The sequence below is a fragment of the Thermophagus sp. OGC60D27 genome (genome assembly GCF_052400625.1).
Lineage (GTDB): Bacteria > Bacteroidota > Bacteroidia > Bacteroidales > Marinilabiliaceae > Thermophagus.
In genome coordinates this window covers 136,631-194,301 of the sequence record NZ_JBQTGH010000006.1, presented here as the reverse complement: position 1 = coordinate 194,301, position 57,671 = coordinate 136,631, and the positions used below count along the sequence as shown (strand labels likewise).

The following is a 57,671-nucleotide window of genomic DNA, read 5'->3' as shown; positions in this document are numbered from 1 at the left end:
AAAAGCATGCTTCTCTTCACCTATTTTGGAATAAAAGACGATGTGCAATAGTAAATCGCCCAACTCTTTACGGATGGCTTCTTTGGAGTCTTTTATGATGGCTTCGGCCAGTTCGTATGTTTCTTCTATGGTTTGGGTCCTTAACGATTCATTGGTCTGCTGACGATCCCATGGACATTGTTCTCTGAGTTGGTCCATCACTTCCAGTAATTTCCCAAAGGCTTCTTTTTTCTCCTGTAAGCTCATGACAGCTGTTTCTCCCTTTTTTTTAATGCCTCAAAGGTAGTGATTGTAAGCCAGCTTTGAAAACAACCACCGACTTCGGTTGGAAATTTTAAGATTTACATTTTTATATCGAATCTTAATGCTTGGGCACGGTTAAGATACATTTTCGTAATCCACGATGTTAAATTTTTCAAAATATGTTTTAACTTGCGCTCTTATTTATCATGATTTTGGAAGAAATTAGCATCAAGATATGAATGTTGCCACATTTGATGTAATCCTGGTATTTCTGGTTCTGGCTTTTATTCTTATTTCCCTTTATCGGGAATTGATGGGGGCGGCTTTTACCTTCTTTATTGCGGTCATGGTGCTGGGAATTTTTAAGGTTCTTACGCCATCCGAAATTTTGGCAGGATTCGCCAACGAACAGATTGCAGTGATTATTATGCTATTATTGTTGGGCGACACCATCCGGCAAACCTCGGTTATTGAGGCTATTTTTGAAAAAGCTTTTCCCAGATCCATGAAATACAAGGGGTTTTTGGCTCGAATGATGATTTGGGTTGGGAGCTTCTCGGCTTTTTTAAATAACACTCCGCTGGTGGCTGTCATGATGCCTTATGTTCATCAATGGAGTCGACGTCATAATATTGCCCCTTCAAAACTTTTGATTCCGCTTTCTTATGCCGCCATATTGGGTGGATGTGTAACCCTGATTGGGACTTCTACAAACCTTATTGTCAATGGAATGGTGGTGGATCAGGACATTTTTCCCGCTATGCCTGCCCTCGATATGTTCGATTTTTTCTATGCCGGATTTCCGGCCCTCGTTATTGGAATGTTATATCTCTTTTTCTTTTCTTACCGTTTGCTTCCCAACCGAAAAAGTGTCATGGAGGAGTATTCTACCTCCGATCGTAAATATTTGGTTGAGGCTGAAGTCCGGCCTAATAGCCATCTGGTTGGAAAAACCCTTCAAGAAGCGGAAATTCAGGATATGGAAGGCCTTGTTTTAATTGAAATTATACGAGGAAATAAACTGTTTCAGATCTTTTCCGACAATTTCCGACTGATGGAGGGAGACCTGCTGAGATTCGCCGGCGAAAATAAAAATGTGGTCAGACTGATGTCTGAAAACAGTGGCCTAACGCTTCCTACGGTTGGTATGATGTCTAAAATGAAAAAAACACAGGTGGTGGAGGTGGTCGTTTCTCATAATTCTACTTTGATCACTAAAACCATTAAGGATATTAATTTCAGGGGACGGTACGATGCTGCACTCTTGGCACTCCACCGGAATGGCGAAAGGGTTTTGGGGAAAATGGATGATGTAAAACTTAAAGCCGGTGACGTTCTTATGCTTTTGGTGGGGGAAGCTTTTATCAGCAGAATAGAGAGTGAACAGGATTTTTATCTCATCTCCAAAATTAGAGAATTCAACCGAACCGAAAAATATAAAATTTACACCCTTTTGGGAGGTACGCTCCTGGCCATTCTCCTGTCGGCCGTCAAGCTGGTTCCGCTCTTTATTGGGCTTTTTGTGGTGTTGATTGTGGTATCGGCCCTGAAAATTGTCTCGCCCAAAGATTTGCCGCGGAGCATCGACTATAACCTGGCCGCGATCATTGCTCTCTCGCTCGCGTTGGGAACGGCCATGATTAAAACAGGTGTGGCTGATATGGTGGCCAATCTCATCATCAGTGTTTTTCTTCCTTTTGGAAGGGTGATGCTTCTCTTTGGTATTTATCTCATCACCTCTATGATGGCCGCTTATATTACCAATAAAGCGGCAGTTGCCATCGTTTTTCCCATATCCTTAACGGCTGCCAAAACCCTTGGTTTGGATCCCGAACCGTTTGCTTTGGTCGTCTCTTTTGCGGCGGCTGCCAATTTTATTACCCCTATTGGCTATCAAACCAACTTAATGGTTTATGGCCCGGGAAACTACAATTTCAAAGATTTCTTTAAAATTGGTTTTCCCCTGACCATTATTTATATGGTTATCACCATTTCTGTGTTGAGTTTGATGTACTTCACCTGATGACTTAGACTCGCTGATAACATCGAACCCAGCTGATCTCCAGAATGCCCGGTAATTCCTTTTCTTCCGGATCTTCCGTCAATAGCGTACAAAAGGTGAGATACATTGGCTCATGTGGTATATTTTGGGTTTGACGATTTACCACAACTCCGTTGACACGCCAAATCATCTCTTTTTCACTCCAATCCAGCGTGTAGATGTAAAAATCATTGGTGAAACGTGTTCCGTTGATGCGCTTGGTCGACTCATTTATTTTTTTCCTGTCCACCTCCGATATTACTCCGGCTTCAAGCAGGCGTCCTCCGGGATACATCGATTTAAAGATGTCAACATGAGGAACCATTTTTTCGCCTACCATCCAAAACGCATGGATGAAAGGATAGGCTTTGTTAAAACGAACTTTGGCTTCAAACCGACCATATCGCTGACGAAAACTTTGACCCGTACTGATCAAGCCCGAGGTGTAGTTGTAGGCCTTTTTCTGAAATCCCCACTTCGGACTCCATACCTTGCCTTCTACGTTCTCCTTTCGCGTTACGATTCTTAACATGGAATCTCTGACCTCTATATTGGAAGGGGTATAATACTGTTCTTCTCCTTCCAGTGAATAGCTGTCGTTCATCAATGCTTTGCCCCAATAATATCCCGTTATCCATTTCTTTGTATCCAGGGTTGGCTCATCGAAATTATCTTCAAACGTGAGTTTCCATTTCTTGAGATCTTCAAAGGGGTGCTTCTCTTTTTGACTTTGATACCAAACGATATCTTTATTCTTTTTCATCGATTCAAATTCCTTGATCAGAGTAGCCTCTTCCGATTTTTCGAACCGACGACGATCTTCCATAAAAGCCTTAAAATCTTTGAATTTATCAGATTCTGTTAAAGCTTTAAGTTCATAGTATTCCGAAAGACGATCGCTCCCTTCCATCTTCTGAAATGTTTGGTACGACCCCGTCTTTTCATACTTTTTGGCCCATTTGATCTCTTTGTTTTTTCTGAGCTTTTTGTATTCTTTATATTGCTGGTAAGCCTCTGATTTTTTGAATTCGGGACTCGACTTTTCTTTGTAAAATTCTGGTGTGTTGATATATGACTGAAGCTCTCTAAATCGACTAAAGGATGAAGAGGAACGGATCTCTTCCATCTTTTTTCCTTTCCCGCTGCTGAAAACTTTTAGGTAAGTCCTGATATCCCGGTCTTTCTCAAGCTCTCGAAAACGTCGGAGCTTTTGATATTCAGGAGTGTCCTTGAATTTTTTGCGCTTCAGATCTTCGACCTTTTTTTCAAACTCACCCGAATGGATGATCCGATCCAACTCCTGAAATCTTTGATACAAGCTCGAGTTTTCAATTTCCAAATATCGCGCAAAGTCGCTCCTTAACTGATTTTGACGGTCCTCGTATTTCTGGGTGTCAGGAAATTTTCTTCCAAATAAAATATTCAATATACCAGCCATGGCCAATTCTTATTTCTTTTTATTAGTTAAACTTATTTCTTGCAATGGGTTAACTTAAGCAGCCTAATCTTTTTTTTATTGCTCCGGTTTTATCAATGGTCGTTCAAACGAGTGAAATACCGATGGTTTGGATAAACAGGAATTGAATTTTTCATAATTACTGTTTCTATTAAAAAAAATATAACCTTATACGCGTTTGGGGCTTTGTAGGTTTTATTTGGTTTAATATGACTTGTCGAAAATATATGCTAAAACGAAGATAATATTTTGCGCTAATTTATAACGTAATTGCTTGGTAAAATAATATACTTGGCAAATGTTTCAAAAATCATTTTGCTCTTTTATCTGATTTTGAGGGGAATATTGAGTTTTTTGGCGCCTCTTTGATGATAAAGTTCTTTCTTAATGAATGATGGCACCTTTTTTTTTGAGCTCTAAAAAATTAAATTGGAATCCCGATCCTATGCTGAATGCTCCCAAATATCCTTCATTTGAAGGTTGAGATTTCTGAAGGCCATTGATGGCTGAGTCCTCAATTCCTTTTTTTATATTCTCCAACTAATCCCAATGGTCCAAGTTACCTGATGGGTCTTTCGGTTAAAAAATATTTGGTGTTTTGTTATACTGTCATAACGATATAGCTCTCCTTTTATTTTTATTCCCAATGCGTTGGATAAATAGTAACAGGCCTCTGGTTCTATGGAAAGCCTATAGTATGAATCGTCCTGGTCTTCTTCGTATATCCCTATAAATCTAGGTGGCATGGGATGCAGTTGTCCGGGATCAGCAAACATTACGTATACGTAATACTCGGATATGGATTTTAATTCCGATTTGCGGAATCCATATCCGTTCGATAATGACAGTCCTAATATAAATTTTTCGGACAATGGTTTTACATATTTCAGGTTGATCGAAGGAATAAACGTCGTGGTCTCTATTTCTGGTTGGTCGGCTAATACAAACGGAAAGTCGGGGAGGTAAAAACCACTATAAAAATCATAGTTATACTGGTCTTTTCGGTGCAGGTAATCCACCCCAATGCCTATCATTAAATGCGCTGAAATGGCTTGGTTGATTCCAAATTTTATGATTGAACTATTGGTCTCTTGATTCGCATTATAGTTGCCAATGGCTATATCTTCATTATTCGCTCGGTAATTTCCGGATAGCGTAATTTCATATCTCTTTAAATCTTGTCCATTGAGGTAGGATGTAAGGAGTAAAAAAAATACCATTATTGTGATGCTCGCTTTCATGGTTTAAGTCTTTTGGTTAAAAAATGGGTTTGTTAATGATTTTTGGTTCGGAGCAATTCCTGATAATAACACTATATCCTTTTTTTGCCCCGATATGGGAGCGATTCGAATAACAAAATATTGTATAGTGAAAAAACAGAAATGATTCCGATTCTATTTAATGTTTTGCTTTTTTCCTGTTTCTTAATTGAAAAATCAAGACGCGACGCTTAGGCTGAATCCAAGGAGGCTTCAATTAAGGAATGTAATTTTTGTTGACTGTAAATTTAACGTTATACAGATATTCCTCCAAATCATAAGATGTTTTTTTGGTAGATAAGAACTTCGATTATTTTGAATTTTTTTTCACAATTCCAAAGAGAGTACCTATTTGTGAAATCCCGATTTGTTCCTCTGATTTGATCCCGATGGGGCGTAGTTTTGATCCGTTCTTCTTCATAAAAACATTCGACACCTTCGGATTCGTTTTTTTATTCCATTCGGTTGGTGTTCAGTCGGGTAATCACGATTGTATAAATAAAAACTAAAGGAGCAGAATGGGTGGGATTAAAATTGTTGTTCCTCTTTATCACCTCAGTATGAATCGGTAAATGTTTTTTCCCATTCCTGTGGGAATTCTAGGTTGTGGAGCCTGGACTACCTCGAAATTTCCACCCACCTCCGACGGAATGGTATGTTTGTAGAATCTGGTTTTGGGTTATGCATCTTTCTTCCCATGTTCCTTTTCCAACCACTTAAACAAATAATAAAACGCCGACTTTTGCCATTGGGTAAGTCCTCTTTTGCCGTTCATTATTCTGCTCATATTTTCCTTTCTTATATTCAGCAATCGGGCCATATTTGTGTCGGTGAGACCCAATTCTTTTTGTTTTTCCCGTATCGATTCTAATGTAATTTGATCGAGAAATTTATAGGGAACCGCAATAAGGTTGATTTCCCATCCCTCAGGCATGCAACCTTCAAATACTTCCTGGGCTCTTTGCTTGAGGTCTTTGCCTGGGAGGTATTTTTCCGCTTTATTTTCAAGTTGGAAAATCTTAATGGTTACTTCTTTGTTTTCCACGTCAAGGACTTCTATATAAATCCGGGCCAACCGTTTATATTGGTTCGCAGAATGGATTAATTTTTCTCTTTGTTCGGTTGTGAGGTGGGTTAATTTTTCTATTCCTTTCATACTTATAACATTGGAGGGGCTGTAATTCTTCTATATTCTTTTGGTTTTTTCATTCCAAATTGTTTCATCTCCGTTTATTCCTCGTAATATTTCTAATACCCGACACTTCCTTGAAAACCATTTGGCGATAATGAGATAGGATAGGAGATCCGGTTTTTACACACGTAAAATTATCTTTCCGGTTATATTTTTCCAAATCATAATTTTTTTTAGCAAAGAATCCCCAATGGCAATAGAAGGGGCTTTAAGGGCTTGCACTTCATGCCTGCTGCGCGGGTTGATTCTTTTCTTATGCCAACCATTCTTCAGACTGCCAAAGTTTTAAATTCATCTCATCTTGCCGTAAAGCAAGGGGGAAGGGGTTTTTATTTATTGCGGTCAGGCGTTAATAATCTTTAATAATCTTTTAATTCGAAGGGCTTTTCAGGAAAGAATTTTTCATTTTGGATGTTATTGATGTTAATTAAAGTTAAATTAGGGGTGTTATTATAACCTAAATTAACGTATTGCGTATAAACGTTTGCGAATTTGCTTAAATTCTCTCAGCAACGACCGATGGGGATGAAGCAAAGCCGGACAAAATGTTGTAAAAGGGCTTGGGAAACGTGAAGCAACACTCGGGAAACATGAAACAACGCTCGGGAAACGTAAAGCAATGCTTGGGAAACGTAAAGCAATGCTTGGGAAACGTAAAGCAATGCTTGGGAAACATGAAGCAACGCTTGGGAAACGTGAAGCAATGCTCGGGAAACGTGAAGCAACACTTGGGAAACGTGAAGCAACGCTCGGGAAACATGAAGCAGTAGTCAAAAAGTTTTAATTTCTATACATGATATGGTTAATTGAATCTTTGACCTCTGAATAGGTCTGTAAGTTTAACATTAAATTGAGTGCTTATGCCTACGAGACCAAGATTTTCCGAATCAGAAATTATTGAGCAATACAGGGTTTCGCTGGATAACGCTGAAAAACAGACTGAAATTGCCTCAGCTTTGGCCGAACTGGGGTATGATGCCGAAACCATTGCTCAGGGAAAGGCGCTTTTCAATAAAACGCGAGCCGCCTACGATGCCAATAAAATTGAAGATGATGAAACGGCCGAATCCTACCAAAAATGGGCTAACCTGAGAGCTAATCTCGCCGACCGGTATGCTCTGGACCGGAAAAAAGCTAAAGTTATTTTTAGAAACGATGAAGTTACCAAAGAAAAATTGGCCATCTTGGGTACGCTACCTAAAGCCTATGTGAGATGGCTCGAAACGGTGAAAAAGTTCTATTCAGTGGCCCTGAACGACGATGAAATTCAAAGCAAACTGGCTCGACTGAAAATTACTCCCGAGCATCTGACTGAATCCAATCAACTGATTGCTGATGTAGAAAATGCCAGAGCTGACTATCTGCGAGAGTTAGGTGAATCACAAGATGCCACAAAAGCCAAAGATGCAGCCCTCGCAGAAATGGACGATTGGATGCGTGACTTCTACGCCGTAGCCAAAATTGCTCTCGATGATCGCCCTCAATTGATGGAAGCTTTGGGTAAGTTTGTTAGAAGCTAATATGACTGCTTCTCTATGTTTGAGTTTGGCAGGGCCAGACCTACAAAAAATCCCGACTGATAATATCAATCGGGATTTTTTGTGCCCAGAACAGGACTCGAACCTGCACGGCCTGTAACGGCCACCAGCCCCTCAAGCTGGCGTGTCTACCGATTCCACCATCTGGGCAGACACCTTTAATCTTGGAGCGGAAAACGGGACTCGAACCCGCGACCCCGACCTTGGCAAGGTCGTGCTCTACCAACTGAGCTATTTCCGCATTCTTTTTTTGCTGATCTCCTTTTCATCAGCGAGTGCAAAGGTAAAAAATTTTTGTTTTCTCAAAACCTTTTTTTGCCCAAAAAATGGCGTTTTTATTGACTTAAATCGGTAATTTATTCATTTTCATTGATGATCGATTGGTTGGATTTTTTTTATGAGGTGGATTTTTTTTGATCATTTCTAGGTTTTTTGCTTTGTTTACTGCTTATGTGCATGTCCTTCATTGCTTTTGAAAATTTTACACTCCTCGGAAAATATTTCAGTCCTGACAGCAATTTCAGCCATTCATCCTCTGTTAGCATAGAATTCATACCCCAAAACTAGCATCCCGAATCCCCTTAACCCGAATAATGCATTAGAATTTCGTCGTGAGAATTAAAAGTGCAATCAATCAAGAACTTGTTGAAATGAGGCATAGCACCGCTATGGTGAATGGAAACAAGTTAGCTTGCGACTTGATTGGCAGCAATTTTAATTCGTAATAGATGTTCTAATGCATTTTTCGGGCTTAACCACACTTTACCATACAAAAAAAAGGGTAATCCGTTAAAATTCCGGATCACCCTTTTTTCAATGTGGTGCCGCACCAGTTGGATTATTTAAACTCCTGACGACAGGATTTGAGTACACCCGTTAAGCGGGGATCCTCCGTGTCCGAAGACAACCCGAAGGTTGAGGCCTGCCCTTTTAACGAATAGTTTCACTCGGTATGTTTGTAGTGTTGAGTTTAACAATCAATTAATCCGGTGCGGCATATTTTTCATGCCTTCTTTTCAATGATCTTTATACTGCAAAAATAGCGCAAAATAGCATTGATTGCAACCTTTTGGACTCTTTAAATTCTTTATTTTTTGAATACTTTTGCAACCATGAATAAAACTCCCAGATATTCAGTTATTGATGTGGAAACTACCGGAGGAAAAGCAGGGGTGGGGCGCATCACCGAAATTGCTATTTTCGTTATGGAGGGGAAAGAGGTGGTGGACCAGTTGGTGACGCTCATTAATCCGGAAATGTCTATTCCTCCCTATATTAGCCGTCTTACCGGTATTACGGATGATATGGTGCAACAGGCTCCTCGCTTTTTTGAAGTGGCACGCAGAATAGTTGAGATCACCGAAAATACCATTTTTGTGGCTCACAATGCAACGTTCGATTACCAATTCATCCAAAAGGAATTTGAAAGTCTGGGCTATGAGTATGAGCGCGAAGTGCTGTGTACCGTAAAATTGTCGCGTAAGATTGTGCCGGGACTTCCCTCTTACAGCCTCGGCAAGTTGTGTCAAAGCCTGGGAATCCCTTTGTCCGATCGTCACAGGGCGGGGGGCGATGCCCATGCCACAGCTTTGCTGCTCAGATTTCTGATGGAGCAAACTGGCGACTTTATCTATCCTCAGAAAGCGTCGGTCTTCAAGCACCTTCATCCGGATCTGGACCTGAATCGACTGCGCGAATTGCCTCAAAAACCGGGAGTCTATTTTTTCTACGATGCCAACGGACAGGTTATTTATGTGGGAAAGAGTCGCAACATCCGAAAACGGGTATTTTCGCATTTGACAGCCAATGGTAAATCGAAGATTCGTTTGAAAGAGCAACTGGCCGAGGTGAGCTGCATGGTCACCGGGTCGGAGCTCATCGCTCTGATCATGGAGGCCGATGAAATAAAAAAACTGAAACCTGCTTTTAATAAAGCCCTTAAATCGAATAACCCCGCTTGGGGTATTTATCATTATGTGGACAGAAAGGGATATGTCCGATTCTTCGTGGACAGAATCAAAGGTAAGACTGAAAAACCCATGGATGCTTTTACTTCCAAAGTGAAAGCCAATAATCATTTGGCTCTTTGGGTGCAGGAGTATCATTTGTGCAGAAAGTTATCGGGTTTGGAAGAGAATAGTGGCGCATGTTTCAGCTATCACCTCAAGGGGTGCAATGGTGCTTGCCTGGGGATTGAAAACCCGGTGGAATATAACAAGCGGGCTTTGGGACTGCTGAAGCGTCAAAACTTCCCATATTCCAACTTTTTTATCGTCGACAATGGCCGGCATCCCGACGAAAAATCGTTTGTTTGGGTCGAGAGGGGGACCCTTAAAGGGTATGGTTGGTTTGGGGACGATGTTGTGGTAACCGAACCTTCTATGCTTGAAAATTTCCTCGCCGGCGGAGACGATAATCGCGATACTCGTCTCATCATCCGGGCATGGTTGGCGGCGAATAAAAATGATGTTCAGGTGATTAAATATTAGAAATTTATATCATTGGTTGTTAAGTATAACTGGAAGCTTGTATTCGACGTCAAATGGATTGATACGAGCTTCTCAGAGGCCCAAGCATGGGATGAAGGGGTGCAACCAATTGTTCTATCAATATCATGGATTTTTTGTCTTGATCAGATTAGATATCTTACCTGTTTGCTAAAAATCTGTTTTAATTCTGATGCTCACACAGGGAAGCAATGGATATCATATAATGTTTATTTCCCTTTTCTGCGCGGAAAATAGACATTGCTGCGGTTTACCCGCATGGGAAATACGCCTTGGTTGGCAAAACGAACATCTTCTATGGTGTAAAACGCTTTTGGATTGAATTCTTTGATCAGTTGAGCAGCCTCCTTAAAGCTTGAACGTTTAATTACGCAATAGATTACCGTTACTTCGCCGCGCGAACCCTGCGCATTGTGCCAGGTAACACCAAAGCCCGATTCCGATAGTTTACGCGCTAATTCAAGTCCGGGTTGTTGTGTGATTATTCGAAGATTAGCATACCCTAATGCAAGTTTTTCTTCAATTAACAATCCAATGTAATTGCCCGTCGCAAAACCCGCACTATAGGCAACAAAATAAAACCAGTTGTCCAAATTTTGAAATATCTTGGTCATGGCAATTAGCCAGATAAATATTTCAAAGAACCCCAGAAATGGAGCGATTACTTTTAAGCCTTTGGATATGAAAACTATCCGTATCGTGCCGATGGTTACATCCGATACTCGCGCAAAAAAGATTAATAGGGGAATCAATATCCAGGTGTGCAAGAAACTTTCCGATATCATCTTTATATCTTTTTATCCGGATGGATGGTTTTATTTTATTACAGGTCTGTTGGTTGCCACTGCAAGGCTACGTTTTCTTTTTCTTTCAAGATCGCCTTTTTTTTCGCAATTAACAAAGCAAGCAAAAAAGAACACCATTCAGCTGGAAACCCCAAATCTAAAATTTATAAAATACCGACATTCTTAAAACTCCGAAGTAAAATGAAACTTTATCCCCTTGAAACTTTCTTTGGCCATCTGCAACATATAGGCCGAGTCCGCCAGAAATACATCCCGGCCCGACTTGTCATGCGCCATATACTGGTGTTTCCGCCGCTTAAAATCGGCCAATTGTGCTTCATCCTCTGCTTCCAGCCAACAGGCTTTGTATAAATTGATGGGATCATATCGACATGAAGCACCGTATTCGTGTAAAAGACGATATTGAATTACTTCAAATTGAAGCGCACCAACCGTACCAATGATTTTACGACCATTGAACTGGCTCACAAAAAGCTGGGCAACCCCTTCATCCATCAGCTGATCGATGCCTTTGGCCAGCTGCTTCGACTTCATGGGGTCGGCATTTTCAATGTACCGAAACAGTTCTGGGGAAAAACTGGGCAAGCCTTTAAAATGTAAATCTTCTGTTTCGCTAAGACTGTCGCCAATCTTGAAGTTTCCGGAGTCGGGAATACCGATGATGTCGCCCGGATAAGCTTCGTCAACGATCGATTTTTTTTCGGCCATAAAGGCGGTTGGACTGCTGAATTTCATCTGCTTGCCCAGACGTACATGCTTATAATTGGTGTTACGTGCAAAACGTCCCGAACATATTTTTACAAAGGCGATCCGGTTCCGGTGGTTGGGATCCATATTGGCATGGATCTTAAACACAAAACCGCTGAACTTCTCTTCCTCGGGGTTCACCTGACGCTCTTCTGCCGTTGAGGGTAGCGGAGAAGGGGCTATCTCCAAAAAACAATGTAGCAATTCGCGTACACCAAAATTGTTTAATGCACTTCCAAAAAATACAGGTGCTTGTTTTCCCGCCAAATAACCAGCTTCCTCGAATGAGGGATATACGCCGTTGATAAGTTCCAGTTCTTCACGTAAATTGATGGCCATCGATTCCCCTATTTCTTTTTCCAAATTGGGGTCGGAAACTTCCAGACTGATCCCTTCTTCAACCACTTGTTTGTTGGGACTGAAAAGATAAAGATTTTGTTCATATAAGTTATATACTCCTCTGAAATCGGGGCCATTGCCAATGGGCCAACTCAACGGACGCACTTCAATATTGAGTTCTTTTTCAATTTCATCCAATAGATCAAAGGGGTCTCGAGAAGGACGGTCCATTTTGTTGACAAATACAATGACCGGCGTATTGCGCATCCGACACACTTCCATCAGCTTACGCGTTTGGGCTTCAACTCCTTTGGCCGCATCAATCACAATAATGACACTGTCTACCGCAGTAAGTGTGCGATAGGTGTCTTCGGCAAAATCTTGGTGTCCCGGTGTGTCTAATATGTTGACCTTATATCCTTTATATTCAAATCCCATGACCGACGTGGCAACCGATATCCCCCTTTGCTTCTCTATTTCCATGAAATCGGAGGTGGCACTCTTTTTTATTTTGTTGGATTTTACCGCTCCGGCAACGTGAATGGCTCCTCCAAATAGTAATAACTTCTCTGTCAGGGTGGTTTTCCCGGCATCGGGATGACTTACAATTCCAAAAGTACGGCGCCTTTTTATTTCTTCTTTAAATGTCATGTTGGCATATTTTTCAGCCTGCAAAATTAGTCATTGTAATCAAACCCCAAAGCTATTTCTTTAGTTTTCGGGGGTCAATCAATGAATTATTTATAGGGAAACCATAAATTGGTCTTTGATTCGCTTGATGGTTGAATTTTAACTTTTTAAAGATGAAACGAGCATGGCAATCGGGTTGCGATTAAAGAAGTTGTCTTAATTTTGGACAAGCTATGTGAATGCCATTCGGCTATCCATTTGTGAACTTTATACGATTTAATTAATGAGGGATATAGACTGAGATGAGCTTTCATGAATGGGACGACGTCCAAATGGTTCCTTTTGTTCAAATCAATTTAAAACATTAATGCTTCCTGATTGATGCAAAATGTCGAAATGGTTCAACAAATTCTTAGTTTTTTGTTTTATAAAATAACATTTATCATGTTTTCACCCGTTTTTTTCTAAATTTGTTTTTCCCTGTTTTTAGCAGAAGTGGATGCTGTAAAAATTAGGTGTGATTGATTGGACTCCTCATAAATAGTTTTGGATATAGGTCATGATGTTAGTTTGTCTTTTTATAACTTTGATAGAGTGGGTTAAAATGGGTTATCATACTTTTGATTAGGATGTAACTGAATGATAATTTTAGTCTGGATTGCAGATCTAAATAGGATTTTAAAATGCATAAGTGCTAGATAATAAATGTCATTGAAACAATTAATTATATTTTAAAATTAAGTCAACCATTGCTGTGGTAAAAAAATGATAAAGGACTATATAAAGCTGAATTCTAATAATCAATCAATTTATTTTTTGATGAAACGAGCATGACAATGTGAGATTGTCACAAAAGAGTATGTATTTACCTTCAATCATGCGAGTTCCATCCAACCAATAACTTAACTATAATTTATACGGATGAAAGTATTAAAATTTGGAGGCACTTCTGTCGGCTCTGCCGAAAATATAGCAAAAGTAAAGAGCATTGTGGAGGCCACTCAAGGTCCGGTGGTCGTGGTGGTGTCCGCTATTGGTGGCATTACCGATCGTCTGATCAGAGCAGCGCGAATGGCAGGGGACGGAAATTCTGGCTATGCTTCGGAAATAGATTATATCATCTCGATTCATCAGCAAATTATACAATCTTTGTTTCCCGATCCATCATCGAACGCGATCCAAATGGAATTGCTCCCCATGTTTGACGAGCTGAAATCCATCATTAAAGGGGTTTTTCTCACCCGTGAGTTGACGGATAAAAGCTTGGCCGGTATTTCCGGGTTTGGTGAACGATTATCGTCTAAGATTATTGCAGAGTTTCTGGGAGCCCAATGGTTTGACAGCCGACTTTACATCAAATCCTATGTGGAGTATGGAAGACCAAGGGCCGACCTTCACACTACCTATAAGTTGCTCGCGGAACTGAAGAACCGGTTGGGGAACCTTTCCCTTTTCCCGGGATTTATTTGCAGCAATGCTCAAAATGAAAATTCCACCTTAGGAAGAGGGGGATCCGACTATACGGCTTCGATTCTTGCTTCGGCTTTTGAGGCACAGATGCTGGAAATCTGGACCGATGTGGATGGATTTATGACTGCTGATCCTAAGATTATTAGTAGAGCCTATTGCATTAAACACTTGAGCTATGCCGAAGCTATGGAGTTGTCTCATTTCGGAGCAAAAGTGATTTATCCCCCTACTATTCTGCCTGTCTATCAGAAAAATATTCCAATTACCATTAAAAATACATTTAATCCCAACGCCCCGGGAACGTTGATCGACGGCGTGAAAGAAATTCCTGAAGAGCGACAGATTAAAGGGATTTCTTCTATTAAAAATGTGGCACTCCTTACCGTGCAGGGAATTGGAATGGTGGGCGTCTCAGGAATTGCCATGCGACTGTTTGCTTCGCTGGCGGAGAAGGAAGTTAACGTGATTCTGATTTCTCAGGCTTCTTCCGAAAACAGTATCAGCATCGTTATTGATAGCCGTCAAACCGATATTGCTCGCCATGCCATTGAGAAGGAATTTAAAAGAGAACTGGATGAGCGACAAATCAGCAATATTAACATCGATGATGAGATGGCCGTAGTGGCCATTGTGGGTGAAAATATGAAGCATACTACCGGAATGGCCGGCTTGCTGTTTAATAGCGTAGGCAAAAACGGGGTCAATGTGTATGCCATTGCACAAGGGGCTTCCGAACTCAATATTTCTTTTGTTATTAAGGAAAAGGATATTAAAAAGGCGTTGAATGTTATTCATGAAGCGTTTTTCTTGTCCGATTATTCTCGGCTTAATCTCTTTATCGTGGGTAAAGGTACGGTGGGAAGTAAGCTGATTCATAAAATTGCCACCCAAAGGGAAAAATTGATAAAAAACAATAGCCTTAAAATTAGAGTGGTTGGTTTGGCAGGAAGAAATACCATGGTCTTCGATAAAGATGGACTTAACCCTGAGAATGTGATCGAACAGCTTAATCGGGAAGGGATCCCGGGAAATGTCTCTTCGTTCCGAGATAGGATAATCGAAATGAACCTGGCCAATAGTGTTTTCGTTGATTGCAGTGCTAGTGAGGATGTGGCGGCATTATATCAATCTTTACTTGAAGCAAACGTCTCGGTGGTTACGGCCAATAAAATTGCCAGTTCTTCTTCTTTCGCTACTTATCGCAAGCTGAAAGAGACTGCACGTAAGAAAGGGGTGAAATTCTTTTATGAAACCAATGTGGGAGCCGGGTTGCCTATCATTGCGCCCATCAACGATCTGGTTCGAAGTGGTGAAAAGATTTTAAGGCTGGAAGCGGTACTTTCCGGTACGTTAAATTATATTGTTAATACCCTTTCGGAGGATCAACCACTGTCGCAGGTTATCATTGATGCTAAAGAAAAAGGATTTAGTGAACCCGACCCGAGAATTGATCTCAGTGGTACCGATGTGGTGCGTAAGGCTCTTATCCTTGCCAGGGAAGCTGGTTATCCCCTCGAACAGTCGGATGTGGAGGTGGAGCCTTTTGTGCCCCAAAGTTATCTCGAACTGCCCTCTTTGGAGCTTTTCATGGAGAAAATTAAGGAAATGGATGCGCTCTTTGAGGATAGAAGGAAAAAGGCGGTGGCCAACAATAAAAAATTACGTTATGCCGCTCAGATGACTGCCGACGGAAAGGCTAAAGTGGGATTGATAGAGGTGGATAGGATGCATCCGTTCTTCGATTTGGAAGGGAGCAACAATATTGTTTTGATATGGTCGGAACATTATTTCGAACATCCGATGCAGATTAAGGGGTATGGCGCCGGAGCTGATGTTACTGCTGCTGGAGTGCTGGCCGATATTATTAAGGTGGCAAATGTCTAACAAAAGGGCTGCCGGATTTGGCCGTTTTTTGTGGCAAATCAATATTTTGATGTTTATTTCAGGTAGAGATACTATTAAAAAAGGCTGCCCGCAATATTTGCGACAGCCTTTTTTTTGAGCGGAAAACGGGAGTCGAACCCGCGACCCTCAGCTTGGGAAGCTGATGCTCTACCACTGAGCTATTTCCGCTAATAATATTTTGAACTTCTTTTTTGTGTGGTTGCAAAAATAAGAAAAATTTCATTTTCTTGTCCTCATGTCACCTGCATTTTTTCTATACTGCTTTGCCTCCGGGGTATTTATTTTTTATTGATGCTGTGAGTTAGACTCTTTTATCTCTTCCTGATTTGCGATTTTCTTTTTGAGGAGTTCTACCAAGTTTTTTGTCTTCCGTTTTTTTGTCCGATCTTTTTTTCTTGCCCGGACGATCCATTTTTAAGGTTTCGGCTATGGGTTAAAGGTGGCATTTCATTGGACTACAGCATTAATGCTTTCAGATGGGCTTTTTTTTTATTTATGGCCGTTCCATAAAATGATTCAAATGGTTGAACAAAATAGGCCAAACAGTGGTTTTGATGAAAAACAAATGAACAACAACAACTTATTCTTATTTGGATTTGTTTTAAATAGATTAAATCTCTATTTTTGTCACTTGCATATTACAAAAATTAAACTCTATTGATATGTCAACATTTGAAATACTTATGCCCAAAATGGGTGAAAGCGTGGAAGAAGCTACTATTACTAAATGGTTCGTCAAAGTAGGCGATAAAGTTGAAGAAGACGATCCTTTACTTGAAATCGCGACAGATAAGGTGGACTCTGAAATTCCTTCTCCCGTGGCCGGAACAGTGAAAGAAATTAAATTTAATGTTGATGATGTGGTTCCGGTTGGTACCGTCGTGGCTATCGTTGCTTTGGAAGGTGAGGAGAGTGATGACGTTGCCGAAGAAAAGCCTAAAGAGATTCCTACCGACAAAGAGGCGCCGGCTCCGAAAAATGATACTCCTAAGGTGGTGAAGGATGAAACGAAAGATGCTCCCCAAAGCGATCGATTCTATTCTCCTTTGGTTAAAAGTATTGCTAAAGAAGAGGGTATTTCTTTCGAAGAACTTGATGCCATACCGGGAAGCGGTAAGGATGGTCGGGTAACCAAAGATGATATTATGAATTATCTGAGTAGTAAAAAGTCCGGTGAACCCACTGCTAAAGAAGCGCCTTCTGCCGCCTTGGCTAAACCTTCACCGAATGTACAGGCTCCTAAAGTATCTGCAAGTGCTGAAGATGAGATTGTGGAAATGGATCGAATGAGAAAGTTGATCGCGGATCATATGGTGATGTCGAAACAGGTTTCGCCTCATGTTACTTCTGTGGTGGAGGCAGATGTTACTAATCTGGTGATTTGGAGAAATAAAGTTAAAAATCAATTCCAGGAAAAGTATGGAGAGAAACTGACTTTTATGCCTCTGTTCGCTGAAGCGGTGGCCAAAGCTCTTCGTGATTTCCCGGGTGTGAATGTTTCGGTAGATGGTTATAATATTATTAAAAGAAGAAATGTGAACATTGGTATTGCGGTGGCTTTGCCGTCGGGCAACCTTATTGTGCCGGTGGTGAAACAGGCAGATCAAAAAAATATTGTGGGTCTAGCCTCAGATATTAACCGTCTGGCCGATGCTGCTCGAAATAATAAATTGACCAGTGACGATATCCAGGGAGGTACTTTTACCATCACCAACTTCGGATCTTTTAAAAATACAATCGGAACGCCGATTATCAATCAACCGCAGGTAGCAATTCTGGCAACCGGCACGATTGAGAAAAAACCGGCTGTCATTGAAACCCCTGAAGGCGATGCTATTGCCATCCGTCACAAGATGTTCTTGTCGCTCTCTTACGACCACCGGGTTGTGGATGGAGCACTGGGAGGTATGTTCCTTCGCAGAATTGCCGATTATCTGGAAAAGGCAGATATTAATAGGGGGGTATGATTCGAATGTATCGCTTTACCATAAATATTTTGTTTGGTGGAAATTTTTTAATCGTGCAGTTTAATTCGCGTTTTTAAAATTTTCTATTGTCAAAACCAAGTCTTTAAACAAGATTTATGTAAGGCTAAAATAAATTCTTTAAAGAGGGTGTACAATGTACTTGGGTGGTGGTCGATACTTTCTTTTGCTGTTTGAAATCGAGTACAACCTATGGTCGTTATTAAACTTAACTGAACGACAGATGTTTTCGGTGAAATTAAAAGTAAATTTTATGGAATGAAACGAGCATGACGATTTAGGATCGCCACAAAGGCAATGTATAAATCTGGTTCATGCGAGTTCCATCAGACCAATAACTTATATAAATTCTATACGGATGAAAAGTAATGTTCAGGAAAAATACTCGGTTAAGAAGACCGATAAAGAAACGCTTCTTAAATGGTATTATCTTTTATTCCTGGGGCGTACGCTGGATGAACGTGCTCCCAATTATTTAAAACAAGCCATTGGGTGGTCCTATCATGCCCCGGCTGCCGGACATGACGCTATTCAGCTGGCAATTGGTCAGAAATTCAGAAAAAACAAAGACCATTTATTCCCTTATTACAGGGATCTCCAAACTTGTGTCTCGGCTGGTATGACCGCCGAAGAAATCATTTATAATGGGATCTCTAAAGACGCGGATGTGGCTGGCGGTGGTCGTCATATGTCTAACCATTTTGCAAAACCTTCCTGGAATATCCATAATGTAAGTTCTGCTACCGGGAACCATACCCTTCATGCGGTAGGATTGGGACGTGCTTTGAAAACATATGATGTGAAAGACGCTGTGGTATTTAGTTCGCAAGGTGAAAGCTCTGTTTCTGAAGGGTATGTTTATGAGGCCATTAATGGTGCTTCGCGTGAAATGCTACCGGTGGTTTTTGTCTTTCAGGATAATGGCTATGGTATCTCTGTTCCCAAAGAAGATCAAACGGCGAACCGAAAAAATGCAAGAAACTTTGAAGGTTTTAAAAACCTCAGAGTGATCTATTGTAACGGAAAGGATGTTTTTGATTCCATGAATGCAATGGAGGAGGCGGTTGATTGGGTCTTTAAAAAGCAAAGTCCAGTAATCGTCCATGCCAATTGTGTCAGAATTGGGCCCCACTCCAATTCCGATAGACATGAACTTTATAGGGACCAGAATGAACTTCATTATGTATCCCAATATGATCCTCTGGCGAAATACAGAAGAATGCTGCTGAGGTATGAGCGCGCTACAGAGCAGGAGTTGAAGGAAATTGAAGAAAAAGTGGCTCAAGAGGTTAAAGCGGCTCATAAAAAAGCCCTGAAGGCGCCCGATCCTAAACCGGAATCAATTCATGATTTTGTTATCCCGGATCCATATAAAAGTTCTAAATATCCCGATGGGACGCATAATGCTGATGGGGAGCCTATTAAATTGATTCAGGCGCTCAACGAAACGCTTAAGGCGGAATTCCGACATAATCCAGATACCTATATCTGGGGACAGGATATTGCCAATAAGGATAAGGGGGGGGTCTTTAATGTTTCTAAAGGGATGCAACAGGAATTCGGTAAGAAAAGGGTTTTCAACGCTCCTATTGCTGAGGACTATATTCTGGGAACTGCCAATGGAATGTCCCGATTCGATAAAAAACTCAGAATCGTGGTCGAGGGGGCTGAGTTTGCTGATTATTTCTGGCCTGCTATGGAACAGTATGTGGAAACAACTCATGAATACTGGAGAACTAAAGGGCAATTCTCGCCTAATATTACGATACGGCTGGCTTCCGGTGGGTATATCGGTGGTGGTTTGTATCATTCTCAAACGACTGAAGGGGCTTTGGCCACTTTTCCTGGTGTGAGGGTCGTCTATCCTTCTTTTGCCGATGATGCTGCCGGGTTGTTGCGTACTTCGATCCGGTCGGAAGGGTTGACGCTTTTTCTGGAACCAAAAGCGCTCTATAATTCTCCGAAAGCGGCAACCGTCGTGCCAGATGATTTTGAAGTGCCTTTTGGAAAGGCAAGGGTCAGAAGAAATGGCCAGCATCTGACGATGATTACTTATGGTAATACAACTCATATGTGTCTTGAAGCGGCGGAAAAGCTGAGTAAGGAAGATGGCATCGAGACGGAGGTTATTGATATTCGGTCTTTGATACCGCTTGATAAAGAGACGATTTTCAAATCGTTGGAAAAAACTTCCAGAGCGTTGATTGTTCATGAAGATAAGGTGTTTGGTGGCTTTGGTGGTGAGCTGGCGGCTGTCATCGCTGAGGAGGCCTTTACTTTACTAGATGCGCCTGTGAAACGAGTGGGTGCCGAATTTACACCTATTGGATTTAATCGCATTCTCGAAGCGGCTATTTTACCTAATTCGGGTAAGATCCTTAATGCGGCTCGAGATTTGCTTGCTTTTTGATGTGGTATCCTTCGTTTAACTAATTTTTAATACGTCATTTCACTATGAAAAAGATAGGTATTTTTTATAATTTCCAAACGCATAAAACCAAACAGCAGGTTAAAAAGATTATTAAACAGCTAGGCGAAAAGTATGTGGAGGAGGTCAATCTGGATGATGCAACGCATCAAGATGTGGAAAAGTTTGACTTTTTCATCTTTGCGGTGCCTACCTGGTTTGATGGGGAACTTCCGTATTACTGGGATGAATTTTTGCCGACTATTGAAGATGATGATTTAAAGGGCAAAAAGTTTGCTCTATTTGGAGGGGGTGACCAGAAAAAATATCCTGAATTTTTTGTGGATGGTCTGGGAATTATGGCGGAATTTATTGAAAAGCGTGGTGGTGAAGTTGTGGGTTTCACTTCTACCGAAGGGTATAATTTTGAATCTTCCAGAGCTCAACGTGGCGATCAGTTTGTTGGACTGGCACTTGATATTGAAAATCAGGCGGCGTTAACTGATGAGAGAATCGAAAAATGGGTGGCAGATTTAAAAAAAGCTTTCCAGGTTAAGTAAATAGATTGGTTTCGTCTTATTGTTTGTTCTTTTTTATTTGTGATGGACAAACGTAAAAGTCCTTTTAAATTCGGACTTTAAACGCTCTTAATTATGTTTTATTTATTTTTTAAAGAGTGTTTGTAGTTTAAGTTCTTCTTTTCTTGCGAATGTGTAGTTTTTTAAAGGTCAAGTCTGAGTTAATTTTCAGGCTTGGCCTTTTTTTTTGTTGAGTTTTGCTTGTCGGTTTTTTCTTGCACGTGAGTGTTGTCTTTTTGAAATAGAATGGTTGAGGATAGGATAGGAGTGACCCTGTACAAGTGGTGTTTTTATTGATTTACATTTGTAACCCTAATTAATTAACGGGTTCATCATTTGTAAAAAGGCTATACAATATGTGTTATAATTCACAATTTCAATCCTTTACAGTATTTATATGAAGTGAAAATAAAATATTACAAGCACAAAGGATGAATATTTATACAAAAGTATTAATTTATTGTGATTCTCAATTATTATATGCCTAATATTCTATTATTTACCTGTTTTATCTGGATAGTTACTTTAATTGTAATTTTGAACGATTAATTAAACTGTGTACAAATGCTTTACGGATTGCATTTTGAAAGAAATCAATATAGTGGTAACCTTTTTAAATGTTATAGTTGCTGGATAATATTCGTCTTTATTCATTATATTTCAACATTATATAGTCTTTTATTGCATCCATTTGTGGTTATAGTAATTTGATGTGAAATATTAAGATCCTATAATCGATGGCAGGGGTTTACATATGTATTAAAACATTTACATTAACTAATACAAATGGAAATTGCCTATAAATTACATTTGTATTGGTTTTTTGTTACATTTGTGCTTGATTACACAGGTGTCATTTACTTTAATTGCCATGAAAGATCGATTACAGGAAATATTGAGACAGGAAAACCTTACTCCAGCCAGATTTGCAGAATTGGTTGGGGTACAGCGATCCAGTGTTAGCCATATCTTATCGGGTAGAAATAACCCTAGTCTCGATTTTTTACAGAAGATTTTGGCCAATTTTGAACATATCAATCCGGACTGGTTAATCTCAGGGAAGGGAGCTTATAAACGTTCGTCCGGCTCTGCAAAGTCTGTAGCTGGGGCGGATAATATGAATTTTTCCGGTAAAATCCTTTTCCCTGAGAAGAAAGAAGCTAAAGAGGAAGAACGTGCACCTTATTTTCGGAAAAAAGTGGTGTCGCCTCCACCGGGAGATCCAAATAAGCATCAAGAGGGATCTTATGGGAGTACTACGACTGATTCCGGTGGGAAAACAAACTCAAAAAGGATTGTTAAAACCATTTTGTTTTATGATGACAATACTTTTGAGGTTTTTCGCCCTGCCTGATATTGGGAGAACTGAGGCGCTTTAGAAACTCAGGATTTTCTCCCCGGATTAATTTTGAGTTAGGATGGATCGATAGATGTATTTATAGGTTATTTTAATATCAAGGGAGACTTCATTCGTTTCTTTGTTCTTTCCTCGCTCTTTTGGCTTTATATATTCTTCAGGTTTTCTATATTTGCATCATTGTGCATGTTACTTTTTGAAATTTTATCAAGTTTACTTTTGTAAACTATCAATTGTGGTGTAAATGTGTAAACAAAAGAAATTTATAGAGGATTTTGTGGTAATAGAGAATCAACGCCAAACCAGCGAATTTGTTATCCTTACACTGAGGCATCCAGGCAGACTGCCTCGAATGTTCCCTGGACAGTTTGTGGAAGTAAAGGTGGAGGGAGCGTCTGGTACCTATCTTCGAAGGCCTTTGTCTATTCACGATGTGGATTACGACAATAATTCGCTAAAACTATTAATTCAGGAGGTTGGTGAAGGAACACGTCGCCTATCTTCATTGAAAACTGGAGAAAAAGTTAATTTGATCTTTCCGCTTGGGAACCATTATTCGTTGCCTTCTTCCCCAAATGTGTTACTCATTGGAGGAGGATGTGGTGTGGCGCCTCTTCTCTTTTTGGGGCGTTACTTAATGGAAAATGGTATTAATCCGAGGTTTTTAATTGGGGCCCGATCTTCTGATCAATTAGTTGAATTGGATGCTTACCGCAGACTTGGTGAGGTTTATGTTACTACGGAAGATGGTTCTGAGGGGACCAAAGGGTATGTTATTCACCATCCGGTGATGAAAACTTTTGAACCCGATTTTGATTGGATATATACATGTGGACCGGAGCCGATGATGAAAGTGCTGGCTAGATATGCTAAGGATAGAGAAATTGTGTGTGAGGTCTCGCTCGAAAATATGATGGCTTGCGGTATTGGTGCTTGTCTTTGCTGTGTAGCACCTACTGTTGATGGGAATAAGTGTACATGTACAGAAGGACCTGTTTTTAATGCTAATTATTTGAAATGGTAGATTTATCGATTAATATTGGTGATTTGCAACTGAAAAATCCTGTGATGACTGCTTCCGGTACCTTTGGATATGGATTGGAATATCAGGATTTTATCGATGTGAATGGTTTAGGTGGTATTGTGGTTAAAGGTACAACCGGGCAACACCGGGAAGGGAATCCTTATCCCCGTATGGCTGAAACACCGCATGGGATGCTTAATGCAGTTGGTTTGCAGAACAAAGGGGTGGATGTGTTTATTGATCAGATTTGGCCGAAAATTTCTTCTTTTAAAACACATGTCTTGGTAAATGTCTCTGGTTCTACTGTGGAAGAATATGTGGAGACGGCATCTAAATTGGCGGAAGTAAAGGGAATTCCTGGTATTGAATTGAATATTTCCTGTCCTAATGTAAAAGAAGGGGGGATGACTTTTGGAACCAGTTGTGCTTCGGCTAGGGAGGTTACCAGAGCAGTTCGTGAAGTGTTTCCACGACATTTAATGGTTAAGTTGTCGCCAAATGTAACGGATATTGCGGAGATTGCCAAGGAGGTGGAAGAGGCTGGGGCCGACTCTGTGTCTCTCATTAATACTGTGTTAGGAATGGCTATTGATGCGGAAACCAGACGTCCTCTATTGTCGACTGTTACAGGCGGTTTGTCGGGGCCTTGTATTAAGCCGATTGCTTTACGAATGGTTTGGCAGGTGTCTAAAGCAGTGAATATCCCGGTTGTTGGTTTAGGGGGAATCTCCTCTGCACAAGATGCTATTGAATTTCTTTTGGCTGGGGCTTCTGCAATACAAGTAGGGACAGCGAATTTTGTGGACCCTCGTATTTCTCAACTGATTATTGATGGATTGGAGGATTATTTAATTCGACATAACATTAATAGGATTAGTGACTTAATTGGTGCACTGGAAGTTTAAGGGGATTTTTGATTTAGCGGTATTGATCTTCGTTTTATTTGGCTGCTTGAATTCATTTGGGTTGGTTTGAAATAGTATTTTGATATGACTTATAGATATTTTTCGGGAATTACAAAAGTAAACAAAGGGCTATTTACTCTTGTAAACTTCAGTGTTTTGGTGAATTGTTTTATAAAAATAGTGCTCTTTGTGGGGCTTTTTTTTTATTTTTCACTTGAGGTAGTGGCTCAAAGCATTCCCAAATTGTCAGAAAAAGCTTCGATTTCCGTTTTAACATGTGCACCAGGGGATGAATTGTACTCACTTTTTGGCCATACGGCGATACTGGTCTCTGACCCAGAACAGAACATTGATCTTACATTTAATTACGGTACTTTTGATTTTGGTACGCCTTTCTTTTATCTCAAATTTAGTCATGGTAATCTCGATTATTTATTGTCTGTTACCTCTTTCAAAAATTTTCTTCGGGAATATTTTATTTCAGGTAGGTCGGTGTGGAAACAGGAACTGAATCTTTCTCTGAAACAAAAGAGTGAGTTATTTAAGGCTTTGATGATCAATGCTAGGCCTGAAAACCGAGCTTATAGATACGATTTCTTTTACGATAATTGTGCTACACGTGTGGCGGATATTGTTCTTGCGCAGATGCCCCAAAATCTGTCGTTTGGTAATTTTTCACCTTCTGAAAATCTGTCGTTCAGGGAGGCAATTCATCCATTTCTAGAAAAAAAACCTTGGGTAAAATTGGGAATCGATTTGGTTTTGGGTGCCAGAGCGGATGTGGTGACGGATTCTCTTTCTATAATGTTTCTCCCTGCTCATCTTATGGAGCAATTTACTGGTATTCAATTTGTAGGTTCAGATGGTAGCCAAACTGAACTGGTAAATGAGCAATCGATGGTTTTGGACTTTTCTGATCAGAAAATCGTTTCTCATACTCCGGTTTCTCCAGCCTTGATTATATGGCTTACCACTTTTGTATTGTTATTGTTATCCATTGCTGAGTTTTTTGGTGCTATCAATCTTAAAATTTTCGATATTTTTCTTTTTTGTGTTACTGGCTTGGCCGGATTGGTTATCTTTTACCTGGCTTTTTTTTCCAGTCATTTAGTAACTAGCCCAAATTGGAATCTGCTATGGGCAAATCCTTTGTGGCTGGTTTTAATTAAACGGACCACCTCGGGATTTTCTAAGCTAATTAAATTTTTGCTTCAGATTTTGCTGTTGCTGTTTTTTGTGTCTTTATTTTTTACGCCCCAATTTATTCCGAATGCTTTTGTGGCTATTTCTCTATTATTGTTTTTTCGATCTTCTCCAGTGTTTAAATGGATGGTATTGAAGTGGGGACGATAGTTGTTGTAATCCAATTGCATTTGGAATAGCGTACTCTCATGGGGTATATTATGATAAACAAGTTGATCATTGTCGATAAATGATTGAGTAAAATTCTAATACACTCATTTTTTTTCTTAAACTGTTTTATAATTCGTTAGTTTTTAATAAAATCACTATTTTTGTGGATACAAATCACAGGGTTATATAATGAATTTATTTCATTATATCCGAAAAAGTTGTTTAGTGATTGGACAATAAGAATGATGTTTAACAACATTTTCGGTTATAATTATTGAAATTATGAGAAAACATAAGGCCGTTTTCCTAATATTTGCAGGTATTCTAGCTGGATTGACTTCTAAATATATTACAGGACCTTCCATACAATCCTTTGGTACTGACTTTACCCCGCCGGAGCCAAGCGTCTCTTCTTTGAGAATATCTGGTTTTTTTTCTGATGATCCGGCTTTTTACCAGATTGATCATTCGGTAAAAAGATTTCTGGATAGAAATGAAATGGTAGGAGCCTCAGTAGCCATTGCCAAAGAGGGAAACTTGATTTTTTCTAAAGGTTATGGATGGGCTGACAAGGAAAACCGGATTCGAACTGAGCCTTATCATCTGTTTCGGGTAGCTAGTGTTTCTAAGCTTATTACAGCTGCCGGAATCATGAAGCTGGTTGAGGCAGGAAAGCTTAGTCTAAATGATTATGTTTTTGGCCCGAATGGAATTTTGAATGAATATCCCTATGATTCTTATTTGGATAAAAAGGTTGAACAGATAAAAGTTATTCATCTCCTCAATCATTCAGGTGGCTGGACCAATCGCTGGGGGGATCCAATGTTTATTCCTCAGGCTGTGGCTAAGGCATTAAATAAGGATCTCCCGGTAGATGCAACGGATATTATTAGGTTTATGCTGGGAAAACGATTGCATTTTAAACCTGGTACGCGCTCTTCTTATTCTAACTTTGGTTATGCTATCCTTGGTAAAGTTATTGAAAAGGCTAGTGGTGAGGAGTATGAAGCTTTTATAAAGACTAATTTGTTGTACCCGTTAGGTATCTTCGATATGCAAATTGGGGGCAGTTATCTAACGGAAAGGAAGGAGTTGGAAGTTAAATATTACGAACCGGCTGATTCTTATTTGGTAAGGGATCACCAAAGCGAAAATAAAATGGTTCCCAGAAGCTATGGAGGAAATGATATCCAAACATTAGGTCCTGCTGGTGGATGGATCGCTTCTGCTACTGATCTGCTTAAATTTATGCTTGCCATCGATGGCTTGAATATTCCTGACGATATTCTTTCCAGAGAATCTATAGAAATTATGACGACTCCTGTAAAGCCGTATTTAGATCCTATTGGGTGGAGGGGAATTAAAACTCATTCTTGGTACCGTACAGGAACCTTGGCAGGGACTTCAGCCTTGATGGTGCGACGGGAGGATGGCTTTTCTTATGTGGTGTTATTTAATAGCAGCACTTGGAAAGGGCCAATGCTTTCAACTGACATCAGAAATATGATGGATTTTGCTATTAGGAGGACTTCTGATTGGCCCCAATATAATTTATTTGATTTGGCAAGTGCATGGAAAGAATAAACGTTGATTTTCTTTAGTCCGTACTATATATTATTTTAGCATTGTAGAATAAAATTATAATGAATCGAAGTTTCTTTCCTTGTTTTGATTTTAGAAGCTTTTATTAAATGACTTTTTTCAATTTTATTTCTTCTCTTAAAGAATCTAAGTTATTCATTCGCAATTTCATTTTTTTCAGTTGGATTTTATTCTCAAATGGATGTCTGCGAATTATTTTAGATGTGATGTCTTTGATATTTTTTTAAGTCTTATTCTGTATAAAAACAAGTCCCAATTGAGTTTGTTAGGGATAATTTGGACATTGGTCTAAATAAAGTGACCAAGTCAAGGTTTAGGTGGAAAAATCAATTATACCTCTGTCTTATAATTGACATTATGTTTATTTAGACACATATAAAGAAAACGGCTGAAGGTTTTTCCTTTCTTGCCGTTTCCTTTATATATATATGTTAACCTTAATCTAGATAAAATTTCTAATTACCGCGAAGAGTATTGAGTTTCTCTGTTATTTCATCATATTTATCGCTCATTTCAAAGCGGTAATATAAACTTTTGAGACTTTCGAGTACAGAAATCTCATCAGGCCTTACGGTCGCAGCTTTTTCCATATACGGTAACGAAGCTTTAAACAAATCATCTGCCTTGGCTTTCTTTGCTTTAAATTTAGCATGGTCGGTTTCAGCATTGGCGACATTCATTTGTTCAACACCCTGATTGTAATATATCACCCCTAAATTGTACAAGGCATCAAAGTAATCTTCCTTCAATTCAATTGCTTTCTCATAATTAGTAATAGCATCTTCATATAGTTTACTTTGATCAAGTAAAACTCCTTTGGCATACAAATATGTAGGATTTTCAGGATTTTTCTCAATAGCTTGGTTGAGATATTCCAAAGCCTGTTCATTTTGCTTGGTTTCCAAATAATAGTTAATCAACTGAGTTAGAATTCGATCATCGTCAGGATACATCTCAAATCCATTCTTCAAGTTTGTGGCCATATTAGTAGAATCTCCCATGTTGCCGTAAACCTGATGTAAAAGCAAAACTGCATCCCCTCCACCATACTGGTAACTAATGGCTTCAGAAAGATATTCCGATGCCTTTTTCCAGTTTTTCGCATTGTAGGCAGCTAAAGCAGTGTTGTATATAATGGCAGTATCTACGACAGGATTATCGGCTTGAAACATGTCTAGATTGTTGATTTTTAGAACGTTTTCAAAGGCGATCATAGCATTTTCATATTTCTGATTGCTAAAACCTTCAATTCCAGCATTTGTTAAATCAGTAACAAAAAAAGTCAAAGCTATTTTGATCTCTTTTTCAAATCTTCCCTTATCTGCTTTATCAAGCTCTACAGCTTTCAGATAATAATCAACTGCTTCCATCAATTGTTGGATGTCTTTCTCTTTTTTATACTTCTCTGTAGCTAATTTGGCCGAAACGATATATGTTTTTGGCCAGTCTTTTGATTTGGGATGCACCAACGCCTCTTGCAGGCGGCTTTCGGCAGCCTCCACATCTCCATTATTCAGATATGCTTCTGCAGCGTTAACTTTTCCCTTTTGTGCGTAAACTCCACTTCCTGTAAGCAGTGCAAGCGCAATAAATAAAACCTTTTTCATATTTATTTTCTGTTTTTGAATGGAATTATTCTTTAGTTATTTTCTGAATTGCTACCATTTTCGTTATCATCATCTGTATGTTGGTCCAGAATGCCGGATTCCACAATATCTTCTTCTGACATTTTAGATTCTGAAATTACTTTGGTAACAGAGGCAATCATGTCGTGTTTCTTATCCAGATTTATCAGCTTTACTCCTTGGGTGGTTCTTCCGGTTACACGAAGATCCGATACGGCAACCCTTATGGTAACGCCTGAACGGTTTATTATCATCAGATCATTATCATCTGTGACATTCTTGATGCTGACGAGATCTCCGGTTTTTTCAGATATTTTCATGGTTTTAACACCTTTCCCGCCCCTGTTAGTAATTCTGTAATCATCTAAACTTGACCGTTTGCCAAAGCCTTTTTCCGACACAACCAAAATGTCTTCGGTATGGTCTTTCACACAAATCATGCCAACGACTTCATCTTTAGCTGAATCCAAGGTTATCCCTCTCACACCCTGCCCAGTACGGCCAATGCATCTCACTTTCGATTCATTAAAGCGTATGGCCCTTCCCGAGCGGGTTGCCATCAATACATCATTTTTTCCGTTAGTGAGTCTGGCCTGAATCAATTCATCATCATCCTTAATGCCTATAGCAATGACTCCGGATTGTCTGGGGCGCGAATAATTTGCTAACAACGATTTTTTGATGACCCCTTTCTTTGTCCCCATTATGATATAATGAGAATTGATGAATTCTTCGTCATTTAAATGTTTTACCCTGATAAAAGCCTTAACTGCATCTTCCGAATCAATCTGAAGTAGATTTTGAATGGCTCTTCCTTTCGAATTCTTACTTCCTTCCGGAATTTCATAAACTTTTAACCAAAAGCATCGTCCCATTTTGGTAAAAAAGAGCATGGTGTTATGCATTGAGGCAGGATATATATGCTCAATAAAATCTTCATCACGCGTGTTACTACCTTTCGATCCTACTCCTCCTCTGTTTTGGGTCCTAAATTCGGATAATGGAGTCCTTTTAATGTACCCCAAATGAGAAATGGTAATGATCATTTCTTCATCCGCATAAAAATCTTCCGGATTAAATTCCTCTGATGAATAAACTATTTCTGTCCGCCTCTCGTCATTATATTTTTGTTTGATCTCAAGCAATTCGTTCTTTATTATTTCCATCTTCAACGATTCATGCTCAAGAATATTTTTGAGACGGTCAATCTCTTTCAATAGAGAATCGTATTCTTCTCTTAGCTTATCTTGTTCCAATCCGGTTAACTGTCGCAGGCGCATGTCTACAATAGCACGTGACTGAATATCTGTTAATTGAAAGCGGTCAATCAGTTTTTGACGTGCCTCATCAGGACTTTGTGCACCACGAATAATCTTAATAACCTCGTCTATATTATCACTTGCAATAATCAGACCTTCAAGAATATGAGCTCTTTTTTGTGCCTGATCCAGTTCATATTGGGTACGTCGTGTTACAACATCATGCCGGTGTTCTACATAATATTGTATAAGTCCTTTTAGATTTAGTAATTTTGGTCGACCATGAACCAGTGCTATACAATTGACACCAAATGAGGATTGAAGCGCCGTATTCTTATAAAGGTGATTCAGCACTACATTTGCGATCGCATCTCTCTTCAGATCGATCACAATCCGCATTCCTTCCCGGTCCGATTCATCATTTACATTGGAAATTCCCTCTATTTTCTTTTCATTTACAAGGTCTGCTATTTTTACAATTAGTTCAGCCTTGTTCACCATATAGGGAATTTCAGTAATAATAATTCGTTCTCTCCCATCCTTGTCGGATTCAATTTCCGTTTTAGCCCTGATGACAATTCGACCGCGCCCTGTTTCATAAGCTTCACGGACACCCTGATATCCATATATAATACCCCCTGTAGGAAAATCAGGGGCTTGGATGGTTTTTATCAGTTCATCCATTTCAATTTCAGGATTGTCTATGTATGCCACAATGGCATTGACCGCATCACCTAGATTGTGAGGCGGAATATTTGTGGCCATTCCCACAGCAATCCCAGAAGAACCATTAACCAACAATGCAGGAATTCTAGTTGGTAAAACCGTTGGTTCTTGTAATGAATCATCGAAGTTAGGGTGAAATTCAACCGTATTTTTTTCAATATCGGCCAGCATTTCTTCTGACAAGCGATTCATTCGTGCCTCAGTATAACGCATGGCAGCAGGACTGTCTCCATCAACAGAACCCATATTTCCCTGACCATCTACAAGTAAGTAACGCATAGACCATGGTTGAGCCATACGAACCATTGCATTATAGACAGATGCATCGCCATGTGGGTGATATTTCCCCAATACTTCCCCTACTATCCTGGCAGATTTTTTATACGGTTTATTGGGCGACATTCCTAAATCATGCATACCATAAAGTACACGCCGGTGGACTGGTTTTAGACCATCTCGAACATCAGGTAATGCACGCGAAACAATCACAGACATCGAATAATCGATGTAAGCCGATTGCATCTCTTCTTCAATGTTAATTTTTACTATTCTTTCTCCATCAGCCATTTATATAGTATTTAGATGTATCTGCATTAAAATTAATATGGCCGCTTCTATCCGGCCATTTTTGCCGCCCTAAATTAATCATTTCCTACCGAACCAGAAAGCATTATAAGGTTCTTTTTTCTTAAGATTACTCTTTGGAAGTTTTGCCCTTTTTATCGTATTTTTGAAACTTACTATTACATTTATTCCTGGCTTTAATTGAAATTAATGGTAATGAAGTTGTTTTGATACAATGATCCTTTTTTCATCTGATATATCACCTTGATTTTAGTTTAAATATGTTTGTTCATTTATAAATTTATATTGAAATGAAAAATAGCCTCATCAACTAATATAAATATGAATAAATGTTTTATTACTGCTATATTGACATTGTTTTATTTGTTGCACAGTTTTTGTGAAAGTAGCGTATATTATTATTGTTAAAGAAAGCTTATACTATTAAATATGGATTTAAATTTTTCTCCTAAAATAAGAGAAGTTCTGACTTACAGCCGGCAAGAAGCAACGAGATTGGGAAATCCTTTTCTGGCACCAGAACATTTAATGTTGGGGCTGCTTAATGATCCTGATTCCAAAGCCGGAAAAATTCTTAATAAGCTCAGTGTGGACATTGAGCATGTAAAAGATACCATAGAACGTAGAATAAAAGAGAAGGTTCCATTGAACCAAAACGACCAGTTACCTCTTTTAAAATCTACAGAACAAATTCTAAAGCTTGTTCATTTGGAAGCTAGGGCACTAAAAAGCACAAAAATAAACACGCTGCATCTTTTACTGGCCCTGCTAAAAGATAGCAGCAGTAATATCTCAGAAATTATGAAAGATTATAATGTCCAATACGATCAACTTAGAGCATTAGCGGAAAATGCTTCCATCCAAAGCAAAGCACAATTGCCTGATGATGAGGACTCTGATTCTCCTTTCTCCTCTCAAGGTGGCGGAGGTCATGAAAGTTCAAAGTCAAGCTCGGGAAAACCGGGTTCTGATACACCCGTTCTGGATAATTTCGGTATTGATATTACTAGAGCAGCGGAAGAAGGTCGACTTGACCCCATTGTAGGAAGGGAAAGGGAAATTGAAAGACTGGCACAAATTTTAAGTCGGCGGAAAAAGAATAATCCGGTTCTTATTGGCGAACCTGGTGTTGGAAAATCTGCTATTGCCGAAGGTCTTGCGCTTAGAATTATTGAAAAAAAGGTTTCCAGAGTTTTGTTCGACAAACGGGTTGTCACCCTGGATCTTGCCTCAATTGTTGCAGGAACAAAATATAGAGGTCAATTTGAGGAACGAATTAAAGCCATCTTAAACGAATTATCCAAAAACCCAAATATAATTCTCTTTATTGATGAAATTCATACAATTGTGGGCGCCGGTGGAGCCACAGGATCTCTTGATGCTGCCAATATGTTGAAGCCAGCTCTCGCCAGAGGGGAAATTCAATGTATAGGGGCAACAACGTTGGATGAATACAGGCAACATATTGAAAAAGATGGTGCCTTGGAGCGTCGCTTTCAGAAAATAATGATTGAACCGACTTCTGTAGAGGAAACGATTGAAATCCTTAATAATATTAAAGAAAAATACGAAGACCACCATAATGTTTTCTTTACACCGGAAGCCGTTAAGGCTTGTGTGAAATTGACGGAAAGGTATATTTCAGACAGACATTTACCTGATAAAGCCATTGATGCCCTCGACGAAGCTGGTTCGCGCGTTCATATTAGTAATATAGTGGTTCCGGATATTATCCTTGAGTTGGAGAAAAAAATAGAAGAAACTAAAGAAAATAAAATAAAAGCCGTTAAGCTGCAAAACTTTGAATTGGCTGCCAGTTTCCGTGATAAAGAAAAATCTCTGATTGATGAGCTAGAGAATTCAAAAGCAAAATGGGAAGAGGAACTCCAAAAACATCGTGAAACTGTAGATGAGGAAAAAGTGGCTGAAGTGGTTGCCATGATGACTGGTATTCCGGTTCAAAGAGTTGCTCAGGCGGAAGGAACCCGTCTGATGCAGATGGGAGAACAACTGAAAGGTAAGGTTGTTGGTCAGGATGAAGCAATTCTTAAAATTGTAAAAGCTATTCAACGAAACAGAGCAGGATTGAAAGATCCTAACCGGCCCATTGGTTCATTTGTATTTCTTGGACCCACAGGCGTGGGGAAAACTCATCTTGCAAAAATCCTGGCGCAATACCTGTTCGACACAACCGATGCGCTTATTCGCATTGATATGAGTGAATACATGGAAAAATTCAGTGTTTCTCGTTTGGTTGGAGCACCTCCTGGATATATCGGATATGAAGAAGGGGGACAACTTACCGAAAAAGTTCGTCGTCGTCCATATTCTGTAGTTTTATTAGATGAAATAGAAAAAGCTCATCCTGATGTATTTAATATTCTTTTGCAGGTATTGGATGAAGGAAGATTGACCGATAGTCTTGGAAGAAGAGTTGATTTTAAAAATACGGTTATTATTATGACCTCAAATATTGGGACTCGAGAACTGAAAGATTTTGGTAGTAGCATCGGTTTCACGACAAGTAGTAAGAAAAATCATTCGGAATATACTAAAAGTGTAATAGAAAAGGCCCTTAAAAAGGCGTTTGCCCCTGAATTTTTGAATCGTATTGATGACGTAGTCATTTTTAACAATCTTGGGAAGGAAGATATTAGGAAAATTATTGATATTGAAATGAAAGGTCTTTATCAAAGGGTAGAATCTCTTGGTTACAAGCTGGAACTGTCCGAAAAAGCTAAAGATTTTATTGTTTCTAAAGGCTATGATGCGCAATATGGAGCGAGACCTTTAAAACGAGCTATTCAAAAATATCTGGAAGATGAAATGGCTGAGGTTATAATTCAGGCCTCAATTAGTGAAGGAGATACTATTAGAGTTGGCTTTGATGAGTCTGACAACAAACTTAATACTAGTATTTTGAAAAAAGCAAATGAATCTGACAATGGTGCCGCAAAGCCTGAGAATGACAACTCTATTAAACAATCAGATTCCAAAGATTTGGAATCGAAAAAAGATAAATAAGTAAATCATGCAAATTATTTTAGATATTTTCTTTATGGTGAAACCGAGCTTCCCTATGAAGAAAATACAACTTAATAATGCGGTTGAACCTATGCTTTATGCAGGGATGGTCATAGTTTGCAAGTTTGATCTTCTAACACATTTTGGCAATAATTAGTTTTAAAGGCTTTTAATTAATTACAATAAAAAACTGCGTTAAGAATATTAATTCTTACCGCAGTTTTTTATTTTTTTGAAAGAAAAATAAATTTACTTTTTCACTCTCTTTTTACATAAAAAATCTCAGAGTTAATTATTGAGACGATTATTGATTTCATCCAAAGATTTTTTGGCACTAGCATTATTTGGATCATAATTTAATGCCTTTTCAAACCAAGGTTTCGCCTTGGCAAAAGCTTCATTGGCTCTATTATTGATTTCATCGTATTGAGAAGGATCTGCATTTTGTGCTGAAGCAAGAATTTGAGAAGCTTCATTGAAAGGTTCGGCACCTTTTTTCAAATAATAAGTGACCAGCATTTTTTTCATATGTCCCAAATATTTACTGGTTTTGTATTTTTCGATGGCAGTTAGAAGCTCTTTTTCCATTTCTTCTTCCTTATTCTGCTTTTTTAAACTAAAAGCTATGTAGTAAGATGCAATATCACCTCTAAAGCCCTTCTCCTCACACATTTTATAATACTTTATCGCTTTGTCATAATTTTCAATTCTCCGGGCAGAGGTCGCCATGTTATAAATCATTGCATCGTCAACAGGTTCTTCACTTCCCCAGTTTTTCAGTGATTTTTCATATAATTCCAATGCTGTCTTATAATCTTTGTTTCGAAGAGCATCATTTCCTTCGTTCTTAAATTCAGCAGCTGTTTTTTCCTGTGAAAAAAGACTTCCTGCAAATAAAAACAACACAACACTTACTGATAAAAAATACTTCATAACGTAACTCATTTTTAATGTTTTTTTATATTTATTTTCATCACTACTTTTTTCTGGCCATAAAAATAGCCTTTTTAGAAAAATTAAGAAACAAAAAATAAGCCAAACCTTAAAATCTATTTAGACAAAGCATCACTTATAATGAAATCAACTTATTCTTCAGAGCTTTATAGGACACAGGCATTTTCTCTAATTGTGTGCTTGATCCAACTCCGTAACTAAAACTTTTCTTTAATCGATCAGCTTCTTGAGGTAATACTTTTTCAATAATTTCTACAAACTTTATTGGATGTGCTGTTGAAATAAAAAATCCGTTTTCATCCTTTTGCAACGACTGTTTAAGTCCCAGGTAACCCGTTGATGAGTGTGGATCCAGCAGATAGTGGTGTTGTTGAAATACCATTTGAATGGTTTTTATTATTTCTTCATTGGTAATTACCTTGGCCGAAAACATTTTTCGTAATTCTTCCAATTCATTTTTAAACAAATAGAAAAGTCTGGGAAAATTACTCGGATCCCCAACATCCATTGCATTAGCGTATGTCTCGATTGTTTTATGCGGCTCATACCTCCCTGTTCTTAAAAATCTTGGAACAACATCATTAACATTAGTGGCAGCAATAAATCGATTGACCGGCAACCCCATCCGAGAAGCCATTACAGCAGCAGTAATATTACCAAAATTGCCACTAGGAACACATATTACCGGTTTTAGGTTTGGAAATTTTCTCTGAATTGCAGCAACTCCGAAAAAATAATATACCATTTGAGGAAGAAGACGACCTAAATTAATTGAATTGGCAGAGGTAATGGAAACATCCTTTCTCAAAGATGGATCATTAAATGCTTGCTTTACCAAACGTTGGCAATCATCAAAAACGCCTTCAACCGCAATAGCATGAATATTATGCCCTAAACTTGTCATTTGATTTTCCTGATAAGGGCTTATTTTTCCCTGGGGATATAACACAACAACCTCTATTCCTGGAACTCGATGAAAGCCATGCGCAACAGCTCCCCCTGTATCGCCGGAGGTGGCAGTTAAAATTATCATTTTTTTCCCTTGGTTCGGGTACAGTTTACTCATTAACCGCGAAAGGAACCTGGCACCTACATCTTTAAAGGCCTGAGTTGGACCGTGAAACAATTCCAATACGTTGATATTATCATGTATTTTGACTAAAGGGATTGGAAATGAAAAAGTTTCTTCAACTATTTTTTTTAAGTTCTCTCTTCCTAATTCGTTTTCAACATAAGGGAGTAGTACATTAAGGGCAATTTCAGGCAAAGACATGTCATGAAACCTGGAATAAAATGTTTTGTCCAAAACAGGAATTGCTTCCGGCATAAAAAGGGTTCCTTCATCCGAAAGGCCTTTAAAAACGCCCTCTGACAATGTTACACGTTGTCTTTTTTGACCTATACTTATGTATTTCATGTACGTTATGGATTTTGTCAATAAACCAACCGACTATTTTTTCCTTTTTTCAGTTGGCCAATCATTTTATTCGTTAATTTTCGATTTTAATTTACCATCAAAATCGAGGAAGAATTATGGAAAAAACTAGACCTATATGATTTTATAACATTCAGATTCCCTACCCTATTTAGAATCAAACATTCTTTGGAGTAATTCGCCGTCTTTGAGCAAACCTAAAGCTCCCTTTTTTACAGATGCTTCATCAAAAGACTTAACATTATCAGGTAATATTCCAGGTTTTATTAATAAAAAAGGAACGGGGTCCGAAGTATGCGTACGCAAAGAGCATGGCGTAGGATGATCTGGCAACAAGGCGAATACTACCTCCTCACCCATATTCTGAATGCCTTCCCATAAAGGTTTTAACAACCTTTTATCAAAATCTTCCACAACCTTCTTCTTTAAGTCCTTATCCCCCTCATGCCCAGCTTCATCTGCCGCTTCCACATGTAAAAAAACAAAATCTGACTTTCGGAGGGCACTAATAGCGGCTGCAGCTTTCCCTTCATAATTCGTATTAAACAATCCGGTTGCACCTTCTACATGAATACTTTCCAAACCAGCTAAACTTCCTATTCCATGAATTAAATCGACTGCTGAAATAACTGCGCCGGAGCTAATACCCCATCGTTCTTTAAATGTGGGAAAACCGGAGGGCCTCCCAGGGGACCAAGGCCAGATACCATTAGCAACAGGTAGGCCTTTCTCTATCCTTTTTTGATTAATCGGATGGGAACTCAATAGCTTGACAGATTGATTGATTAATTTATTTAATATTTTAGCAGTTTGATTATCTCTTGTTTTCGGTTTTGGCAAAAGAGGTTCCATCTCTTCTCCGGGATGATCATGCGGCGGTTGACAATCAACATTGGCCTTTCCATTTTTTAGAATCATCAGGTTTCTGTAACTGACTCCTTGAAAAAAACGGACTCCCTCTTTTGAAAAAGATGAATTTAAAGATTCAATTAATTCCCCCGCTTCCCCACTACTAATGTGTCCGGCCGAATGATTCATCAATTTTCCATTCTCTATGGTTACCAAATTACATCTAAAAACCAGATCGTTATGCGAAACAGGAATTTTTAGAGCAGCGGCTTCTAGAACCCCTCTCCCAGGAAAATATTTTCGGGGGTCAAAACCTAGTATACTCATATTGGCTATTTCACTTCCAGGATGCATCCCACTTGGTACTGATTGCAATAATCCTGTTTGGGCAAGTGAACATAGATGATCCATAACCGGTTTATAAGCAACCATCAGGGGTGTTTTATTATTCCATTCAGGGATTGGTATATCTGCCATCCCATCGGCCAGGACAACTATATATTTCATAGTAAAAGGTTGTATTTTGATGATAATTTAAACCATTTTATATTTCATGTTTTTGAAAAAACAATCCGTGTATTCGGGTAATTTTTTACTTAATGCAAATATCAACTAATCCAAATGTCAATAGTATTAATACATTTTTGCCATCTGTAAGTCTGAATCATAGTTTTCTCTGAATATCGTAAACCTTATATTATACCAAAGGTATGTTATTGTCGTTACACACCTTTCTCATTTCATCAGACCATATACTGGCCTGAATTTCCCCAATATGCGCTTTTCTAAGAAAATACATACATAATCTCGACTGTCCTATTCCGCCTCCGATACTTTGTGGAAATTCTCCCCTGAGTAGACGTCGATGAAAAAGTAATTCTTTTCGGTCTAAGCAATTTTTTATTTTCAACTGCCGAATCAAAGCTTCTCCATCCACCCGTATTCCCATTGAGGATATTTCAAATGCTCTTTCCAGTACCGGATTCCATAACAATATATCACCATTGAGGCCAGGAAGCCCATCGTCCGCTAAAGTACTCCAGTCATCATAATCAGGGGCCCTCCCATCATGAGGCTCTCCATTCGACAGTGCTCCCCCAATTCCAATTAAAAAAACAGCGCCGAACTCTTTACAAATTACATCTTCTCGTTCTTTTGGGGTAAGATGAGGATATTTTTGAAGTAGCTCTTCGCTGTGAACAAAATGTATTTTAGAAGGCAAGAGCGGAGTTAATTGTGGATATTTTTCATATAGAATAAATTCCGTCCTTTTTAATACTTCATAAATGCTTTTCACTATTTTCTTTAAAAAGCAAAGATTCCGTTCTTCTGGGGTTATTGAACGTTCCCAATCCCACTGATCAACGTAGATGGAATGAGTGTTATCCAGAACCTCATCTGGTCGAATAGCATTCATGTCGGTATATATTCCAAAACCGGGTTCAATGTCGTAATCGGTAAGTACCATTCTTTTCCATTTTGCCAGACTATGCACAATTTCCGCCTCTTTATCTCCTATATCTTTGACAGGAAAAGTTACAGGTCTTTCTGTTCCGTTTAAATCGTCGTTAATACCTGTTCCTTTTAAAACAAATAAAGGAGCCGTTACTCTTCTTAACCGTAATTCGGAAGATAATCCCGATTGAAATGAATCTTTGATCACAGTTATGGCATGTTCTGTTTGCTTTAAATCCAGTAATGGCCTATATCCTTTAGGAATAAATAAATTATCTATCATAATTCAATCTATACAAATATAAACGTTTGGTTACTGTACAAAATTACGCAGGTAAATTACAATTAAAAAATTTTTAAACACAAATTTTGTCATATTATCACTGTATGATTGATTTTTTTTATTATTTGAAATAATTCACTTCAAAAATATGATTTTTTCAACTCCAATATTTTGAAAAAAGGCCATTCAAGTAGGTAGTTTTAGTTTAAAAAACCGAGAAACTTTTTATTCGGCCATTAGACTCTACCATATTTTTATAGTTTTTATACTGAACAAGATAGAAAAGAACACTTTTATCATATTTCAAATTCGAGCCCATCGTATGCTAATTTCACATTTCCAGGAAGTTTCTGGGATATATCGGAATAAAAACCGAGATGATGGCTTATATGGGTCAAAAATGCCTGACGTGGCTTTAGTTCATCTATTATTTTCAGGGCTTGCGAAAGATTAAAATGAGAAATATGCTCCCTGATTCTTAAGGCATTAATAACTAATACATCACATTCTTTAAGTTTTTCCATACTGTAATCAGGAATACTGCTGGCATCGGTTATGTAGCTGAATTCGCCAATTCGAAAGCCAGTAATCGGCATTAAATGATGGTATACCCGAACGGGGATAACTTTTAATCCACAAACGTAGAATTCGTTATTGTCTTTAATTTCATTTAATATCAGTTCTGGGACTCCAGGGTATTTATTTTCCTCAAATGCATAAGAATACTCTTGTTTCAAAGCATTAAGTGTCCGTTTTTCGGCAAACAGCCTAACTGGTTCGTTGTTTATCCAGTTGAAAGCACGCACATCGTCCAGTCCTCCTGTATGATCTTTGTGTTCATGGGTAAAGAGAATTGCATTCAACCGTTTCGTTTCGGATGCCAACATTTGTTGACGAAAATCTGGTCCTGAATCAATTACAATAGTAGATTCTTCAGTTTCGATTTTCAAAGAAGAACGGGTGCGTTTGTCTCTTGGATCTCTGGAATGACATACATTGCAATCACAGGCAATCATCGGTACCCCCATTGAGGTTCCGGTTCCTAAAAATTTAATTTTCAATGGAGTATTTTTTTAGTTAGGAGTATCTTTCTGTTTGAAAATAGATTCAATGAATCTTCATTTATTATTCTATACAAATTTAGTATTCATGATAGTTCAATCAACGAATTAAGGTTGAAAAATAAAAACTAATCAGGATATGCGAAAAAGAATCCATTAAAATGAGTCGCGACTGTCTGCATATACCAAAGTAATTTTCTATTTTTACTTTTCATCATTTTCAAAAACATCTTAGATTTTTTATGTCTCAGTTAAAAATATATCGTGCATCGGCGGGATCTGGGAAAACATTTACACTTACCCGGGAGTTTATTCGACTTTTATTTGCTGATCCATTTGAATACCGTCATATATTGGCCGTTACTTTCACAAACAAAGCAACGGCTGAAATGCGTCAGAGGATTCTTAAGAAGATTTATGAATTGGGTTACAAAACAACCGGCCAAACCGATTATTTGGACGATCTTATGGCTGAAACCGGAATGCAGGAGAATCAAGTTAGAAAAAGGGCCCGGTTGTTACTCAGGTTTTTATTGCATGACTTTTCCAAATTTTCAGTAAATACAATAGATAGTTTTTTTCAACAGGTAATCCGTGCTTTTGCGCGAGACGCAGGCCTTCAAATGGGGTTTAGAACAGAATTGGATCATCAATCGGTACTAACTCAAGCCATCGATCGGGTCGTTCTGGAAATAGATATGAAAGGACACGAAGCGATGAAACGTTGGATGATAAACTTCGCGGATAAAAAGATTTCTGAAGGGAAAAGTTGGAATATCAATCGAGAAATCAGCACTTTTTCTGAAGAAATTTTCAAAGAAACGTATCAATCTGCCGCTGAAAGTTTGTCCCGAAAATTGGCAGATAAGAATTTCATGAATTCTTATCTATCTAAGCTCCGTCAAATTATCACGAACTATGAGAATCTGCTCCAACAATTTGGGGAGAAAGGTCTGCAATTGATCAGACAATTCAACCTTGATATCAGTAATGATTTCAACAACGGCAGCAGAAGCAAAATGCTGATTTTTAAAAAAATGGCAGAAAAATATGATTTTAAAGAAGATCACATTCTTGCTTTGCACAATAATCTTTCTTCTTGGAAAAGAAAAAAAAATCCTCCTCATATTGATCATGCCATAGACAACCTTTATCAAGGTGGTTTAAACGATATGCTTGGAGAAATCGTCAACTTCATTCATAGCAACAAAAAGAATTATCTTACAGCTAAAGCTATTCTAAAAAACTTTTATGCGTTAGGAATTATTAACGACGTCAACCAAAAAATCCAAGAAATATCAAGAGAACAAAATGTATTTCTACTGGCCGGGACCAATCATCTTTTATCTCGTATTATCAAGGAGGATGAAGCGCCTTTTATATATGAACGCACGGGAAATCGCTATTCACACTACATGATTGATGAATTCCAGGACACATCCGCCTTACAATATGCCAATTTCAGACCACTTATAATCAATAGTCTGGCGCAAGACAAATTTGCTATGTTGGTCGGTGACATAAAACAATCTATTTACAGATGGCGCAATTCGGACTGGACTCTTTTGGCTGACCAAGTTGAAGAAGATTTCAAAATTTTTGGCGCTGAGGTCAAATCTCTGGATACCAACTGGAGAAGTAGTGACAATATTATTGCCTTTAACAACAGTTTTTTTACGAATGCAGCCAAAGCATTACAAGCCAACATTATTCAACGTGCATCTAACGGTGAAAACCAGGAAATGCTTCCCGATGAGTTCAATTTAAGAATCATGGAAGCTTATAAAGACGTTGTCCAAAAAAAGCCGGCCAAAGATTCCACTAATGAGGGACATGTTTCTTTTTCTTTCTTGGAGGCCGATAAAAAAGAGGAATTTCAAATTAAAACTATTCAAGCGACTGTTGAGCACATCAATAATTTGCTAATGAATGGTTTTTCTTTTTCAGACATTTGTATTTTGGTACGTAAGAAAAGCGAAGGCACCGCCATTACAAAGGCTTTGCTTTCAGGAGAGTATCATCCAGAAAACAAAACTCTGCCTGTTATTAGTAACGAAACGTTGCAATTGAGTAGTTCATCTGCCGTTCTATTTGTTATCAATCATTTAAAATTTATTCAAAATCCTGACGACAAAGTACTTGAAGCATTTATCCGATTGCATTGGGAACGCTATCATCGGGAAAATAACCCTACTCATATCGATGCATCTGGTATTTTCCATAATCCCACCAGGCTTCAAACTTGGGAGGAGCATCTGACCTTTTTATCCAATAAGCAACCTTTTCCATTGTATGACTTGGCAGATGAATTAGTTCGTTTGCTTCCAAGAGAGATTAGAGAGGACCAGGGAATCTATATACAAACTCTTCTTAATAGAATTAATCAATTCTCATCGCGTGAAACGGCTGATCTTAACCTATTTCTTGATGAATGGGAAAAAATCATACGGAACGAATCGGTTATGCTACCAGAAAATCAGGAAGCTATCCAAGTAATGACAATCCACAAATCGAAAGGGCTAGAATTTGAAGCTGTAATCATGCCATTTTGTAACTGGGATCTGGATGCTTCACGACAGCAGAACTTATTGTGGTGTCACCCCCCAAAACCGCCTTTTAATGAATTGGAATTGATTCCTGTCAACTATGAAAAATCACTTATTGATTCTCATTTCCAAAAAGAATATCTACAGGAGCTGATGGATCAATATATCGACAATCTAAACCTGCTTTATGTGGCCTTTACAAGGGCGAAACAGTCTCTTACAGCATTTTGTCAATATTCCAAAAAGGGGCCAACCGACCTTGTAAATGTATCCGACCTTTTATGGTTCCACTTTTTATTAAATCATAAAGATATACCAGGAAAATGGGACGAGGAAAACTATATTTACTCCTTTGGATCTCCAACCCCAAAAGAGGAAGAAAATCTTGAAAAAGAAAAAAAAGAGTCTCCCAGATCCTCTGAATCTTTTCAATTAAATGCCCTAGAAACATATTCTTTTAGGGATAGAATTCACATTCACAAAGAAAGTAATGAATTTTTCGATAACGAATCTATGGAGCATGGCGTTTCGTATGGCAAAATCATGCACCATCTCTTCGAAATGATTGAAACCAGAGATGATCTGAATGAAGCGCTGAAAAATTTGTGGTATGAAGGCAAAATCGAAGAAAAGGAAATAGGCTTTATCCGTTCAAAAATGAATCAATGGTTACAACATCCGGAAGTCCAAAAATGGTTTGACGGATCCTCCAAGGTATTATCCGAAATAGCAATTATAGACAAGGATATTCGACGCCCAGATCGTGTTATGATTAGTGCTGATGCAACCATCGTTGTAGACTATAAATTTGGGAAAGTGGATGAATGGAAACATCATGCCCAAGTTAGAGGGTATATGAATAGCATTAAAAAAATGGGACACCCAAATGTAAAAGGTTACATTTGGTATGTCCCGCATGGTGAAGTAGTCAAAGTTGACAATATGTCAGTCCAAGGGAAACTGTTTTAGTCTACCCAATCTAAAACAGTTTCTTGAGCTTATCTTTTAACTCATCTACTTTTTCCTTTACATTTTCATCTTCCATCAATTTGTTAACTGCCTTTTCCGCTTCTTTCTTCAGTTCTTCTTTGGCTTGACTTTTAAATTCATCGCTCAGTTTAAACCTAAGTTTTGGGTCTTTAACGGTTCCTTTCACCAAAATATCAACCATAACATTATCCATCGATGATGGGATTGACGCCCCCAAAAGGCCTGCGACTTCACCTAATTCCTTTCGACTAACCGGCATTTTTATTGTGTAATCCAATGATTGATCCAATCCCTGAATACCGGAAATTGTCAGCTTCTTACCAAACAAATAAGTAGTAAATGGTTTTACAATAACATTACCATTTTCTAAAACAAAATAAACGGATAAATCTTCTGCTCTAGCCTTTTTGTATTTATCGTTTTTAAGCATTGCAGCTAAGGCATTCTGTACTTTTGCCCCTGATATTTCTACTCCATTGGATTTTAAGAGCCCACCCCCATTAACCGACCTTAATATGGGCGACATATCTTTTCCCATCAAACTATTAAAACTCAATTTTGTAGAAACGGTACCTATAGCTTTTTTAGCAATTGGCATCATGGAATCTACAATACTGAAAGAATTTACAGCTTGGTGAATATCTATGGATTCAAGTCCCATGTCGAAATTAACAAAGGGGCGTAAAGTATCCGAGGTGTTATATTCTCCTGTGATAACCATTGCTCCATTTAGCATATTGGATTTTAAGCCTTCAAGAATAACTTTGCCGCCAACTATACGTATGGTTCCCTTCACATTCGACATGGTCAGTTTATCGTAAAGCAATTTATCGATATCGCTATTAAGCGTGAAATCCAGATTTTGGGGGACTAGAACAAGCTCCATCGATGTAGTATCTTCTTTTACTGTGGTTGTATCCTCTCCGGCCAGTTGCATCAATTCGTTCGTATTAATCAGTTTAGAAGAATGATCAAGACGCCCTCTTAGGGTACCGTCCTTCAAAACATAAGAAAGGTAGTTCTCTAACTTTCCTTTCAGATTAAAGTCACTACTTCCCAGAGAACTTTCAAAGGATTTTAATTCCATTGCTCGCGGTGATATATAAAGATCAGCCTCTGAAATTTTGAAAGCTTGTGGCCATCCGGCCATTTGAAAAATGAAATTTTTTAAAGTAATGGCACCATTGGCTTTTATATTTTCATATTGCTCTTTTTCAACCATACGATAATCTCCATCGATTCTGATATCAGCCGAAATAATCCCACCCATTTCCATACTGTCCATGGGAATGGCATCAGCCAAGGATGCCAGATCGATGGTTCCGTTCATTGCCCCTTTGAATGTGGCATTAGAAACAGGCGTCACAATTTGCAATGAGGCATCAAAGGGATTCTCTCCTAATTTGAAGTGGAATTTATTGATATTTGTAATGGTTTTATCCAAAGATCCGCCAGGATTTTTCATCTGGGCATCGACCTGAATGTTTTCAATAGATTTGGGTAAGTCCGGATATTGAATACTTCCGTCCATCACCTTTAATACAAGATCGAAAGCTGGTAAGTGCTCCGCATCTTTAAATCTTCCATTTGCACTGGCTTCCAAAATCATGGTTCCTTTAGTCTGAAGTTCTTCAAAATCCTGCAAGTATACTTCTGGAACCATTGAAAGTAGCGTCTTAAAGCTTGTCTCTCGCGTCAAGAGTTTTACATCTAAATCATAACCTTCTTCCAGCATACCAAATGTCCCCTCAAATCCCAGTGCCAGATCATTAAAATGTAACTCATTCTCTTTAAAGGTAAAAATCATATTTTTTAAGTCAGCTCCAATTATGGCATCCAAAGATATAGTGGCATTTTTTACATATTTGGTTTCCTCCATTTGAAGACTAAACTTTTTTATTTTACTGCTTAAATCAAGGTTTGTCGACTCTTGCGAAAGATCCCCTTTCATAGTCAGATTAAAATCCTCTATGGCCGTAACAAACTGCATCGTTTGATCAGAAAAGATCAATTTGGCATTTTTAATCTCAAAAAGGTTTAAACTTATTTTAAAATCAGATGATTCAGTAGTATCCTCTTGTTCCTCTTCCATTCCTGAAACCGGAACAATATCCCAATTGGCAATAGAATCTTTATTAACTTCAAGCCACGTTTGAGGCGAATCCAACATTACTGAATTAATTAATATACCATCACCGCTAACTGCACTCCATAAATCGATGCTTGCGGAAAATGATTTAATTTGCAATAATGTATCCCCTGTAAATGGTGCTTGGTTGACAATGGTTAATCCGTCCAATCCCATGGATAAATTAGGAAAGTGCCTAAACATGGACAAACTAAATTTATCAAAAGAAACGGTAGCCGTGATATTGTCATTGATTACGTCAACTACTTTTTGCTCTATTTTTCCTTTAAACAACGAGGGAATAATCAATAAGAGCAATAGAATTAGGCCTATGATACCACCTATTATCTGCAAAAATCGTTTCATATAAATTCTTAAGATTAAGTTATTGGTTTGTGTTGAATTAATTCATTCGTATAAAATTTATTTAAGTCATTGGTCTAATGGAACTCGCATGGCTCATGGTTTTTTCTTTAATCTTTCTGACCATTGCCTAACCACGAATGCCAATTGAATCAAATTTAAGAAAAGGAAGCTGATAAATCGGTATTTCTCCGTTAAAGTTTTTTAATAAAGTTAGCAGTACAAATCCATTTCCAATACCTATGAACAATAGAACCAACTCATAGCTTTAAAAATTTGAGTAAAATTGTTGTATTACAAATTAACCGTTAACATGAGATTTTTTATTTAAGGATCAATTGTTGAAAAACAACATATCCAATAATGAGATCAATTAGGTTAAAAAAGTATCAAATCTGTCCATAAAGATCATACTCTTCGGCAGCTGTAATTCGAACCTGGTAAAATTGACCAATCTCAAGATCATTTGTAGCTGAGATTAAAACTTCAGGATCCACTTCGGGAGAATCATAACTGCTTCGACCAATAAAATAATCTTTCTCTTTTCGGTCGATAATTACCTTTAAAGTTTGACCGATTTTCTGTTGATTTTGCTCCTGACTAATTCCCTGTTGTAAAGCCATAATTTGATCGGCTCTCTTCTGTTTTATTTCGGCAGGAATATTGTCTTCATAATTTTTCCAGGAATAGGTATCCTCTTCATGCGAATAAGGAAATACCCCCAATCTTTCAAATCTCGTAGCACCCACAAATTCAATGAGTTCTTCAAAATCCTGCTCCGTTTCACCAGGATGACCGGTAATTAAAGTTGTTCGGATATGGATCCCAGGCACTCTTTTCCTTATCTCTTGGATCAATGCAATGGTTTCATCTTTAGAAACGTTTCGTCGCATTATTTTTAGCATATGGTCAGAAATATGCTGTAAAGCTATATCCAAATAAGCACAAACCTTTGGATTGTTCGCCATTACATCCAGAACATCCATTGGAAATCCGGCAGGATAAGCATAATGAAGTCGTAACCACTCAATACCATCCACTTTCGAAAGTTCCTCAATCAATGGAGCTAACATTGGTTTTTTATAGAGATCCAAACCATAATAGGATAAATCTTGCGCAATAATCTGTAACTCTTTAACACCTTGAGAGGCTAATATTCTTGTTTCTTCCACTAACTCCTCTATGGATTTGGACTTATGCCTTCCGGTGATAATTGGTATTGCGCAATACGAACAAGTACGGTTACACCCCTCCGAAATTTTCAGATATGCATAATGACTAGGAGTTGTAAGTGATCTCTCATGAATCAAATCCTTTCTAAAAGAGTTGCCTAACTCGGATATGAGTTCTTTCCAATTAAATTTTCCATAAAATTTATCCACTTCAGGAATCTCCTCTCCCAGCTGACTAAAGTATCGTTCAGATAAACAACCCATAACAAATAATTTCTGAATTTTACCTTCTTTTTTGGCTTCGGCAAAATCCAGAATAGTATCTATACTTTCCTCTTTAGCATCTCCAATAAATCCACAAGTATTGATAACTACAATTTCTCCCTTCGGGTCTGACGGATCATGTTCAATTTTATAACCTTCAGCTTCGAACTGTCGGATCAGAAATTCTGAATCCACCAAATTTTTGGAACATCCCAGGGTAATAACATCAATTCGCTTCATCCGTTATCCTATAAGTTACTTTTTTTATCGTATTTAAGTCTATCGTGGGCAATGAATCATTACTAAAAAAAGGTCTGAAATGGGTTTTTTATTTCCGGAGGGGTTCTTTAATAAGTAATTTTTATTGATTTACAAACGTTATTAGCAGCTCAAAACCAGAAAGAATCATTGTATCATTATAATTTTATACGATCCCGATCTTAAAGCAATAAAAAACAATTAGGAATTCTAATTGCTTTTTAAAAACGAAATCGAAGATGAAAGGAGTCATCTTTTCAATGCAAAAGGCACACCCACCTCACTAATAGTATTACCAACTTACATCCTTCTATTTTCAATATCTTCTTTGTCGAAATGATTATACGAAATATTTTCCCAAATCAATTATTCTCCAAACAAGGAATCAACAAAGACTTTGCGATCAAAAATTTGCAAATCATCAATTCCTTCTCCTATTCCTATGTACTTGACAGGTATTTTGAATTGGTCTGAAACACCAATTACCACTCCTCCTTTAGCAGTTCCATCCAGTTTAGTTATTGCCAAAGCCGTTATTTCCGTGGCTTTTGAAAACTGTTTGGCCTGTTCAAATGCATTTTGGCCAGTAGATCCGTCTAAAACAAGTAAAATTTCATGTGGAGCCCCGGGAATAATTTTCTGCATTACCTTCTTCACTTTGGTTAACTCGTTCATCAAGTTAACTTTGTTATGTAAACGCCCTGCTGTATCTATGATAACCACGTCTGCATCTTTTGATTTGGCAGAAGATAAAGTGTCAAAAGCAACGGAAGCTGGATCTGACCCCATTTTTTGTTTAACCAATGGTACATCCACTCTGTTGGCCCATATTTCAAGCTGTTCTATGGCGGCTGCCCGGAAAGTATCCGCTGCGCCAAGAACAACACTTTTCCCGGCAGTTTTGAATTTATGAGCCAATTTCCCGATAGTGGTTGTCTTACCCACTCCATTCACTCCTACCACCATAATGACATATGGCTTTTTGTCGGCGGGCAAGTCAAAATCTTCCACCTTTTGACTTTCATTTTCTGCCAGTAAAGCAGCGATTTCTTCCCTTAAAATGGTATTAAGCTCGCTCGTATCCAAGTATCTGTCACGGGCAACGCGTTCTTCAATCCTTTCAATAATGCGGATAGTAGTATCTACTCCCACATCTGAAGTAATAAGCACCTCTTCAAGACTGTCCAGAACATCATCATCCACTTTTTTCTTGCCAACAACAGCTCTGGTCATCTTTTTCAAAACACTTTCCTTCGTTTTGGCCAGTCCTTTTTCCAGATCCTCCTTTTTATTTTTATTCAAACCGCCGAATATTCCCATAATTAACCCAATTTATTGCGAACACAGTACCATAAATTACTGCCTGAATTTTAAAATTTTGAATGGTCAAAGATAAACAATACTCTTGATATTTATAAAAAAAGAACCTGTCAACAACCACTAAATAGAGTTATTGACAGGTTTTTTCTATATTAAGATCAATAAATCGATCACTTTCTATAGATATTATCCAAGAAGTGATATCAGCACTCCGGCGGCAACGGCAGATCCGATAACACCCGAAATATTTGAAGCCATGCAGTATTGTAACAAATGATTGCTGCTATCATACTTGAGCCCCATTTCATTGGCTACTCTGGAAGCCATCGGAACAGCACTCAACCCCGTTGCACCCACAAGAGGATTGATTTTTTTCTTTGAAACAAGATTATAAACTTTCACAGCCAGGATTCCTCCGGCAATAGACAAGGCAAAGGCTAAAAAGCCTCCAACAATAATACCGATCGTTTTAAAATCAAGAAATACCTCTGCTGTCATGGTAGCCCCAACCGAAAGACCCAAAAATATAGTTGCCGTATTCATAATGGGACCAGTGGCTGCATCTGCAAGACGTTGCGTAACAGTACCTATCTCTTTAACCAAATTGCCAAACAGCAACATCCCCAACAATGGGACGGATGATGGGACCAAAAAAGCAATGATAACGCCAAGTACAATTGGAAAAATTATTTTCACAGTCTTCAAATTCTTTATTTGATACTTGGGCGGATATAATTTATCCTGCTTTTTCATATTGATTTGAAACTCCTTTTTGGTCATCAAAAAATTGGCAACCAACGGAATAATCACAGGTACCAGTGCCATGTAGGAATATGCTGCAATAGCAATAGGTCCAAGCAAATGAGGTGCTAACAGTATCGTTGTATAAATTGCTGTAGGTCCATCAGCTCCACCAATAATCCCTAATGAACCGGCTTCTTTAGGGGTAAATCCTAATGCTATGGCACCAAAAAACACACAAAAGATTCCCAGTTGTGCAGCTGCTCCGAAGAAAGCCAACCTTAAATTGCGAAGCATCGGGCCAAAATCAGTTAATGCTCCAACACCCATAAATATTATGGGAGGCAAAAAACCTGTTTTGATAAGGGAATAATAAAGATAATTCATTATTCCATATTCATGGGCTATTTCGAACAAATTCATGTACCGATGTTCCGGCAGTTCAATCATTTCTGAAGGAACCACTCCCATATTTCCACCTGGAAGGTTAGCCAGAATTATACCGAAGCCAATAGGCACTAATAACAACGGTTCATATTTTTTGGCAATTCCCAAATAAAGAAGCACCCCACCTATTGCGATCATTAACAACACACCGGGGTTATCTGCGATTTGCCCCAGTGCGGTCATTTCATATAATTGATTCAAAATTTTCATAATACAAATTTCCTAATACGGAAGAAATTGATTCTTTTAGAAACACTTTTTCTTGCTAACCAAGAATTACCAGTTCATCGTCTTCCTCAACATCACTTCCGTTTTCCTTAAGGATTTGTTTGATCACTCCTCCTTTGTCAAAGCGAATGGCATTATAGGTTTTCATGGCTTCAACATATCCCAGCAGATCACCTTCTTTCACGGTGTCTCCAACTTTAATAGCTTTTTCGCTTGAATCTTTGGTCAAGTAAAATTTTCCTTCCAGGGGTGATATTACAGACTCTCCATTGGTATCAGAAACCTGAGGTTTATTATCCGGTTTTGAATTTTTGTTAGTGCCAGAAGTATCCTGTCCGTTCCCGTCATAAGAGACCGTTACATCGAAACTCTCACCATTTACATTAATGGTCATTTTAGAAGGTGAAATGCCCAAAACAGGAGCTGCAGAAGTTTGTCCACCAACTTTTTCCGAAGCAGTTTCTTTTTCGGCCTTTCTTTGTTTCAGGTCTTCTTCAAATGCCTCTTTGGCTTTACCAGATTTATAATCCCTGTATTGTTCAGGATGCATTGCCAGTTCTAACAATTCTTCATCATCCTGCCCATAATCCCAACCATTTTCATCCATCTCTTTGCGGAATTTTTCCAATGCATCAGGATATGGTTCTTGTGGATGTCCGGTGAAGAATTCTTTTCCTTCTTTTTGGGCCAAATTAATGATTTCCGGTGCTAATTTTCCAGGTAATTGTCCACTCTTTCCGAGAATCATATCCCAAATATTATCAGCAATCATACTCCAACGCTCACCACCTTTTTCCAATTGAATTACATTCATTAAAGCTAGATTCTTAACATATTGACTAAATGGTGTTACTAATGGAGGATATCCCAATTTTGGCCAAATGAATTCAACTTCTTCGAAAAGTTTGATGAGAAGTTCATCTTGAGAGAGTTCCGACATTCCACGTTTTTTCTTCCATTTGTTAAGACTAGCCAGGTTTTTCTCTAGGTCTGCCATTAAACTTCCCATCATACCTCCGGGCAATCCAGAACCAATGAGCAATGAGTTCATCAAACGATTTTTAGGATTGATGTAATACCCTAAAAAGTCATCGATAAATTCTTGAGTCAGTTTCCGAACTTCCATGTATGCATTCATATTCACTTCGGGTACTTCAAAGCCGGCATCTTTCAGCATGGCCTGAACGGTCAGGACGTCCGCATGTCCAGTTCCCCATGATAACGGTTCCATGGCAACATCTACGTAATCAACTCCTGCACGAGCCACTTCCAAAATGGTCGCAACAGAAAACCCGGGACCTGAATGTCCATGATATTCTATCGGAATGTCTTTATGTTTTTTACGTATTCCTGTTACAATTTTCCCCAACCAAGCCGGACGAGCAATACCAGCCATATCTTTCAGGCATATTTCATCCGCTCCGGCTTTAATCAATTGATCTGCCAAATCAATGTAATAATCAACGGTATGCACCTCCGAATAGGTAAGACTCATGGCAGCTTGTGATATCATGCCACCTTCTTTGGCATACTTAATGGAGTCGATTATATTTCTTGGATCATTTAACCCGTCAAACGATCGTGCAATATCGGTACCTTGCTGTTTCTTAACCTTAAACATCAACTTGCGCACATCTGCCGGAACTGGCGACATGCGAATTCCATTAAGCGCCCGTTCGAGCATGTGTGTCTGTATTCCGGCTTCATTAAAAGGCTTTGTCCAGGCTCTCACAGCTTGATTAGGGTTTTCACCAAATAACAGGTTTATTTGTTCAAATCCTCCTCCATTGGTTTCTACCCGATCGAAGCACCCCATGTCAATGATTGCCGGTGCAACACGTTCCAATTGATCTTTGCGTGGCACATACTTTCCTGATGATTGCCACATATCCCGATATAACAGGGAAAAGCCTATTTTTCTACCCATATCTCTATCTTAATTTTATTGTTTTTTTCTGATATCAACAATTGTTCCCCGGCCACCTGTTACATGGCTAACAGTTGCTACTATGGCCGCTAATTGAGAGGAACTCATTCCGCTTTTATTTATGTTTTTTCGGTTTTCCTTCTCATCTCCCGGGAAAAAACGATTTACAAAAAGGATTATCGAATTACCAACCAAAACAACTAAAAACAGAACGGCAAAAACCGTTAACATTCCTACCCCCAAAAGTATCCATGCCTCTTCGAAATATGCTTCCATATTACAATTTCGTTTTCAAATTAAAACTTGATTGTTTTATTTTTATCAAAAATGTTGCAATAATAGTAGATTTTATATTTATTTATAAAGACTACAATGAGAACATTCCATTAAATTTACTGGTTATCCTTTCTAATAAATTAATTTTCTGAACAATAGAATTTCCTTAAAAAACCAAAACATTTAAAGCTTTTTTTCTCTATTCCATTTTGAATTGAAAGGATTAACATTTTTTTAATTAAAAATCATCAATCAAGGTTAAACAAAAATTCATAAAAAAAGCATTTGCTGCCCTTTATCCCCCAAAAACAAGGTAGGATCTTTATAACGTTGATAGCCGTACTTTTTTATCTGGGAAACAGACGGCGACCCTTACATTTTTAGTTGTTTTTTTGTAAGATAAAAAGAAACTTTAATGCTAATATTAAAACATGCATCTTGGCCAAAATTGAAGGATCTGTTTATTGAAACCAATGTTGCCAAAAGGCTTAAAATTAGAGCTACTTGAATCTCCCCAATAGGGATTCTGTTTTACAATTAGCAATATAATTTAGCCCATAAGAACCCTCAAAGATGGACCTTATTAAATAGAGTTGATTTGAAATGTATTATTTGAAAGAAAGTAAATTTAATTATCCATATTGACAGAAGAAATTTTAACCGACGAGATAACGATTCTTTTTAAAGAAGAATTCAAACTCATCGTCCATATTCCTTAACAGCCTCGTACATGGCTATTACATTTTCCACGGGTGTTTCAACTTTAAGCTTATGTGATGGCCCCAAGATAAATCCACCTCCCGGTGCCATAATATTGAGTAATTCTTTAACCCCCTCTTTTATGCGATGAGGCGTACCTTTTCGCAAAAGCAATTCTTCATCCAGCCCACCCGAAAAAGAGATCATCTGACCAAAGTCTTTTTTCAAACCATCCGGTGCCATTCCAGCTGCTCTGGTTTGAATGGGATCTAATACGTCGGCACCAAGAGCAATAAACTCAGGAATCAATTTTCGTACACCACCGCAACTGTGCATATAAAATTTAACGCCCAGATCGTTGGGAATGGAAATAAACTTTTCAATTGCCGGCTTGCAGTATTGGTTCCAGGTATCATTACTAATAATTAATCCTCCTTCAGCACCAAAATCATCAGCGACTCTTATTAGATCTACTCTGTCTTTAGCTACTTCAAAAAAGTCGTGAATGAAGGCTTCGTAAAATCGGGTTACTTTTTCAACCAACACACTAAAAAACCTGGGGTTATACATCATTACCTCCAAAAAAGAGTCCCGTCCTACCAATCTTTGGATAATGCGAAACAGTCCCGGCGAGGAATACCCCGGAGCTGTCATAACCGCGTAATTTTTATATTTTTCGCACTGGTCGGACAACGTTGAAAAATCAAACAAATCTGTTGTGGGCCAAGGGTAATCCTCCAAATATGCAGGATCGGTTATGCCCTGTAAAGGAAATTTTACGACTTCCCAGTAACGTAAATCACCATGTCCCACAAGCTTATAATCCACACCCCAGATATCTTTTTTCACACCTATCTCCCGATTAATTAACTGAGGCCCAATATAATCCGGTTCCACCCACCTAAAATCTATATCCAGATAATCAAGCAATTCATCCATGTCCGAAAACCCCATCTGGGATATCATTTTTTCAGTGAATTCAGGAACTGCCCAATAAAATACCGGCACCCGATCCGGTTCTTCATGGCTTAGCGCGGCTAATACTCTTTCTTTATGGTTCATACGTTTAATTTTTTAATAACAAAATAGGAAGCTTCCTGAATTACAGGAACTTATTTAAACATAGCCCTCTGAGTATCTCTTGACAAATAATTTTGTCATTTTACTGCCCATAAACTTCGAAAGTTAATCAAATTTATAAAAGATTGTTCTCAAAATCATCTCTTTTGTTTTCTGGTCTTTAATAACAGTTAGCTCCTTTTTGCCTTGCTAGGCCTAAAACAGCATGCCCATTCTAACAACAAAAATGATATTATACAGGCAACTCAGAGGCTTGAAGATGTTTGATGAAGTGTTTTTTTATTCTTTAATCAGGTGTTGAGCAGCAAACACCTACTGTTTTGAAAAAACAGGTTACAATTTGGAATTTTAACGATCATTTAATTTTGGGTTCTCTGCTTGAAATAAAAACGAATAAAATTCATTACATGGCAAAAACACAGCAATAATCTTAAACTGTCTTCACCTTGAATGAATAGATTCCATCGCTTCAAAATTCAAGAAACACGCAATCTTCTTTAGCCATATTTTTTGACTCTACCAAGATTGTTTTTCAAAAGAAAAATTTACTTTTGCGGCTTTCAAAAAAACAGGCAGAACTAAGAATAGTGAGCCGTTTTGATTTAATGCAGAAAGAGAAATAAATAAAAAAAGTTAACCAGATTAATTATTTGCAAATGAAACGAGCATGACCAATGTGGGATTGTCACAAATGAGTAGGTCTAAACCCTCAGTCATGCAAATTCAATTCGACCAAGAATTTAAATATTTCTATTCTAATGAATATAATTATTTGGCTTGATTATATCGGAACGATGGTATTTGCCATCAGTGGAGTCTTAACTGCCGGCAGTAAAAAGCTGGATTTATTTGGAGCATTGTTCATCGGTGTTGTAACCGCCATCGGTGGTGGAACCACCAGAGATCTGCTTTTAGGGGTAACACCAGTTACTTGGCTGCAAGGATATGAATACATCACGGCTATCGCCATTGGTTTTATCATCACCTTTTTATTTAAAAAATGGGTTGTCCGCTTACGCACCACTCTATTTCTTTTTGATACTATAGGAATCGGTATTTTTACAATAATAGGCCTCGAAAAAGCCTTGAATCTGGGCGTTAATCCAGCTGTTGCAGTAATAATGGGGATGACATCTGCAGTGGTTGGTGGTGTTGTGCGAGATACTCTCACCAATGAGGTTCCATTAATCTTTCACAAAGAAATTTATGCTACAGCCTGCATTACAGGTGCCATTTGCTATTTGGGATTTCGGTGGTTAGAACTGCCACAAACCATCAACGAAGTACTGACGGTAGGAATTATTATCACTATTCGCCTTCTTTCTATTCGATTTAATATATCCTTGCCGGTGTTTAAACACCCGGAACATTAATCATCATCTTCAAGACTTTCTGCAATATTCCAATAAGTTTGTGCTTTGTCCATTTCCCCCAGTCGGGCACATACATCGCCCAGTTTTTTATAAATGCCCGGATGGGACTGTTGCAAATTGGAAGCCTCCAATAAGTCTTGATAAGCTTCGGATAATTGACGCAACTGAATACGTACCTTTCCACGCCCATAAAGCGCTTCAAAATGGCGTTGTTTAATTTTTAGTACTGCGGAAAAATCTTTTTCTGCACTTTCCAGATCTCCGGTTTTTGCTAAAAGATTTCCTCGCCGTAATAATGCATCAATAAATTTAGGATTGAGACTTAGCGCCTTGTTGAGATTGGCAAGAGCACTTCTTTGATCTTTAAACTTCACTTCACATTCGTTCGCCATCAAAAAGTACTCCCTAGCAAATTCTTCCACATTCTTTTGCTGCCGTATCAGTTCCTCTTCCAGGTCCTCAATCTTTGCTTTCATTTGATCCACAAAGGTCATTTGCCATGCCATAAAACGCTGAATTTCGGGTCTGAGAAGATCATCTTTTCTATAACCTACGGCTTTTCCTAAATGCTGTGCAGCTTCCAACCAATTACCTTGTCGAAAGCTTTTCAATGCAGAGATGTAAGAGATGTCGGCCTTGGCTTTCTCCAGCTCTTCCCTAATAAGTCGCTGATCATTGGCCGTCCGGGCAAATTTTTTGACCTGAGGATTAACAATTATATCACGCAAAGAGACCGGTGTTTTCAAGACAATCCCCTGCAAGGAACGACATCTACTTAATGCCACATAAAGCTGACCACCAGCGAAGGCTCCACCGCTAAAATCGATAACGACCTTTTCAAAAGTCAGCCCCTGACTTTTATGTACCGTTATTGCCCATGCCAGCCGCAGCGGAAATTGAGTAAATGACCCTATTTCCTCCTCAATGATCCGGTTGTTTTTTTCATCGTAACGATAACGGACATTCAGCCATTTCTCTCTGGTTACCAAATGTCTCTGATCGTCTTCTGTACGAACGAATATTCCGTCATCAGTAATTTCATCAACCAGTCCCAACGAGCCATTGTACCACCGATGTTGCGGATCATTTTTCACAAACATGACCTGCGCATTCTCTTTCAAGACAAGTTCTTTCAACGTAGGTAACGCTGATTCCTGAAACTCACCACTTATTTCCCCTTCCAGAGTTACCGAATCTCCGGGCAGCTCATTTAGCTTTTTGTCATTGATATAATCGACCGTATCTCTTCGAGGTGCAAG

General features: G+C 38.5%; 37 protein-coding genes and 3 tRNA genes (2 of these 40 running past the window's edge). 16 read left to right on the top strand and 24 right to left on the bottom strand.

Going from position 1 to position 57,671, the window contains the following annotated elements; translation table 11 throughout:
- Positions 1 to 246 carry the beginning of a nucleoside triphosphate pyrophosphohydrolase gene (gene mazG / locus ACT29H_RS09110; protein ID WP_444821309.1) on the bottom strand. Its footprint begins 531 nt before the window's first position, so the window shows 246 of its 777 coding nt (coding positions 1-246); its start codon is at positions 244 to 246; its stop codon lies beyond the left edge, outside the window.
- Between the two features lie 232 nt (positions 247 to 478).
- Here mazG and ACT29H_RS09105 point away from each other — a divergent pair, with 232 nt between their 5' ends.
- The gene (locus tag ACT29H_RS09105) at positions 479 to 2,266 is read left to right on the top strand and encodes an SLC13 family permease (protein ID WP_444821308.1); all 1,788 of its coding nucleotides are present in this window, start codon (positions 479 to 481) and stop codon (positions 2,264 to 2,266) included.
- A gap of 4 nt (positions 2,267 to 2,270) precedes the next feature.
- Here ACT29H_RS09105 and ACT29H_RS09100 read toward each other — a convergent pair whose 3' ends face one another.
- The 3 genes from ACT29H_RS09100 to ACT29H_RS09090 all read right to left on the bottom strand — a co-directional run bounded on the left by ACT29H_RS09100 (position 2,271) and on the right by ACT29H_RS09090 (position 6,155).
- Entirely contained in the window at positions 2,271 to 3,722 is a 1,452-nt protein-coding gene (locus ACT29H_RS09100) for a glycoside hydrolase family 16 protein (RefSeq protein WP_444821307.1), read from the bottom strand.
- A gap of 545 nt (positions 3,723 to 4,267) precedes the next feature.
- The gene (locus ACT29H_RS09095; RefSeq protein ID WP_444821306.1) at positions 4,268 to 4,981 is read right to left on the bottom strand and encodes a hypothetical protein; all 714 of its coding nucleotides are present in this window, start codon (positions 4,979 to 4,981) and stop codon (positions 4,268 to 4,270) included.
- Between the two features lie 697 nt (positions 4,982 to 5,678).
- Positions 5,679 to 6,155, bottom strand: a complete 477-nt coding sequence (locus tag ACT29H_RS09090; protein WP_444821305.1) for a hypothetical protein — start codon at positions 6,153 to 6,155, stop codon at positions 5,679 to 5,681.
- A gap of 655 nt (positions 6,156 to 6,810) precedes the next feature.
- On the opposite strand from ACT29H_RS09090, the gene ACT29H_RS09085 reads away from it, so the two are divergent.
- Both ACT29H_RS09085 and ACT29H_RS09080 read left to right on the top strand, forming a co-directional pair.
- A complete protein-coding gene (locus ACT29H_RS09085) occupies positions 6,811 to 6,975 on the top strand; it encodes a hypothetical protein (protein ID WP_444821304.1) in 165 nt (54 codons plus the stop codon).
- Positions 6,976 to 7,051: 76 nt separating this feature from the next.
- Positions 7,052 to 7,711 carry a hypothetical protein gene (locus ACT29H_RS09080; protein WP_444821303.1) on the top strand — a complete coding sequence of 220 codons (660 nt, stop codon included), beginning with the start codon at positions 7,052 to 7,054 and terminating at the stop codon, positions 7,709 to 7,711.
- An 82-nt stretch (positions 7,712 to 7,793) separates the two neighbouring features.
- Here the strand turns inward: ACT29H_RS09080 and ACT29H_RS09075 are convergent.
- Together ACT29H_RS09075 and ACT29H_RS09070 are read right to left on the bottom strand one after the other, a co-directional pair.
- Positions 7,794 to 7,879, bottom strand: a tRNA-Leu gene (locus tag ACT29H_RS09075).
- Between the two features lie 15 nt (positions 7,880 to 7,894).
- Positions 7,895 to 7,970 (bottom strand) — tRNA-Gly (locus ACT29H_RS09070).
- Between the two features lie 853 nt (positions 7,971 to 8,823).
- Between ACT29H_RS09070 and ACT29H_RS09065 the strand changes: the two genes are divergently transcribed.
- A complete protein-coding gene (locus tag ACT29H_RS09065) occupies positions 8,824 to 10,218 on the top strand; it encodes an exonuclease domain-containing protein (RefSeq protein ID WP_444821302.1) in 1,395 nt (464 codons plus the stop codon).
- A 227-nt stretch (positions 10,219 to 10,445) separates the two neighbouring features.
- Here ACT29H_RS09065 and ACT29H_RS09060 read toward each other — a convergent pair whose 3' ends face one another.
- Together ACT29H_RS09060 and ACT29H_RS09055 are read right to left on the bottom strand one after the other, a co-directional pair.
- Entirely contained in the window at positions 10,446 to 11,021 is a 576-nt protein-coding gene (locus ACT29H_RS09060; protein ID WP_444821301.1) for a DUF2179 domain-containing protein, read from the bottom strand.
- A gap of 183 nt (positions 11,022 to 11,204) precedes the next feature.
- Complete coding sequence (locus ACT29H_RS09055; RefSeq protein WP_444821300.1) at positions 11,205 to 12,779, bottom strand: peptide chain release factor 3; 1,575 nt, start codon at positions 12,777 to 12,779, stop codon at positions 11,205 to 11,207.
- Between the two features lie 900 nt (positions 12,780 to 13,679).
- Here ACT29H_RS09055 and thrA point away from each other — a divergent pair.
- Positions 13,680 to 16,112, top strand: a complete 2,433-nt coding sequence (thrA, locus tag ACT29H_RS09050; RefSeq protein WP_444821299.1) for a bifunctional aspartate kinase/homoserine dehydrogenase I — start codon at positions 13,680 to 13,682, stop codon at positions 16,110 to 16,112.
- Between the two features lie 117 nt (positions 16,113 to 16,229).
- Here the strand turns inward: thrA and ACT29H_RS09045 are convergent.
- Positions 16,230 to 16,301 (bottom strand) — tRNA-Gly (locus ACT29H_RS09045).
- A 494-nt stretch (positions 16,302 to 16,795) separates the two neighbouring features.
- Here ACT29H_RS09045 and ACT29H_RS09040 point away from each other — a divergent pair.
- From ACT29H_RS09040 to ACT29H_RS09005, 8 genes are all read left to right on the top strand, one after another.
- Positions 16,796 to 18,100 (top strand): dihydrolipoamide acetyltransferase family protein, encoded by a 1,305-nt coding sequence (locus ACT29H_RS09040; RefSeq protein WP_444821298.1) that lies wholly within the window; start codon positions 16,796 to 16,798, stop codon positions 18,098 to 18,100.
- 376 nt (positions 18,101 to 18,476) lie between these two features.
- The gene (locus ACT29H_RS09035; protein WP_444821297.1) at positions 18,477 to 20,528 is read left to right on the top strand and encodes an alpha-ketoacid dehydrogenase subunit alpha/beta; all 2,052 of its coding nucleotides are present in this window, start codon (positions 18,477 to 18,479) and stop codon (positions 20,526 to 20,528) included.
- 44 nt (positions 20,529 to 20,572) lie between these two features.
- Positions 20,573 to 21,085: a flavodoxin gene (locus ACT29H_RS09030; protein ID WP_444821296.1), complete on the top strand. Its 513-nt coding sequence runs from the start codon at positions 20,573 to 20,575 to the stop codon at positions 21,083 to 21,085.
- Between the two features lie 889 nt (positions 21,086 to 21,974).
- Entirely contained in the window at positions 21,975 to 22,457 is a 483-nt protein-coding gene (locus tag ACT29H_RS09025) for a helix-turn-helix domain-containing protein (RefSeq protein ID WP_444821295.1), read from the top strand.
- Positions 22,458 to 22,704: 247 nt separating this feature from the next.
- The gene (locus ACT29H_RS09020; protein WP_444821294.1) at positions 22,705 to 23,484 is read left to right on the top strand and encodes a dihydroorotate dehydrogenase electron transfer subunit; all 780 of its coding nucleotides are present in this window, start codon (positions 22,705 to 22,707) and stop codon (positions 23,482 to 23,484) included.
- The gene (locus tag ACT29H_RS09015) at positions 23,478 to 24,389 is read left to right on the top strand and encodes a dihydroorotate dehydrogenase (RefSeq protein WP_444821293.1); all 912 of its coding nucleotides are present in this window, start codon (positions 23,478 to 23,480) and stop codon (positions 24,387 to 24,389) included. The genes ACT29H_RS09020 and ACT29H_RS09015 overlap by 7 nt, the downstream gene beginning before the upstream one ends.
- A gap of 84 nt (positions 24,390 to 24,473) precedes the next feature.
- A complete protein-coding gene (locus ACT29H_RS09010; protein ID WP_444821292.1) occupies positions 24,474 to 25,742 on the top strand; it encodes an Lnb N-terminal periplasmic domain-containing protein in 1,269 nt (422 codons plus the stop codon).
- Positions 25,743 to 26,024: 282 nt separating this feature from the next.
- Positions 26,025 to 27,326, top strand: a complete 1,302-nt coding sequence (locus ACT29H_RS09005; RefSeq protein WP_444821291.1) for a serine hydrolase domain-containing protein — start codon at positions 26,025 to 26,027, stop codon at positions 27,324 to 27,326.
- A 473-nt stretch (positions 27,327 to 27,799) separates the two neighbouring features.
- Here the strand turns inward: ACT29H_RS09005 and ACT29H_RS09000 are convergent, their stop codons facing one another.
- Entirely contained in the window at positions 27,800 to 28,951 is a 1,152-nt protein-coding gene (locus ACT29H_RS09000) for a tetratricopeptide repeat protein (protein ID WP_444821290.1), read from the bottom strand.
- 32 nt (positions 28,952 to 28,983) lie between these two features.
- The gene (gene gyrA / locus ACT29H_RS08995; RefSeq protein ID WP_444821289.1) at positions 28,984 to 31,521 is read right to left on the bottom strand and encodes a DNA gyrase subunit A; all 2,538 of its coding nucleotides are present in this window, start codon (positions 31,519 to 31,521) and stop codon (positions 28,984 to 28,986) included.
- Positions 31,522 to 31,968: 447 nt separating this feature from the next.
- Here gyrA and ACT29H_RS08990 point away from each other — a divergent pair, with 447 nt between their 5' ends.
- Entirely contained in the window at positions 31,969 to 34,563 is a 2,595-nt protein-coding gene (locus tag ACT29H_RS08990; RefSeq protein ID WP_444821288.1) for an ATP-dependent Clp protease ATP-binding subunit, read from the top strand.
- Between the two features lie 288 nt (positions 34,564 to 34,851).
- On the opposite strand, the gene ACT29H_RS08985 is transcribed toward ACT29H_RS08990, so the two are convergent.
- The 5 genes from ACT29H_RS08985 to ACT29H_RS08965 all read right to left on the bottom strand — a co-directional run bounded on the left by ACT29H_RS08985 (position 34,852) and on the right by ACT29H_RS08965 (position 40,600).
- The gene (locus ACT29H_RS08985) at positions 34,852 to 35,496 is read right to left on the bottom strand and encodes a tetratricopeptide repeat protein (protein WP_444821287.1); all 645 of its coding nucleotides are present in this window, start codon (positions 35,494 to 35,496) and stop codon (positions 34,852 to 34,854) included.
- A 136-nt stretch (positions 35,497 to 35,632) separates the two neighbouring features.
- On the bottom strand, positions 35,633 to 36,934 hold the full coding sequence (gene thrC, locus ACT29H_RS08980) for a threonine synthase (RefSeq protein WP_444821286.1): 1,302 nt from the start codon (positions 36,932 to 36,934) through the stop codon (positions 35,633 to 35,635).
- 165 nt (positions 36,935 to 37,099) lie between these two features.
- Positions 37,100 to 38,308 (bottom strand): cofactor-independent phosphoglycerate mutase, encoded by a 1,209-nt coding sequence (locus tag ACT29H_RS08975; RefSeq protein ID WP_444821285.1) that lies wholly within the window; start codon positions 38,306 to 38,308, stop codon positions 37,100 to 37,102.
- Between the two features lie 190 nt (positions 38,309 to 38,498).
- Positions 38,499 to 39,539, bottom strand: coding sequence for an aspartate--ammonia ligase (asnA, locus tag ACT29H_RS08970; protein WP_444821284.1), 1,041 nt, complete (start codon positions 39,537 to 39,539; stop codon positions 38,499 to 38,501).
- A 296-nt stretch (positions 39,540 to 39,835) separates the two neighbouring features.
- Positions 39,836 to 40,600: an MBL fold metallo-hydrolase gene (locus tag ACT29H_RS08965; RefSeq protein ID WP_444821283.1), complete on the bottom strand. Its 765-nt coding sequence runs from the start codon at positions 40,598 to 40,600 to the stop codon at positions 39,836 to 39,838.
- 242 nt (positions 40,601 to 40,842) lie between these two features.
- On the opposite strand from ACT29H_RS08965, the gene ACT29H_RS08960 reads away from it, so the two are divergent.
- Positions 40,843 to 44,115, top strand: coding sequence for a UvrD-helicase domain-containing protein (locus ACT29H_RS08960; protein WP_444821282.1), 3,273 nt, complete (start codon positions 40,843 to 40,845; stop codon positions 44,113 to 44,115).
- Positions 44,116 to 44,125: 10 nt separating this feature from the next.
- Here the strand turns inward: ACT29H_RS08960 and ACT29H_RS08955 are convergent, their stop codons facing one another.
- The 7 genes from ACT29H_RS08955 to ACT29H_RS08925 all read right to left on the bottom strand — a co-directional run bounded on the left by ACT29H_RS08955 (position 44,126) and on the right by ACT29H_RS08925 (position 55,021).
- Positions 44,126 to 46,630: an AsmA family protein gene (locus ACT29H_RS08955; RefSeq protein WP_444821281.1), complete on the bottom strand. Its 2,505-nt coding sequence runs from the start codon at positions 46,628 to 46,630 to the stop codon at positions 44,126 to 44,128.
- A 386-nt stretch (positions 46,631 to 47,016) separates the two neighbouring features.
- The gene (rimO, locus tag ACT29H_RS08950) at positions 47,017 to 48,303 is read right to left on the bottom strand and encodes a 30S ribosomal protein S12 methylthiotransferase RimO (RefSeq protein WP_444821280.1); all 1,287 of its coding nucleotides are present in this window, start codon (positions 48,301 to 48,303) and stop codon (positions 47,017 to 47,019) included.
- A gap of 384 nt (positions 48,304 to 48,687) precedes the next feature.
- On the bottom strand, positions 48,688 to 49,641 hold the full coding sequence (gene ftsY, locus ACT29H_RS08945; protein WP_444821279.1) for a signal recognition particle-docking protein FtsY: 954 nt from the start codon (positions 49,639 to 49,641) through the stop codon (positions 48,688 to 48,690).
- Between the two features lie 186 nt (positions 49,642 to 49,827).
- Positions 49,828 to 51,039 (bottom strand): sodium ion-translocating decarboxylase subunit beta, encoded by a 1,212-nt coding sequence (locus tag ACT29H_RS08940; protein ID WP_444821278.1) that lies wholly within the window; start codon positions 51,037 to 51,039, stop codon positions 49,828 to 49,830.
- A 55-nt stretch (positions 51,040 to 51,094) separates the two neighbouring features.
- Positions 51,095 to 52,984, bottom strand: coding sequence for a biotin/lipoyl-containing protein (locus ACT29H_RS08935; RefSeq protein ID WP_444821277.1), 1,890 nt, complete (start codon positions 52,982 to 52,984; stop codon positions 51,095 to 51,097).
- Between the two features lie 15 nt (positions 52,985 to 52,999).
- Positions 53,000 to 53,260: an OadG family protein gene (locus tag ACT29H_RS08930; protein ID WP_444821276.1), complete on the bottom strand. Its 261-nt coding sequence runs from the start codon at positions 53,258 to 53,260 to the stop codon at positions 53,000 to 53,002.
- Positions 53,261 to 53,959: 699 nt separating this feature from the next.
- Positions 53,960 to 55,021, bottom strand: a complete 1,062-nt coding sequence (locus ACT29H_RS08925; protein ID WP_444821275.1) for a uroporphyrinogen decarboxylase family protein — start codon at positions 55,019 to 55,021, stop codon at positions 53,960 to 53,962.
- Between the two features lie 776 nt (positions 55,022 to 55,797).
- Here ACT29H_RS08925 and ACT29H_RS08920 point away from each other — a divergent pair.
- Positions 55,798 to 56,412: a trimeric intracellular cation channel family protein gene (locus ACT29H_RS08920; protein ID WP_444821274.1), complete on the top strand. Its 615-nt coding sequence runs from the start codon at positions 55,798 to 55,800 to the stop codon at positions 56,410 to 56,412.
- On the opposite strand, the gene ACT29H_RS08915 is transcribed toward ACT29H_RS08920, so the two are convergent.
- Positions 56,409 to 57,671 carry the 3' portion of an AAA family ATPase gene (locus ACT29H_RS08915; protein ID WP_444821273.1) on the bottom strand. The gene runs 741 nt beyond the window's last position, so the window shows 1,263 of its 2,004 coding nt (coding positions 742-2,004); its start codon lies beyond the right edge, outside the window; it ends in the stop codon at positions 56,409 to 56,411. The genes ACT29H_RS08920 and ACT29H_RS08915 overlap by 4 nt on opposite strands.

Excerpts from the sequence above, each read along its gene's own strand:
- ACT29H_RS09090 (WP_444821305.1), bottom strand. The coding sequence starts at position 6,155 with ATGAAAGGAATAGAAAAATTAACCCACCTCACAACCGAACAAAGAGAA.
- ACT29H_RS09095 (WP_444821306.1), bottom strand. The coding sequence starts at position 4,981 with ATGAAAGCGAGCATCACAATAATGGTATTTTTTTTACTCCTTACATCC.
- ACT29H_RS09010 (WP_444821292.1), top strand. The coding sequence starts at position 24,474 with ATGACTTATAGATATTTTTCGGGAATTACAAAAGTAAACAAAGGGCTA.
- ACT29H_RS09040 (WP_444821298.1), top strand. The coding sequence starts at position 16,796 with ATGTCAACATTTGAAATACTTATGCCCAAAATGGGTGAAAGCGTGGAA.
- ACT29H_RS08925 (WP_444821275.1), bottom strand. The coding sequence starts at position 55,021 with ATGAACCATAAAGAAAGAGTATTAGCCGCGCTAAGCCATGAAGAACCG.
- ACT29H_RS09085 (WP_444821304.1), top strand. The coding sequence starts at position 6,811 with ATGCTTGGGAAACGTAAAGCAATGCTTGGGAAACGTAAAGCAATGCTT.
- ACT29H_RS09035 (WP_444821297.1), top strand. The coding sequence starts at position 18,477 with ATGAAAAGTAATGTTCAGGAAAAATACTCGGTTAAGAAGACCGATAAA.
- ACT29H_RS09100 (WP_444821307.1), bottom strand. The coding sequence starts at position 3,722 with ATGGCTGGTATATTGAATATTTTATTTGGAAGAAAATTTCCTGACACC.
- ACT29H_RS09055 (WP_444821300.1), bottom strand. The coding sequence starts at position 12,779 with ATGACATTTAAAGAAGAAATAAAAAGGCGCCGTACTTTTGGAATTGTA.
- ACT29H_RS09005 (WP_444821291.1), top strand. The coding sequence starts at position 26,025 with ATGAGAAAACATAAGGCCGTTTTCCTAATATTTGCAGGTATTCTAGCT.
- ACT29H_RS08940 (WP_444821278.1), bottom strand. The coding sequence starts at position 51,039 with ATGAAAATTTTGAATCAATTATATGAAATGACCGCACTGGGGCAAATC.
- ACT29H_RS09105 (WP_444821308.1), top strand. The coding sequence starts at position 479 with ATGAATGTTGCCACATTTGATGTAATCCTGGTATTTCTGGTTCTGGCT.
- asnA (WP_444821284.1), bottom strand. The coding sequence starts at position 39,539 with ATGATAGATAATTTATTTATTCCTAAAGGATATAGGCCATTACTGGAT.
- ACT29H_RS09000 (WP_444821290.1), bottom strand. The coding sequence starts at position 28,951 with ATGAAAAAGGTTTTATTTATTGCGCTTGCACTGCTTACAGGAAGTGGA.
- ftsY (WP_444821279.1), bottom strand. The coding sequence starts at position 49,641 with ATGGGAATATTCGGCGGTTTGAATAAAAATAAAAAGGAGGATCTGGAA.
- ACT29H_RS09025 (WP_444821295.1), top strand. The coding sequence starts at position 21,975 with ATGAAAGATCGATTACAGGAAATATTGAGACAGGAAAACCTTACTCCA.
- thrC (WP_444821286.1), bottom strand. The coding sequence starts at position 36,934 with ATGAAATACATAAGTATAGGTCAAAAAAGACAACGTGTAACATTGTCA.
- ACT29H_RS08990 (WP_444821288.1), top strand. The coding sequence starts at position 31,969 with ATGGATTTAAATTTTTCTCCTAAAATAAGAGAAGTTCTGACTTACAGC.
- ACT29H_RS08955 (WP_444821281.1), bottom strand. The coding sequence starts at position 46,630 with ATGAAACGATTTTTGCAGATAATAGGTGGTATCATAGGCCTAATTCTA.
- thrA (WP_444821299.1), top strand. The coding sequence starts at position 13,680 with ATGAAAGTATTAAAATTTGGAGGCACTTCTGTCGGCTCTGCCGAAAAT.
- ACT29H_RS08935 (WP_444821277.1), bottom strand. The coding sequence starts at position 52,984 with ATGGGTAGAAAAATAGGCTTTTCCCTGTTATATCGGGATATGTGGCAA.
- ACT29H_RS08975 (WP_444821285.1), bottom strand. The coding sequence starts at position 38,308 with ATGAAATATATAGTTGTCCTGGCCGATGGGATGGCAGATATACCAATC.
- gyrA (WP_444821289.1), bottom strand. The coding sequence starts at position 31,521 with ATGGCTGATGGAGAAAGAATAGTAAAAATTAACATTGAAGAAGAGATG.
- ACT29H_RS09080 (WP_444821303.1), top strand. The coding sequence starts at position 7,052 with ATGCCTACGAGACCAAGATTTTCCGAATCAGAAATTATTGAGCAATAC.
- ACT29H_RS08920 (WP_444821274.1), top strand. The coding sequence starts at position 55,798 with ATGAATATAATTATTTGGCTTGATTATATCGGAACGATGGTATTTGCC.
- ACT29H_RS08960 (WP_444821282.1), top strand. The coding sequence starts at position 40,843 with ATGTCTCAGTTAAAAATATATCGTGCATCGGCGGGATCTGGGAAAACA.
- ACT29H_RS08930 (WP_444821276.1), bottom strand. The coding sequence starts at position 53,260 with ATGGAAGCATATTTCGAAGAGGCATGGATACTTTTGGGGGTAGGAATG.
- rimO (WP_444821280.1), bottom strand. The coding sequence starts at position 48,303 with ATGAAGCGAATTGATGTTATTACCCTGGGATGTTCCAAAAATTTGGTG.
- ACT29H_RS09020 (WP_444821294.1), top strand. The coding sequence starts at position 22,705 with ATGTGTAAACAAAAGAAATTTATAGAGGATTTTGTGGTAATAGAGAAT.
- ACT29H_RS09015 (WP_444821293.1), top strand. The coding sequence starts at position 23,478 with ATGGTAGATTTATCGATTAATATTGGTGATTTGCAACTGAAAAATCCT.
- ACT29H_RS08985 (WP_444821287.1), bottom strand. The coding sequence starts at position 35,496 with ATGAAGTATTTTTTATCAGTAAGTGTTGTGTTGTTTTTATTTGCAGGA.
- ACT29H_RS09060 (WP_444821301.1), bottom strand. The coding sequence starts at position 11,021 with ATGATATCGGAAAGTTTCTTGCACACCTGGATATTGATTCCCCTATTA.
- ACT29H_RS09030 (WP_444821296.1), top strand. The coding sequence starts at position 20,573 with ATGAAAAAGATAGGTATTTTTTATAATTTCCAAACGCATAAAACCAAA.